The 56,658-nt window shown below is 68.2% G+C and carries 52 protein-coding genes and 1 tRNA gene (1 of these 53 only partly in view); 26 read left to right on the plus strand and 27 right to left on the minus strand.

From position 1 onward, the window contains the following. Both ACT54X_RS10615 and ACT54X_RS10620 read right to left on the minus strand, forming a co-directional pair. Positions 1-186: hypothetical protein (locus ACT54X_RS10615; RefSeq protein WP_476346421.1), on the minus strand; the 186-nt coding region annotated here is incomplete at its 3' end. A gap of 55 nt (positions 187-241) precedes the next feature. Continuing rightward, positions 242-547 carry a DciA family protein gene (locus tag ACT54X_RS10620; RefSeq protein WP_294377041.1) on the minus strand — a complete coding sequence of 102 codons (306 nt, stop codon included), beginning with the start codon at positions 545-547 and terminating at the stop codon, positions 242-244. A 178-nt stretch (positions 548-725) separates the two neighbouring features. On the opposite strand from ACT54X_RS10620, the gene secA reads away from it, so the two are divergent. From secA to ACT54X_RS10640, 4 genes are all read left to right on the plus strand, one after another. After that, positions 726-3,500, plus strand: coding sequence for a preprotein translocase subunit SecA (gene secA / locus ACT54X_RS10625; protein ID WP_294377039.1), 2,775 nt, complete (start codon positions 726-728; stop codon positions 3,498-3,500). Between the two features lie 100 nt (positions 3,501-3,600). Then, on the plus strand, positions 3,601-4,827 hold the full coding sequence (argJ, locus tag ACT54X_RS10630; protein ID WP_294377037.1) for a bifunctional glutamate N-acetyltransferase/amino-acid acetyltransferase ArgJ: 1,227 nt from the start codon (positions 3,601-3,603) through the stop codon (positions 4,825-4,827). Positions 4,828-4,861: 34 nt separating this feature from the next. Continuing rightward, a complete protein-coding gene (locus ACT54X_RS10635) occupies positions 4,862-5,737 on the plus strand; it encodes an ATP-binding protein (protein WP_294377035.1) in 876 nt (291 codons plus the stop codon). After that, positions 5,734-6,183, plus strand: coding sequence for an NUDIX domain-containing protein (locus tag ACT54X_RS10640; protein WP_294377032.1), 450 nt, complete (start codon positions 5,734-5,736; stop codon positions 6,181-6,183). Before ACT54X_RS10635 ends, ACT54X_RS10640 begins: the two co-directional genes overlap by 4 nt. Positions 6,184-6,268: 85 nt before the next feature. Here the strand turns inward: ACT54X_RS10640 and ACT54X_RS10645 are convergent, their stop codons facing one another. The 11 genes from ACT54X_RS10645 to ACT54X_RS10695 form a co-directional block, all read right to left on the minus strand. Next, positions 6,269-6,487, minus strand: a complete 219-nt coding sequence (locus ACT54X_RS10645) for a DNA gyrase inhibitor YacG (RefSeq protein ID WP_234197724.1) — start codon at positions 6,485-6,487, stop codon at positions 6,269-6,271. A gap of 19 nt (positions 6,488-6,506) precedes the next feature. Beyond that, on the minus strand, positions 6,507-7,262 hold the full coding sequence (zapD, locus tag ACT54X_RS10650) for a cell division protein ZapD (RefSeq protein WP_294377021.1): 756 nt from the start codon (positions 7,260-7,262) through the stop codon (positions 6,507-6,509). A 69-nt stretch (positions 7,263-7,331) separates the two neighbouring features. Beyond that, complete coding sequence (locus ACT54X_RS10655; RefSeq protein ID WP_294377018.1) at positions 7,332-8,339, minus strand: alginate O-acetyltransferase AlgX-related protein; 1,008 nt, start codon at positions 8,337-8,339, stop codon at positions 7,332-7,334. Positions 8,340-8,347: 8 nt separating this feature from the next. After that, positions 8,348-9,370, minus strand: a complete 1,023-nt coding sequence (locus tag ACT54X_RS10660; RefSeq protein WP_294377014.1) for an alginate O-acetyltransferase AlgX-related protein — start codon at positions 9,368-9,370, stop codon at positions 8,348-8,350. Between the two features lie 13 nt (positions 9,371-9,383). Then, a complete protein-coding gene (locus ACT54X_RS10665) occupies positions 9,384-10,874 on the minus strand; it encodes an MBOAT family O-acyltransferase (RefSeq protein ID WP_294377011.1) in 1,491 nt (496 codons plus the stop codon). Between the two features lie 115 nt (positions 10,875-10,989). Then, positions 10,990-11,595: a dephospho-CoA kinase gene (coaE, locus tag ACT54X_RS10670; RefSeq protein ID WP_294377008.1), complete on the minus strand. Its 606-nt coding sequence runs from the start codon at positions 11,593-11,595 to the stop codon at positions 10,990-10,992. A gap of 7 nt (positions 11,596-11,602) precedes the next feature. Further along, positions 11,603-12,559 (minus strand): prepilin peptidase, encoded by a 957-nt coding sequence (locus tag ACT54X_RS10675; RefSeq protein ID WP_476346751.1) that lies wholly within the window; start codon positions 12,557-12,559, stop codon positions 11,603-11,605. Continuing rightward, on the minus strand, positions 12,556-13,794 hold the full coding sequence (locus tag ACT54X_RS10680; protein WP_234197718.1) for a type II secretion system F family protein: 1,239 nt from the start codon (positions 13,792-13,794) through the stop codon (positions 12,556-12,558). Before ACT54X_RS10680 ends, ACT54X_RS10675 begins: the two co-directional genes overlap by 4 nt. 28 nt (positions 13,795-13,822) lie before the next feature. After that, positions 13,823-15,556, minus strand: coding sequence for a type IV-A pilus assembly ATPase PilB (pilB, locus tag ACT54X_RS10685; RefSeq protein ID WP_294376999.1), 1,734 nt, complete (start codon positions 15,554-15,556; stop codon positions 13,823-13,825). A 190-nt stretch (positions 15,557-15,746) separates the two neighbouring features. Beyond that, positions 15,747-15,823 (minus strand) — tRNA-Pro (locus tag ACT54X_RS10690). Between the two features lie 25 nt (positions 15,824-15,848). Then, positions 15,849-16,778: a polyprenyl synthetase family protein gene (locus ACT54X_RS10695; protein WP_294376996.1), complete on the minus strand. Its 930-nt coding sequence runs from the start codon at positions 16,776-16,778 to the stop codon at positions 15,849-15,851. 236 nt (positions 16,779-17,014) lie between these two features. Between ACT54X_RS10695 and rplU the strand changes: the two genes are divergently transcribed. The 4 genes from rplU to proB all read left to right on the plus strand — a co-directional run bounded on the left by rplU (position 17,015) and on the right by proB (position 19,947). Continuing rightward, the gene (gene rplU / locus ACT54X_RS10700; protein WP_017761189.1) at positions 17,015-17,326 is read left to right on the plus strand and encodes a 50S ribosomal protein L21; all 312 of its coding nucleotides are present in this window, start codon (positions 17,015-17,017) and stop codon (positions 17,324-17,326) included. Between the two features lie 18 nt (positions 17,327-17,344). After that, positions 17,345-17,602 (plus strand): 50S ribosomal protein L27, encoded by a 258-nt coding sequence (rpmA, locus tag ACT54X_RS10705; protein WP_017761188.1) that lies wholly within the window; start codon positions 17,345-17,347, stop codon positions 17,600-17,602. Positions 17,603-17,691: 89 nt separating this feature from the next. Further along, positions 17,692-18,759: an Obg family GTPase CgtA gene (gene cgtA, locus ACT54X_RS10710; protein ID WP_294376988.1), complete on the plus strand. Its 1,068-nt coding sequence runs from the start codon at positions 17,692-17,694 to the stop codon at positions 18,757-18,759. Between the two features lie 54 nt (positions 18,760-18,813). Next, positions 18,814-19,947: a glutamate 5-kinase gene (gene proB, locus ACT54X_RS10715; RefSeq protein WP_294376985.1), complete on the plus strand. Its 1,134-nt coding sequence runs from the start codon at positions 18,814-18,816 to the stop codon at positions 19,945-19,947. 102 nt (positions 19,948-20,049) lie between these two features. Here proB and ACT54X_RS10720 read toward each other — a convergent pair whose 3' ends face one another. After that, positions 20,050-20,550, minus strand: a complete 501-nt coding sequence (locus tag ACT54X_RS10720; protein ID WP_294376982.1) for a CNP1-like family protein — start codon at positions 20,548-20,550, stop codon at positions 20,050-20,052. Between the two features lie 13 nt (positions 20,551-20,563). Next, the gene (locus ACT54X_RS10725; protein ID WP_017761184.1) at positions 20,564-21,229 is read right to left on the minus strand and encodes an RNA pyrophosphohydrolase; all 666 of its coding nucleotides are present in this window, start codon (positions 21,227-21,229) and stop codon (positions 20,564-20,566) included. A 141-nt stretch (positions 21,230-21,370) separates the two neighbouring features. Here ACT54X_RS10725 and ACT54X_RS10730 point away from each other — a divergent pair, with 141 nt between their 5' ends. Then, complete coding sequence (locus ACT54X_RS10730) at positions 21,371-23,113, plus strand: proline--tRNA ligase (RefSeq protein ID WP_294376978.1); 1,743 nt, start codon at positions 21,371-21,373, stop codon at positions 23,111-23,113. Between the two features lie 89 nt (positions 23,114-23,202). Next, entirely contained in the window at positions 23,203-23,880 is a 678-nt protein-coding gene (locus ACT54X_RS10735) for a lytic transglycosylase domain-containing protein (RefSeq protein ID WP_294377051.1), read from the plus strand. A 59-nt stretch (positions 23,881-23,939) separates the two neighbouring features. Here ACT54X_RS10735 and paeA read toward each other — a convergent pair whose 3' ends face one another. From paeA to hemA, 6 genes are all read right to left on the minus strand, one after another. After that, positions 23,940-25,265 carry a polyamine export protein PaeA gene (paeA, locus tag ACT54X_RS10740; protein ID WP_294376975.1) on the minus strand — a complete coding sequence of 442 codons (1,326 nt, stop codon included), beginning with the start codon at positions 25,263-25,265 and terminating at the stop codon, positions 23,940-23,942. Positions 25,266-25,419: 154 nt separating this feature from the next. Continuing rightward, the gene (locus ACT54X_RS10745) at positions 25,420-26,418 is read right to left on the minus strand and encodes an AAA family ATPase (RefSeq protein WP_294376973.1); all 999 of its coding nucleotides are present in this window, start codon (positions 26,416-26,418) and stop codon (positions 25,420-25,422) included. Positions 26,419-26,676: 258 nt separating this feature from the next. Next, positions 26,677-27,000, minus strand: a complete 324-nt coding sequence (gene grxD / locus ACT54X_RS10750; RefSeq protein WP_294376969.1) for a Grx4 family monothiol glutaredoxin — start codon at positions 26,998-27,000, stop codon at positions 26,677-26,679. A gap of 38 nt (positions 27,001-27,038) precedes the next feature. Beyond that, positions 27,039-27,890, minus strand: coding sequence for a peptide chain release factor N(5)-glutamine methyltransferase (gene prmC / locus ACT54X_RS10755; protein WP_294377048.1), 852 nt, complete (start codon positions 27,888-27,890; stop codon positions 27,039-27,041). Between the two features lie 95 nt (positions 27,891-27,985). Continuing rightward, positions 27,986-29,071, minus strand: coding sequence for a peptide chain release factor 1 (gene prfA, locus ACT54X_RS10760; RefSeq protein ID WP_294376966.1), 1,086 nt, complete (start codon positions 29,069-29,071; stop codon positions 27,986-27,988). A gap of 110 nt (positions 29,072-29,181) precedes the next feature. Beyond that, a complete protein-coding gene (gene hemA / locus ACT54X_RS10765) occupies positions 29,182-30,468 on the minus strand; it encodes a glutamyl-tRNA reductase (RefSeq protein WP_294376963.1) in 1,287 nt (428 codons plus the stop codon). 91 nt (positions 30,469-30,559) lie between these two features. Here hemA and ACT54X_RS10770 point away from each other — a divergent pair, with 91 nt between their 5' ends. The 6 genes from ACT54X_RS10770 to ACT54X_RS10795 all read left to right on the plus strand — a co-directional run bounded on the left by ACT54X_RS10770 (position 30,560) and on the right by ACT54X_RS10795 (position 38,690). Beyond that, a complete protein-coding gene (locus ACT54X_RS10770) occupies positions 30,560-30,835 on the plus strand; it encodes a hypothetical protein (RefSeq protein ID WP_354321956.1) in 276 nt (91 codons plus the stop codon). 95 nt (positions 30,836-30,930) lie between these two features. Then, on the plus strand, positions 30,931-31,620 hold the full coding sequence (locus ACT54X_RS10775; protein ID WP_354321957.1) for a TetR/AcrR family transcriptional regulator: 690 nt from the start codon (positions 30,931-30,933) through the stop codon (positions 31,618-31,620). Next, complete coding sequence (locus ACT54X_RS10780; RefSeq protein WP_476346433.1) at positions 31,617-33,530, plus strand: alkyl/aryl-sulfatase; 1,914 nt, start codon at positions 31,617-31,619, stop codon at positions 33,528-33,530. Before ACT54X_RS10775 ends, ACT54X_RS10780 begins: the two co-directional genes overlap by 4 nt. A gap of 79 nt (positions 33,531-33,609) precedes the next feature. Further along, positions 33,610-35,280: a GMC family oxidoreductase gene (locus tag ACT54X_RS10785; RefSeq protein ID WP_476346435.1), complete on the plus strand. Its 1,671-nt coding sequence runs from the start codon at positions 33,610-33,612 to the stop codon at positions 35,278-35,280. 74 nt (positions 35,281-35,354) lie between these two features. Next, positions 35,355-37,670: an arylsulfatase gene (locus tag ACT54X_RS10790; protein WP_476346437.1), complete on the plus strand. Its 2,316-nt coding sequence runs from the start codon at positions 35,355-35,357 to the stop codon at positions 37,668-37,670. Between the two features lie 51 nt (positions 37,671-37,721). Continuing rightward, a complete protein-coding gene (locus ACT54X_RS10795) occupies positions 37,722-38,690 on the plus strand; it encodes a Bug family tripartite tricarboxylate transporter substrate binding protein (protein ID WP_476346439.1) in 969 nt (322 codons plus the stop codon). A 90-nt stretch (positions 38,691-38,780) separates the two neighbouring features. On the opposite strand, the gene ACT54X_RS10800 is transcribed toward ACT54X_RS10795, so the two are convergent. From ACT54X_RS10800 to ugpB, 6 genes are all read right to left on the minus strand, one after another. Beyond that, positions 38,781-41,234, minus strand: a complete 2,454-nt coding sequence (locus ACT54X_RS10800; protein WP_476346440.1) for a DUF3772 domain-containing protein — start codon at positions 41,232-41,234, stop codon at positions 38,781-38,783. Positions 41,235-41,360: 126 nt separating this feature from the next. Continuing rightward, on the minus strand, positions 41,361-42,098 hold the full coding sequence (ugpQ, locus tag ACT54X_RS10805) for a glycerophosphodiester phosphodiesterase (RefSeq protein ID WP_476346441.1): 738 nt from the start codon (positions 42,096-42,098) through the stop codon (positions 41,361-41,363). Continuing rightward, a complete protein-coding gene (locus ACT54X_RS10810; protein WP_294376936.1) occupies positions 42,099-43,109 on the minus strand; it encodes a sn-glycerol-3-phosphate import ATP-binding protein UgpC in 1,011 nt (336 codons plus the stop codon). A gap of 138 nt (positions 43,110-43,247) precedes the next feature. Next, positions 43,248-44,099 carry a sn-glycerol-3-phosphate ABC transporter permease UgpE gene (gene ugpE, locus ACT54X_RS10815; protein ID WP_476346443.1) on the minus strand — a complete coding sequence of 284 codons (852 nt, stop codon included), beginning with the start codon at positions 44,097-44,099 and terminating at the stop codon, positions 43,248-43,250. Positions 44,100-44,111: 12 nt separating this feature from the next. Next, positions 44,112-44,993, minus strand: coding sequence for a sn-glycerol-3-phosphate ABC transporter permease UgpA (ugpA, locus tag ACT54X_RS10820; protein WP_294376932.1), 882 nt, complete (start codon positions 44,991-44,993; stop codon positions 44,112-44,114). 144 nt (positions 44,994-45,137) lie between these two features. Continuing rightward, entirely contained in the window at positions 45,138-46,448 is a 1,311-nt protein-coding gene (gene ugpB / locus ACT54X_RS10825; RefSeq protein ID WP_476346446.1) for a sn-glycerol-3-phosphate ABC transporter substrate-binding protein UgpB, read from the minus strand. A 200-nt stretch (positions 46,449-46,648) separates the two neighbouring features. Between ugpB and serA the strand changes: the two genes are divergently transcribed. The 10 genes from serA to ACT54X_RS10875 form a co-directional block, all read left to right on the plus strand. Next, positions 46,649-47,881: a phosphoglycerate dehydrogenase gene (gene serA, locus ACT54X_RS10830; protein ID WP_476346447.1), complete on the plus strand. Its 1,233-nt coding sequence runs from the start codon at positions 46,649-46,651 to the stop codon at positions 47,879-47,881. Positions 47,882-48,024: 143 nt separating this feature from the next. Next, entirely contained in the window at positions 48,025-48,426 is a 402-nt protein-coding gene (locus tag ACT54X_RS10835; protein WP_476346449.1) for a DUF488 domain-containing protein, read from the plus strand. Positions 48,427-48,466: 40 nt separating this feature from the next. Then, positions 48,467-48,859 carry a VOC family protein gene (locus ACT54X_RS10840; RefSeq protein WP_476346451.1) on the plus strand — a complete coding sequence of 131 codons (393 nt, stop codon included), beginning with the start codon at positions 48,467-48,469 and terminating at the stop codon, positions 48,857-48,859. 198 nt (positions 48,860-49,057) lie between these two features. After that, a complete protein-coding gene (locus tag ACT54X_RS10845; protein ID WP_476346453.1) occupies positions 49,058-49,435 on the plus strand; it encodes a hypothetical protein in 378 nt (125 codons plus the stop codon). Positions 49,436-49,511: 76 nt separating this feature from the next. After that, positions 49,512-53,390 carry a DUF3683 domain-containing protein gene (locus ACT54X_RS10850; protein WP_476346455.1) on the plus strand — a complete coding sequence of 1,293 codons (3,879 nt, stop codon included), beginning with the start codon at positions 49,512-49,514 and terminating at the stop codon, positions 53,388-53,390. Then, the gene (locus ACT54X_RS10855; RefSeq protein ID WP_476346457.1) at positions 53,387-53,821 is read left to right on the plus strand and encodes an HIT family protein; all 435 of its coding nucleotides are present in this window, start codon (positions 53,387-53,389) and stop codon (positions 53,819-53,821) included. The genes ACT54X_RS10850 and ACT54X_RS10855 overlap by 4 nt, the downstream gene beginning before the upstream one ends. A gap of 22 nt (positions 53,822-53,843) precedes the next feature. Next, the gene (locus tag ACT54X_RS10860; RefSeq protein ID WP_114802832.1) at positions 53,844-54,257 is read left to right on the plus strand and encodes a gamma-butyrobetaine hydroxylase family protein; all 414 of its coding nucleotides are present in this window, start codon (positions 53,844-53,846) and stop codon (positions 54,255-54,257) included. A 90-nt stretch (positions 54,258-54,347) separates the two neighbouring features. After that, complete coding sequence (gene ubiE / locus ACT54X_RS10865; protein WP_017761574.1) at positions 54,348-55,079, plus strand: bifunctional demethylmenaquinone methyltransferase/2-methoxy-6-polyprenyl-1,4-benzoquinol methylase UbiE; 732 nt, start codon at positions 54,348-54,350, stop codon at positions 55,077-55,079. A gap of 132 nt (positions 55,080-55,211) precedes the next feature. Beyond that, on the plus strand, positions 55,212-56,228 hold the full coding sequence (locus ACT54X_RS10870; protein ID WP_476346460.1) for a Tim44 domain-containing protein: 1,017 nt from the start codon (positions 55,212-55,214) through the stop codon (positions 56,226-56,228). A 69-nt stretch (positions 56,229-56,297) separates the two neighbouring features. Further along, on the plus strand, positions 56,298-56,658 hold the 5' portion of the coding sequence (locus ACT54X_RS10875) for a ubiquinone biosynthesis accessory factor UbiJ (RefSeq protein WP_476346462.1). Its footprint extends 194 nt past the window's final position; 361 of the gene's 555 nt are visible here — the first part of the coding sequence; it begins with the start codon at positions 56,298-56,300; its stop codon lies off the right edge, out of view.

Consider the following 56,658-nt stretch of genomic DNA (forward strand, 5'->3'; position numbering starts at 1 on the left):
GCCGATGATAGTGCGGACTCCCGTGTGAAAGTAGGTCATCGTCAGGCTCTTACAGCCCTCAAAAAGCCCCTCAGCAACCGCTGCGGGGCTTTTTGTTTTGGGCCCGGTCATCACGCAGGGGCGAGCGAAAAGCGCAATTCGACCAGCAGCGACCGGCGTAATGCATTCAGCGGGCGAATCGTGCAATTACGGCTTCAAGTCACCGCTCCTCCACCTCCTCGGCCGGACAACCGAGAGTCCATCAACTCGCCGTCGATATCTTGATCCGAATCGCCGTGGTCTCCCAGCCGTGGGAGCGCAGATGCGCCAGCAGCATCGGCACCATCTGCCGCAGCTTCGCCGCCACCGCACTGCCTTTGACAAGCAGGCACCAACTGCCGTCCTCCAACGGCCCCGCCTGCAGCGTCGCGAACATCGCCGGTGGAACCAGCGGCTGGATGGCCTTGAGCCGCGCCTGGCTGGCTCGAACCCGGGACAGCAGCCCCGACAACGTGGGCGAATCCTCGGTGGCTTGAAGCAAGGTGATGGCGTGGGAACGTCGGGTCATGGACAGGCTCTAAAATGCCCTGTTCACCGGCCCCAGGGCTGGTGAGGCATGTCGCGGGATGGCGTGGCGGGTCTTCTCTTGGAAGGCTGGTCGGCGCCCCCAACTCGTCCACTATCTTAGGCTTTCCGACCCGCCGTTTCTCGAGGCAGCCTCGAAGCGCGCGCCGATATCGCATCCAATGGCCACGAACTTCCTCACCCGCCTATTCGGCAGCCGCAACGACCGCCTCCTGAAGCAGTATCGAAAGAACGCAGAGCGCGTGAACGCGCTGGAGCCACAGTTCGAGAAGCTCGACGACGATGCGCTGCGGGGCAAGACGCAGGAGTTCAAGGAGCGGCTCGCCAAGGGCGAGCTGCTGGACGATCTGCTGCCTGAGGCCTTCGCCACGGTGCGGGAGGCCTCGAAGCGCGTGATGAAGATGCGGCATTTCGACGTGCAGCTCATTGGTGGCATGGCCCTTCACCAGGGCAAGATCGCCGAGATGCGCACGGGCGAAGGCAAGACGCTTACCGCAACGCTGCCGGTCTACCTGAACGCGCTCACTGGCAAGGGCGTGCATGTGGTCACGGTGAACGACTATCTGGCCAGCCGCGATGCGACCTGGATGGGGCGCCTGTACAACTTCCTCGGACTGACGGTGGGCATCAACCTGCCCAACATGCCCAAGGAGGAGAAGCAGGCGGCGTATGGCTCGGACATCACCTACGGCACCAACAACGAGTACGGTTTCGACTACCTGCGCGACAACATGGTCTACGAGCCGACCGACCGTGTACAGCGGGGGCTCAACTACGCCATCGTCGACGAGGTGGACTCCATCCTGATCGATGAAGCGCGTACGCCGCTGATCATCAGTGGCCAGGCCGAAGACCATACGCAGATGTACCTGACCATCAACCAGGTCGCGCCTCTGCTGACCCGCCAGGAGGGCGAAGAGGATCCCCGCACTGGCGAGGGCATCACCAAGCCTGGCGACTTCACAGTCGACGAGAAGGCGCACCAGATCTTCCTGACCGAAGATGGCCACGAGAAGGCCGAGCAACTGCTGAGCCAGGCCGGCCTGCTTCCGGACGGCGCGTCGCTGTACGACCCGGCCAACATCACGCTGATGCACCATCTGAACGCCGCGCTGCGTGCACGGCACCTGTACCACCGTGACCAGCATTACGTGGTGCAGGAGGGCGAAGTGGTCATCGTCGACGAATTCACCGGCCGCCTGATGAGCGGCCGCCGCTGGAGCGACGGCCTGCACCAGGCCGTGGAAGCCAAGGAAGGCGTGGAGATCCAGGCCGAGAACCAGACGCTGGCCTCAATCACCTTCCAGAACTATTTCCGCCTGTACGGCAAGCTCGCGGGCATGACCGGCACGGCCGACACCGAGGCCTACGAGTTCCAGGAGATCTACGGGCTCGAGACGGTCATCATCCCGCCCAACCGGCCGAGCAAGCGCGACGACCAGCTCGACCGCGTCTACAAGACCACGCGCGAGAAGTACGAGGCGGCCATCGGCGACATCCGCGAATGCCACGAGCGCGGCCAGCCAGTGCTGGTGGGCACCTCGTCGATCGAGAACTCGGAAATCATCTCCGGGCTGCTCACCCAGGCAGGCCTGCCTCATCAGGTGCTCAACGCGAAGCAGCACGCCCGCGAGGCGGACATCATTGCCCAGGCCGGCCGGCCCAAGATGATCACCATCGCCACCAACATGGCAGGCCGCGGCACCGATATCGTGCTGGGCGGCAATGTGGAGAAGCTGGTCGAGGCCGTGGAGGCCGACGAATCGCTGGATGCCGCGACCAAGCAGGCGCGCATCGACGAACTGCGCGAAGGCTGGAAGGCGGAGCACGAGTTTGTGCGCTCGCTGGGCGGCCTGCGCATCATCGCCACCGAGCGCCACGAGTCCCGCCGAATCGACAACCAGCTGCGCGGCCGTTCGGGCCGCCAGGGTGATCCCGGCTCCTCTCGCTTCTACCTGAGCCTGGACGACCAGCTGATGCGCATCTTCGCGGGCGACCGCGTGCGCGCCATCATGGACCGCCTGAAGATGCCGGACGGCGAAGCGATCGAGGCCGGCATCGTGACGCGCAGCATCGAGAGCGCGCAGCGCAAGGTCGAGGCGCGCAACTTCGACGTCCGCAAGCAGCTGCTCGAATACGACGACGTGGCCAACGACCAGCGGAAGGTCATCTACCAGCAGCGCAACGAGATCCTGGACGCCACCGAACTCGGCGCCCAGATCGACGCGCTGCGCGAGGGCTGCTTCACCGACCTGGTCCGCCAGTACGTGCCGGCCGAGTCGGTGGAAGAGCAGTGGGACCTGCCGGGTCTGGAGCGTGCCCTGGCGGCGGACTGGGGCCTCGAACTGCCGCTGGTGCAGGAAGTCGAGGGCGCCGCTGCCATGACCGACGAGGACATCGTCGAGCGCGTGGTCAAGGCGGCCAACGAGGCCTACGAAGCCAAGGTCGCCCTCGTCGGCCGCGAGCAATTCACGCAGTTCGAGCGCATGGTGCTGCTGCAGGCCATGGACAGCAACTGGCGCGAGCATCTGTCCTCGCTCGACTACCTGCGCCAGGGCATCCACCTGCGCGGCTACGCGCAGAAGCAGCCCAAGCAGGAATACAAGCGCGAGGCCTTCGAGCTCTTCGGGCAACTGCTCGACACGGTCAAGAACGAAGTGACGCGGCAGCTGATGTTGGTGCGCATCCAGTCGGCCGAGCAGATCGAGCAGGCCGCCGACGATCTGGAAAGCCGCGCCGAGGCCATCTCCAACCTCACCTACACCGCGCCGACCGAGACGGGCGAACCAGAGGTGCGCAGCACTGCCGCGGCCAGCCCCACGGCAGCCGCAGCGGCCGTGGCCGCCGCCGTCGCTGCCGGCCGCGTGGGCCGCAACGATCCCTGCCCCTGCGGCAGCGGCAAGAAGTACAAGCAATGCCACGGCAAGCTGAGCTGATCGCCGGCTGAGCCTTCGCCTTTGCACCCCGGCGCCGGCCGTCATCGGCACGGCACCGGGGCGCCGCCCAATCTGCGTCCGAGATTTTTCAGGAAACCCCATGCCCGTGAACCTGACCGCCCCCGATCCCGCTCAACTGCACCCGGTGCCGGGTGTGCGTATCGGCGTCACCGAAGCCGGCGTGCGCAAGGCCAATCGCAAGGACCTGACCGTATTCCTGCTCGACGAGGGCAGTGCCGTGGGTGGCGTGTTCACGCAGAACCGCTTCTGCGCCGCTCCGGTGCAGGTCTGCCGCGAGCACTTGGCCGCGGGTTTCGGCGTCCGCGCGCTGGTGATCAACACCGGCAATGCCAACGCCGGCACCGGCGAGGATGGCCTGGTGCGTGCGCGCTCCACCTGCATCGCCCTGGCCCGCCTGCTGGAGGTGGCGCCTGAGCAGATCCTGCCCTTTTCCACCGGCGTGATCATGGAGACGCTCCCCAACGACCGCATCGCCGCAGGCTTGCCCGCCGCGCTGGACGACGCATCGGAGGCGCACTGGGGCCGCGCCGCTGAAGGAATCATGACCACCGACACCGTGCCGAAGGCCTTCAGCCGTCAGGTCGCGCTGGGCGGTGCCACCGTCACCATCACTGGCATCAGCAAGGGGGCCGGCATGATCCGCCCGAACATGGCGACCATGCTGGGCTTCCTGGCCACCGATGCGCGCATCGCGCCGGCGCTGCTGCAGCCGCTGGCCCGCACGCTGGCCGAAGGCTCCTTCAACCGCGTCACCATCGACGGCGACACTTCCACCAACGATTCCTTCGTCGTCATCGCCACGGGCAAGACCGGCCCGGCCATCGACGCGCTGGACAGTGCCGATGGCCAGGCCTTGCTGGCGGCCATGCAGGCGGTCGCGCGCGACCTGGCCCAGGCCATCGTGCGTGATGGCGAGGGAGCGACCAAGTTCATCACCGTGCAGGTGGAAGGCGGCCGCGACGCCGCCGAATGCCGGCAGGCGGCCTATGCCGTGGCGCATTCGCCCCTGGTCAAGACGGCCTTCTTCGCCAGCGACCCGAACCTGGGCCGCATCCTTGCGGCCGTGGGCTATGCCGGCATTGCCGACCTGGACCAGACGCGCATCGAGCTGCACCTGGACGATGTGCATGTGGTCACACGTGGCGGCCGTCATCCCGACTACCGCGAAGAAGACGGCCAGCGCGTGATGAAGAAAAGCGAGATCGTCGTGCGCATCGGCCTGGGCCGCGGCGAGGCCAGCGACACGGTCTGGACCTGCGACCTCAGCCACGACTACGTCTCCATCAACGCGGACTACCGCTCCTGAGAAGGCGCGGGCCCCGCGCCCGCCGCATGCCGCCATGAACGAGAAATTCGAGCGCCTGATCGAACGGGCCGAGCAGTTGATCGACCGCATCGAGTCCGTGCTGCCCCAGGCACTGGGCGCGCCGCCCGACTGGAACGCCGCCATCGCCTGGCGCTACCGCCGCCGCAGTTCCGGCCATGGCCGGCTGGAGCCGGTGCGCCACGTGGCGGCGATGGCGCTCTCCGATCTCAAGGAGATCGACGGCCAGAAGGAAAAGATCGAGCGCAACACCCGCCAGTTCATCGAGGGCCGCCCCGCCAACAACGTGCTGCTGACCGGCGCGCGCGGTACGGGAAAGTCCTCGCTGGTGCGGGCCTGCCTGCATGAGTTCGCGCCGCGAGGCCTGCGCCTGATCGAGGTCGACAAGGCGGACCTGACCGACCTGCCCGACATCGTCGAGGTGGTTTCCGGCCGGCCGGAGAAGTTCATCATCTTCAGCGACGACTTGAGCTTCGACGAGGGCGAGCCGGACTACAAGGCGCTCAAGTCCATCCTCGACGGCTCGGTGGCCGCGGCCACGCCCAATGTGCTGATCTACGCGACCAGCAATCGGCGCCATCTGCTGCCCGAGTACATGAAGGAGAACCTCAGCTACACGCACACGGAGGACGGTGAAGTCCATCCCGGCGAGGTGGTGGAAGAGAAGATCTCGCTGTCCGAGCGCTTCGGCCTGTGGGTGAGCTTCTATCCCTTTTCGCAGGCCGAGTACCTGGCGATCGTGGCGCAGTGGCTGTCGTCCTTCGGTCTGGACGCTGCCGCCATCGAGTCGGCGCGGCCCCAGGCGCTCGTGTGGGCACTGGAGCGGGGCTCGCGCAGTGGCCGGGTGGCCTACCAGTTCTCCCGCGACTTCGCGGGGCGGATGGCGGCATGACGGAAGTCGCCCCTTCCACCGCGCCCCGCAAGCACACCGAAGTGGCTGTCGGTGTGCTCATCGCTGTGGACGGCGCGCTGCTGCTGTCCACGCGCCCTGACGGCAAGCCCTATGCGGGCTACTGGGAGTTCCCCGGCGGCAAGATCGAAGCCGGCGAAACGGTCGAAGAGGCGCTGCGTCGGGAGCTGCAAGAGGAACTGGGCATCACCATCGACGGCGCCGAGGTCTGGCGCGTGACCGAGCACGACTATCCGCATGCGCTGGTGCGGCTGCACTGGTGCAAGGTGTTCAGCTGGTCCGGCGAGTTCGAGATGCGTGAAGGCCAGACGATGTGCTGGCAGCAGCTGCCGCTGACGGTGATGCCGGTGCTGCCCGGCGCCATGCCGGTGCTGCAGTGGCTGGCGGAGGAGCGGGGGATCGTGGGTCCGGTGCTCGCCGGCGGCTGAGGCAACATCCCTCAGGCTGGGCGTCGCCTCCCGGCTGCTGCGAATGTGCCGAGTGACCAGCCTTCCGCGGCCAGGCGACCTTCTCTCAGCTTTGCAGGCGCGGATCCCCGAAGGGCTCGTCGTCGGGCGGCGCCTCGGTCGGCATGCGGAACTGCTCGCTGGCCCACGCCCCCAGGTCGATGCCCTTGCACCGTGCGCTGCAGAACGGGCGGAAGCGGTTCTCTGGCGCATAGACGCTGTCCTGCCCGCAGGCGGGGCAGGGCACCAGGCGAACAGCAGGCTTCTTCTTTGGGTCGGAACTCATCGGAACGGCAGGGCGCCCTTCAGGCGCACAGAGTGAGCTCGAACGGCGCGTCGTCGATGCTGGGTTGCAGATGGCCCTGCTCATCCTGCCGCATCAGCCGCACAGAGACCATCAAGCGATTGCCGCTGATCTCCGGCACCACATCGAGCGACGGGTCGATACGCAGGCGGAGCAACTGGAAGCTGCGGCTCTGCGGCAGCGTCTGCTGGAACTGCCCACGCGTGGCCATCACCCGGCAGGGCATGTCGGCATCGCGCAGCAGCTTGAGCAGCAGATAGACGGCCTCGGCCAGCGGCGACAGGCTCGCGGCCCATTGCTGCAGGTCGGCCCGACGCTGGGCGGCACTGCGGTGCTGCCAGGCGTGATAGGCGGGCAGGTCGAATTCGCAGGTGCCGGCAGGAATGCCCGCTCGGCTGCGGATGCTCATCAGCCACTCGTTCTCGGCCAGCGTCTGGCCCGCCTTGCCGCTTGCGCTGTTGAGCGACTGGAAGGCACGGTCCAGCTGCAACACGAATGCGTCGAGCAACGACTCCTGGATGGCGGGATTGCCGCGGTAGCCGTTGAACACCGCCTTCTGCTTGTCCAGGTCTCGCAGCGCCTCGGACTTGAGGTCGGCGCGGCCCGCCACGTCCATGATGTCGAACATGGTGAGCAACGCGAAATGATGATGCAGCGCCGAGTCCGATGGCACCAGTTCGCCCAGGCGACGGAACAGGTGCTCGAGCCGAAGGTAGGTCCGGATGCGCTCGTTGAAGGGATATTCGTAGAGGATCACGTCTCTGTGGGGCTCCTTCGCGACATCATAGTTGCCGCGATGCCACATGCGTGTCCGGTTCCCAATGTTTCACGGGGCCTTGGCGACACCCAGTCGCGCCTGCACTTCCTTGAGCATGATGTCCCCCAACGCATACTGCCCGTGCATGGAGAAGTGCGTGTCGTTGGGAAAGTAGAGGTCGCGCACCTGGTGCCGTGCGGATTGCGCATAGGCAAACAGGTCGGGGCCGAGGCCGCTCGGCCGGAAGCGAGCGAGGAAGGCGTCGGAGTAGGACGGGTCCAGGTAGACGGTCGTCTTGTTGGGAATGACCATCCACAAGATGGGGATCGGTTGCGAGCGCGTGAAGCTGACCATGTGCTCGAAGGTCCGCGCCGTCAGCGGGCCGTTGGTCAGATCTTCTTTGAAGAAGAGCGCGCGCTCGCACAGGTGGTGCGAGAACTGCTTGCAGCCATCGGGCACGAAGCGCACTTGGGTGTCGTCGCCGAATTGCAGGTCGGTGTGCGACTTGTGCACCGCCTTCATGTTGCGGTAGGTGATCAGGCCGGTTGTCAGTTTGGCGCTCCAGTTCAGGCCCAGGTCCGGCACCCCGACCAAGGGACGGATGAAGGGCTCGGCCTTCACATCGGGCGGCTTCTTGCCCATGGTGGCGCAACTGTCGCTCTTGCGTACGCGCTCGTCGAGCAGGCGCTCGACGCTTTCGGCGATGACCAGGCGACCGCGGAAGCCCGCGCGCTGAAGCCACTGAGAGAAGTCGCCGCACAGGTAGCCCACCTGGCCCCAGTAGATGGTGGAGACCTTGTAGCCGGCGCGAACCAGCGTCGACTGCCAGTACAGGGTCATCGAAAAGCTGTCCCCCACCACCACGATGTCGGCATCGCTCAGTGGCGAGGACTTCAACGACTCGGCGGGAGGTGCGGGCGGCGCGGGCTGCTGCCAGCCGAACTCCGCGTCCGACAGCCGGCCGATGCGGGTCAGATCGCCATAGGGGACCGGCGTGAACAGCGTCAGCACCAGCAGGACGCTGACGACGACGAAGCCGACGAGAAAGGTGCGAAGCCAGATCGCTGCGTAATTCATGAACGCTGTCAGGGAAGAGGTTCCAGCCCGGCCGCCCGCACGGCGTCGACCATGCGGCTGCCGAAATAGAGCTGGCCTTGCATCGACCAGTGCGTGTCGTTGGGCCAGTAGAGGTCGATGATGCGCAGGCGCTGTTCCTGGGCCATCGCGAAGAGGTCGGGGCCCACGCCCAGGGCGTTGCTGCGGGCCACGAAGGCGCTGGCGTTGGAGATGTCGAGGTAGACGGTGGTCTTGTTGGGCACCACCATCCACATGACCTTCACCGGCGCCGCCCGGCGCGTCAGGGTGGCCATGAAATCGGCATCGCGGGGTTGCAGCTCGCGGTTGGTCCGATCGGCCGTGAGAAACAGGCTCTTGTCGCAGACGCGGCTGCTGAACTGCCTGCAGCCATCGGCCACCGGGCTGGAGAAGATGTAGTCGCCGAAGCGCTCGTGTTCCACGTCCACCACGCCATCCGTCTTCACGATCTGGCGCGTGTTGAGGTAGGTGATGAGGCCGGTGGTCAGGGGCGACTCCCAGTTGAGCCGGAAGCCCGGGGCCGGTTGGGCCGGGCTCTGCGTGGGCACGGGCAGCGCCTTGAGCGGGCGGCGGATCATGGTCTCGCAACCCTGGGCCTGCTCCAGGCGTTCGGGCAGCAGCCGCTCGATGCTCTCGAGGATGACCAGCCGGCCCTTGAAGCCGATGGACGTCAACCAGGCCGGGAAGTCGGCGCACAGCGGGCCGCTCCGGTCCCAGTGCGTGGTCGCCACCTTGTAGCCCGCTGCGACCAGGGGCGACTGCCAGGCGTAGTACATCGAGAAGCTGTCGCCGATGACCAGGATGTCCGCGTCGGCCGGTTCCCATCCACGGACATGGGCCATGGGGATCTCCGGTGGCACGGACCGCCAGCCGAAGGCGTCCTCGGAGACGCGGCCGATGCGCGTGAGGCCGCCTTCGGCCGGCTGCGTGAACAGGGTGACCAGGAACAGCGCGACGATGACCGCAAAACCGGTCATGAAGACGCCGAGCCAGGTCCGCGCGGGCTTGTGCATCACTGCCGCTTCGTCAGAACTGGAAGTACAGGAAGGGGCTGTAGGTGCCCAGTCGCGAGATGGACATGCCCAGCAGCAGCACGGTCACGGCGGCCGTGACCACGGTGGCGAGGCCGGCCAGTCGGGGACGGCCGGCCAGGGCCGGGACCACCGGCACCCAGCGCTGCAGGCTGATGGTGGGCGGCAGGGCCAGGCAGATGAAAAGGCCCAGGAACATGGTCTGGAAGAACTCGGGCTTGCGGTAGGGGATGGTGAACTCGGAGAAGGCGGACATCGAGACGCCGTTGAGCCCCAGCATGCCCTTGTAGAGGTGCATGGCGGTGGTCATGCTGTCGGCGCGGAACACCACCCAGGCGACCATCACGCACAGGAAGGTCAGCAGCCAGCGCAGCGGCAGGGTCCACCTGCTCGGCGGCCGGTTGCGCCGAACCTTGGCGTTCCAGAGATGGTTGATGGTGAGGTAGATGCCGTGCAGCGCACCCCACAGCACGAAGGTCCAGGCGGCGCCGTGCCACAGGCCGCCCAGCAGCATGGTCAGGAAGAGGTTGAGGTAGCGTCGTGCTTCGCCCTTGCGGTTGCCACCGAGCGGGATGTAGAGGTAGTCGCGCAGGAAGGTCGACAGCGAGATGTGCCACCGGCGCCAGAACTCGATGATGCTGGTCGACTTGTAGGGCGAAGCGAAGTTGAGCGGCAGGTTCACGCCCATGCACAGCGCGATGCCCACTGCCATGTCGGAGTAGCCGGAGAAGTCGAAGTAGATCTGCAGCGTATAGGCGAGCACCCCGAACCAAGCGCTGATCAGGGTCGGGATGGTGCCGCCCTGCACGCCGTGGAAGACCATGTCCGCGTACTCGCCCATGCGGTCCGCGATCAGCAGCTTCTTGGCGAGGCCGAAGCTGAAGATGGCCAGTCCAAGTGCGAGCTTGTTGGTGTCCACGCGGTAGGTCGCCGGGTTGGCGAACTGCGGCATCATCTGCGCGTGGTGCAGCACCGGGCCCGCGATCAGGTGCGGGAAGTAGGTCACGAACAGCACGTAGTGCACGAAGCTGCGTTCGCGCACCTTGCCCTGCCAGCAGTCCACCAGGAAGGCGATCTGCGTGAAGGTGTAGAAGGAGATGCCGATGGGCAGCGCCACATGCAGCATCGGCAGGGGTGCGATGCCCGCCTCGCCCAGGGCCTCGTTCACGTTGCCGATGAAGAAGTCCGCGTACTTGAAGACACCCAGCAGCGTCAGGTTCACGGTCAGCGCCAGCACCAGCATGCGCTTGCGTGCGCGGTCGCTGCGGCCCTCCTGCGGCGTGAGCTGCAGGCCGAACCAGTAGTTCATGCAGATGGAAGCCAGCAGCAGGGGCAGGGCCTTCACACTCCACCAGCCGTAGAAGAAGAGCGACGCCAGCGCCAGGAAGCCCGCCGCTGCCCGCGTGTTGCGCCATCCGATCAGGAAGAAGCCCGCCAGCACCAGCGGGAAGAAGACGAAGATGAACGCGTAGGAATTGAAAAGCATCGGGGATGGGGCTTCTTGTGCGCCGGTTTCGGCGGGGCCGTACGAGGTCCTGCGCGTGTCTCTGCGTTGTGATGCCCGCCCCAGGGTGGGCGGGTCGCGAAGGAGCAGCGCGGGATTATCGCAAGCCCGGCCTGACCCAACGCTGCCACAACGACTGGACGCATAGAGCGAGGGCATCCATGCCGAGTTCCTCGTTGTGGATCACGGCGTCGGCCGCCGCCCGCCGCTGGGCGCGCGACGCCTGCTGCGCGATCACGGCGCGCACAGTCTCCTCCGGCCAGCCGGAGCGGGCCATGACGCGGCGCACCTGGACGTCTTCGGACGCATCGACCACGAGCACACGATTCACCAGGGCGCGCCAGCGACCGGACTCCACCAGCAGCGGGACGTCAAAAACGAGCATGGGCAGGTCGCCGTGTTCACGCGCCTGACGCTCGCATTCCTCGCCGATCAGTGGATGGAGCACGCCCTGCAGGCGGTGGCGGACGTCGGGGTTGCCGAAGGCGAGTTCGCGCATCCGGGCCCGGTCGAGGCTGCCGTCGGGGGCCGCCATTTCGGGCCCGAAGGCCTCCACGATGGCGGGCATGGCCCGCCCGCCCGGCGTCGTCAGCTGGCGCGCGATGGCGTCGGTGTCGACCAGGCCTGCGCCCAGCGCCTGCAGTTGGGCGGCGACGGTGCTCTTGCCGCTGCCGATGCCGCCGGTGAGGCCGATGCGCAGCATGGCCGACTCAGAAGCCCAGGGGGAAGGCGAAGGGAAGCCAGTCGCGCACGGTGGCTGGCCCGACGATCAGGCAGAGCAGGCCCGCGCCCGCCAGGAAGGGGCCGAAAGACAGGGGCACATGCCGGTTGGCCAGGCGGCCCACCAGCAGCAGCACGACGCCCAGCACGGCGCCCACCAGCGAGGACACGAGGATGATGGCCAGCAGGAAGGGGGCGCCCAGCCAGGCGCCCAGGGCGGCCAGCAGCTTGAAGTCGCCAAAGCCCATGCCCTCCTTGCCGGTGGCGGCCCGGTAGAGCCGATAGACGATCCAGAGGCTCAGATAGCCGAAGATGGCGCCCCAGATGGCCGAGGTGGGCGAAACCCCGGTCAGCCCATAGGCTGCCCCCGCCAGGCCCAGCCACAGCAGCAGGTAGTTGAGCGAGTCCGGCAGAAGTTGGGTGTCAAGGTCGATGACGAACTGGCAGACGAGGATCGCGCAAAACGTCGCCCAGAGGCCTGCGACCGGCGTCATGCCGAAGCGCCATGCGCACAGCGCGAACAGCGCGCCAGTGACCAGTTCGACCGCCGGGTAGCGCAGGCCGATCGGCGCCTTGCAGGCGCTGCAGCGGCCCCCCAGCACCAGCCAGCTCAGCAGCGGGATGTTTTCGTACCACCGGATCTCGTGGCCGCAGTGGCCGCAGCGCGATCCCGGTCGCGCGAGCGTGAGTGGTGGCAGCGCATCGACCTGGTCGAGCGCGGTCTGGGCATCCTGCTCGAGACGGCCGGGGGGCTTGGTGTCTTTGCCGAAGACCAGTTCCCACAGGCTGGGAATGCCGGGTTGGGGCGCCAGGTTGGCCGTGGCATCCACGAGCCAGCCGCGGTACATCATGCACGGCAGGCGATGGATCACCACGTTGAGGAAGCTGCCGACGACGAGGCCCAGCAGGCCGCCTGCCGCGGCATCCAGGAACGCCGGCGCCATCAGACGACCTGGCCCAGCTTGAAGATCGGCAGGTACATCGACACGACGATGCCCCCGATCACCACTCCCAACACAACGATGATGATCGGCTCCATCAGGCTCGACAGGCCCGCCACCATGGCGTCGACCTCCTGCTCGTAGAAGTCGGCGGCCTTCCCCAGCATGTGGTCGATGGAGCCGGACTCCTCGCCGATGGCCGTCATCTGCAGCACCATGGGCGGGAACAGGTTCGCGCCCGTCATGGCCGTCGTCAGGCTGGTGCCCGTGGACACCTCCTGCTGAATGCGGGTGGTGGCCTTCGCATACACCGAGTTGCCTGATGCGCCACCCACCGAGTCGAGCGCCTCCACCAGCGGGACGCCAGCGGCGAACATGGTCGACAGCGTGCGCGTCCAGCGCGCCACGCAGGACTTGTCGATGAGCGCGCCGAAGATCGGCAGGCGCAGCAGCAGGCGGTCCATGCCTTCCTGGAATTTCTCGTTGCGCTTCCAGGCCTGCATGAGGAAGTAGCCGCCCGCGATCAGCACCCCGAAGATCAACCACCAGTAGCCCACGAAGAATTCGCTCATGGCGATGACGAACAGCGTGGGCGCGGGCAGGTCGGCCCCGAAGGAGGTGAACACCTGCTTGAAGGACGGGATCACGAACAGCATGATGATCGTGACCACGATGAAGGCCACCAGGATCACGGCCGTCGGGTACATCAGCGCCGATTTGATCTTTGACTTGATGGCCTCGGTCTTCTCCATGTAGATGGCCAGGCGGTCGAGCAGTTCTTCCAGGATGCCGGCCGCCTCGCCGGCCTCGATCAGGTTGCAGTAGAGGCTGTTGAAGTACTTGGGATGTTTGCGGAAGGCCGAGGACAGCGAGGTGCCGGTCTCCACGTCGGTGCGGATGTCGTTGAGCAGCCGCGCCATGTTGGGATTGCTGTTGCCGCGGCCCACGATGTCGAAGGACTGCAGCAGCGGCACGCCGGCCTTCATCATCGTCGCCATCTGCCGGGTGAACACGGCCACGTCGCGTGGCTTGATCGCCTTGCCCGAGCGCAGGCGGCGCTTCTTGATCTTGGTGGTCAGCACGCCCTGGCGCCGCAGCGAGGCCTGGACCTGGTTCTCGCCCAGGGCCCGCATCTCGCCCCGGACGGCCTTGCCGTTGCGGTCGCGGCCTTCCCACTCGTAGAGGTGTTCCTTGGCAGAGGTGGGGCGGGTGGGGCTTCGTTTCTGGGCGGCTGTGGCCATGGCAACTCCGTTGGGCGCGCGTCCGAGTCTATTCGTTGGTGACGCCGAGCACCTCTTCGAGCGAGGTCACGCCCTGCATCACCTTCTGCAGACCCGAGCGGCGCAGCGAGCGCACGCCCTCGCGCTCGGACTGGGCGGCGATCTCGAGCGCGCTGCCATCGCGAAGGATGATCTTCTGGATCTCCTCCGAGATCGGCATCACCTGGTAGATGCCGACCCGGCCCTTGTAGCCGCCGCTGCAGGCGGGGCAGCCCACGGGTCGGTAGGGCTTCCAGCTGCCGTCGAGCTCCTCGCGCCGGAAGCCGGCGTCCAGCAGCGCCTGCGGCGGAAGGTCGGCGGGCAGCTTGCACTGCGGGCACAGGCGACGCGCCAGGCGCTGGGCGGTGATCAGGATGACGCTCGACGCGATGTTGAAGGGGGCGATGCCCATGTTGCGCATCCGCGTCAGCGTGGTGGGCGCGTCGTTGGTGTGCAGCGTGGAGAGCACCAGATGGCCGGTCTGCGCGGCCTTGATGGCGATGTCGGCCGTGTCCAGGTCGCGGATCTCGCCGACCATGATGATGTCCGGGTCCTGCCGCAGGAAGGCGCGCAGCGCCGTCGCGAAGGTCAGGCCGGCCTTCTCGTTGACGTTGACCTGGTTGACACCCGGGAGGTTGATCTCGGACGGGTCCTCGGCGGTGGCGATGTTGACGCCCGGCTTGTTCAGCAGGTTCAGGCAGGTGTAGAGCGATACCGTCTTGCCCGAGCCCGTGGGCCCGGTCACCAGGATCATGCCGTAGGGTCGGCCGATGGCGGTGAGCAGGCGCTCCTTTTCGTCTGCGTCGTAGCCGAGCGCGTCGATGCCCAGACGCGCGCTGCTGGGGTCGAGGATCCGGATCACGATTTTCTCGCCGAAGAGCGTGGGCAATGTGCTGACGCGGAAGTCGATCACCCGGTCGGCGCCGATCTTCAGCTTCATCCGGCCGTCCTGCGGGATGCGCTTCTCGGAGATGTCCAGCTTGGAGATCACCTTGATGCGCGAGGCCAGCTTGTCCTTGATGGCCACGGGCGGGCTGGCGATCTCGCGCAGTTCGCCATCCACCCGGAAGCGCACGCGGTAGTTGTGCTCGTAGGGCTCGAAGTGGATGTCGGAGGCGCGCATGGAGAAGGCGTCGAGCAGCATCTTCTGCAGGAAGCGCACCACGGGTGCGTCCTCCACCTCGGAAGAGGCGGCCGTCTCCTGGGCCTCGTCCGGCTCGCCGAGCAGTTCGTCGTACTCGAACTCGCTGCTCGCCAGTTGCTCCAGCGTTTCCGAGGGGGTGGCCGCGCTCGCGTCGACCAGGCGCGACAGCTTGTCGTACTCGGCCACCACCCAGTCCACGCCCAGTTGGGAGGCGAACTTGATCTTTTCTGCCGCCTGCTGATCGGAGGGGTCGGCCGTGGCCACCACCAGCCGATTGCCACGCTTGGCCAACACCACAATGCGGTAGGACTGGCAGAGGCGCACATCCAGCAGCCCCTTGGGCAGTCGCAGCGGATCGACTGCGGCGAGATCGACCAGGGGGGCGGAGAAGCTGATCGCCAGCACATGCGCCAACTCATGCGGAGATACCTGGCCGGTGCCGGTGAGTTCGGCAATGAAACTGCTGCGCGAGGCCAGCGAGCGACGGTAAATCTGCTCGGCGGCTTGCGCGTCCAGGATGCCTGCCGACACCAGGGCGCGTGCCAAACCAGGCAGCGCAACGGAGGCGGTGTCACGAAGCGGTGGGTCGGCAACAGCCATGCGGCGGAAAACGGGAGGTGGGAGCTGGACGGTCAACGGACCATCGTGCCAATGTACATTGGTTGCACAAAAACACATTGTGCAACACGGCTGTAGGCCCTTCGTGTGAGTGCCGGGCGTGGGATTGGACCAACAAAAAAGCCCCACGACGTGGGGCTTTGGTGCCTTGCCCGGTGGGCAAGGATGAATCTGGTCGGGGTGAGAGGATTCGAACCTCCGGCCTCTACGTCCCGAACGTAGCGCTCTACCAGGCTAAGCTACACCCCGTTAATCAGTCTTGCTTCGGTGCCGATCAGGTTCGGCGCTCAAGAAGCTGAGCCGCTAACTGTAGCATACCTTTCGAGTAAATATTGGCCGGGAGCGCGTCGAGCGCGGAAATTGCGCGTTCGGCTTCGCGCGCGGCCGCGGCACGTGTGGCTTCCAATGCGCCGGTTTCCCGCACGACCTGGACCACCTGCGGGAGTTGGGAGACGTCGCCTGTCTCCAGTGCCGTGCGGACGATGGCGGCCTGCGCGGCGTTGCCGCGCTTCATGGCGAGGATGAGTGGCAGCGTGGCCTTGCCTTCCCGGAGATCGTCGCCGACGTTCTTGCCCGTTTCGGCCGCATCGCCCGCGTAGTCGAGCACATCGTCCACCACCTGGAATGCGGTCCCGAGGGCTTGGCCGTAGGTGGCGCACGCTTCTTCCAGATCGCGCGGGGCGCCGGACAGGATCGCCGCCAGCCGGGTGCTGGCCTCGAACAGCTTGGCAGTCTTGGAGCGGATGACCTGCAGGTAGGCCTGCTCGTCCAGCGACGCATCGCCCATGTTCATGAGCTGCAGCACCTCGCCTTCCGCGATGACGTTGGTGGCTTCGGCCAGAACCTCCATCACGCGCATGTCCTGGGCGTCCAGCATCATCTGGAAGGCGCGCGAATAAAGAAAGTCGCCGACGAGCACGCTGGCTGCGTTGCCGAAGGACTCGTTGGCGGTGGGCCGGCCTCGGCGCAGGGTGGACTCGTCCACCACATCGTCGTGCAGCAGCGTCGCGGTATGGATGAACTCGACGACCGCTGCCAGGTTGAAGTGCTGCGTCCCCTCGTAGCCGAGCGCTCGGCTCATCAGCAGAAGCAGGACCGGGCGCAGGCGCTTGCCACCTGCGGCAATGATGTAGCGCGACACTTGGCTCACCAGGGGCACGCCCGTGGACAGGCGGGCGTCGATGACCCGGTCGACCTCGGTCATGTCGCTGGCCACGAGGTCGAGCGCTGCAAAGGTCGGCGGAGGTGGGCTGGCTGTGGTGGAAGACAAGAGAGGTGGCGCGAGGCGCGGTGATCGGTCTTTCGAGCGCCGGAATTATAGGGAGCGGCCAAGGACAGGCCCGTCCTTGGGCTGCCGGGGCGTGCATCTTGTCATTGCCCGTGCTATCATGGAGAGCTTCGCGGAATGAGCCGCGGAGAATCTTTCACAAGAGGTTTCCCATGTACGCGGTCATAAAAACCGGTGGCAAGCAGTATCGCGTTGCCCCCGGCGAGAAAATCAAGGTAGAACAGATTGCTGCGGACGTTGGCCAGGAAATCGTGATCGACCAAGTGCTTGCCGTCAGCGACGGTAGCGCGATCAAGGTCGGCACGCCCCTGGTGTCCGGCGCCACGGTGACGGCCACGGTGCTGTCCCACGGCAAGCATGACAAGGTGCGCATCTTCAAGCTGCGTCGCCGTAAGCATTATCAAAAGCGTCAAGGCCATCGCCAGCAGTTCACCGAGCTGCAGATCGGTGCGATTGCCGGCTAAGCCCAGGAGCAGGACACCATGGCACAGAAAAAAGGCGGCGGCTCTACGCGTAACGGGCGCGATTCCAAGCCCAAGATGCTCGGCGTGAAGGCCTTCGGCGGCCAAGTGATCAGCGCCGGTTCCATCATCGTGCGTCAGCGCGGTACGCGCCTGCACGCCGGTGACAACGTGGGCGTGGGCAAGGACCACACCCTGTTCGCGCTGGTCGATGGCCGCGTCTCGTTCGGCATGCGCGGCGCGCTGAACAAGCACGTCGTGAACATCACCCCGGTCTGAGCGACCTCGCTCTCTCGTGTGAAGCCCCGCTTTGCCGGGGCTTCATCGTTTATGTGCCTCCCGGCACGTCTCATTTGTAAACTGCCCTCATGAAGTTCGTCGACGAAGCCTTCATCGACATCGCCGCTGGCGATGGCGGCAACGGCTGCGTGTCGTTCCGCCATGAGAAGTACAAGGAATTCGGCGGTCCCGACGGCGGCGACGGCGGCCGCGGCGGCCACGTCTTCGCGGTGGCCGATCCCAACCTCAACACGCTGGTCGACTACCGCTTTTCACGCCGGCACGAGGCCAAGCGCGGCCAGCACGGCATGGGCTCCGACATGTTCGGGGCCGCGGGTGACGACGTCACGCTGCGCATGCCGGTCGGCACCATCATCAGCGATGCCGAGACGGGCGAGGTGCTGTGCGAACTGCTCGTGCCCGGCGAGCCCGTCACTATTGCCAAGGGCGGCGATGGCGGCTTCGGCAACCTGCGCTTCAAGTCCTCGATCAACCGTGCGCCGCGGCAAAAGACGCCCGGCTGGCCCGGCGAGCGCAAGAGCCTCAAGCTCGAACTCAAGGTGCTGGCCGACGTGGGCCTGCTGGGCATGCCCAATGCCGGCAAGTCGACACTGATCAGTGCCGTCTCCAATGCCCGCCCGCGCATTGCCGACTATCCCTTCACGACGCTGCATCCCAACCTGGGCGTGGTGCGCCTGGGACCGGAGCAGAGCTTCGTCATTGCCGACCTCCCGGGGCTGATCGAAGGCGCCTCCGAAGGGGCGGGCCTGGGCCACCTCTTCCTGCGACATCTGCAGCGAACCCGGCTGCTGCTGCACGTGGTCGATCTGGCCCCCTTCGACGAGGGTGTGGACCCCGTCGCCCAGGCCAAGGCCATCGTGGGCGAGCTCAAGAAGTACGACAAGGGCCTTCACGACAAGCCCCGCTGGCTGGTGCTCAACAAGCTGGACATGATCCCGGTCGACGAGCGCGCCGCCCGCGTCAAGGACTTCGTCAAACGCTTGCGCTTCAAGGGACCGGTCTTCGAGATCTCCGCCCTCACGCGAGAAGGCTGCGAGCCGCTGATGCAGGCCATCTACCAGCACGTCAAGGCGCAGCAGAAGGCCGAGCAGCCGCCGGAATACATCGATCCGCGCTTCGCTTCGCCCCAGGACTGACCACCGCCTTCGCCCGCACTCTCCACGGCGCCCGGCGCCGCACGATTCCGCTCCATGACCCGCAACTTCTCGTCCTCCGTCCTGCGCGATGCGCGCCGTCTCGTGGTGAAGGTCGGCTCCAGCCTTGTCACGAATGAAGGCAAGGGACTGGATGAGCAGGCGATCGGCGAGTGGTCGCGCCAGCTCGGAGCGCTGGTCCGTGATGGGCGCGAACTGGTCATGGTGTCGAGCGGCGCGATTGCCGAGGGCATGAAGCGCCTGGGCTGGTCCGCGCGGCCCAAGGAGGTCCACGAACTGCAGGCGGCCGCCGCCGTGGGGCAGATGGGCCTGGCCCACATGTACGAGAACAAGCTGCGTGAGAACGGCCTGCGCAGCGCGCAGGTGCTGCTCACGCATGCCGACCTCGCCGACCGAGAGCGCTATCTCAATGCCCGCTCCACCCTGTTGACCCTGCTCGGCCTGGGCGTTTTGCCTGTGATCAACGAGAACGACACCGTCGTCAACGACGAGATCAAGTTCGGTGACAACGACACGCTGGGGGCGCTAGTCGCCAATCTCGTGGACGCAGATGCGCTGGTCATCCTCACCGACCAGAAGGGCCTCTACACCGCCGATCCGCGCAAGAACCCCGATGCCACCTTCGTGCATGAAGCCCAGGCTGGCGATCCCGCGCTGGAGCTGATGGCCGGCGGGGCGGGCTCCAGCATTGGCCGGGGTGGCATGCTGACCAAGATCCTGGCGGCCAAGCGTGCGGCCGGATCGGGCGCCTCCACGGTCATCGCCTGGGGGCGGGAGCCCGATGCGCTCATGCGGCTGGCGCGCGGTGAGGCCATCGGCACGCTATTGGTGGCCGACACCGCCAAGCACCAAGCCCGCAAGCGCTGGATGGCCGACCACCTGCAATTGCGAGGTGCGGTGATCGTGGACGAGGGCGCTGCGCGCAAGGTCCGGGGCGAGGGCAAGAGCCTGTTGCCCATCGGCATGACGGCCGTCGAAGGCGACTTTTCGCGGGGTGACGTCATTGCCATCCGCGATGCGGCCGGTGTCGAACTGGCCCGTGGCCTGGCGAACTATGCGGCCGCCGAGGCTCGGTTGCTCTGCCGGCGCTCGTCGACGGACATCGAAGGGCTGCTGGGCTATTCGGCCGAGCCCGAGATGATCCACCGGGACAACCTCGTCCTGATGTGAGCGCGGGGCCTCGACGGCCCTCTTGCAGTTCGGCGTGATTCGCCGGCCGCATGCGGCGTGTTGCCCGCTGTTTGGTTGCCGGCCGCCCTGGGCCTGTGGTGCTCAGTTGAGCAGGATCTCCGGGCGCTTGAGTTCGCGCACCATGTCCGTCACGCTTGCCCGCGGCGCGCGTCCCCGGCAGAGCGCCTGCCGGGACAACTCGTACGTGTAGATCGAATTGCGGTCGTCGATCCGCTTCCAGTCGGCATTGTCGACCAATCGCCACGCGCCATCGGCCGATCGTGCGTAGGTCTTGTATTCCGCCGTGGCGCAGCGCACGCCTTCGTAGAAGGCATTGATAGTGCTGCTGCCCTCGCGCCAGCCGAGCACCACGTAGCGAACGACGCCGTCCGGCGTGATCACGATGGTCTTGGGGTCGATGCCGAACTTGAGCGTCATGTACGCCGGCATCTCGATCTGCAGCGCACGCTTGACGTCGTAGGCGGGCGGAGGCGGGACTGCCGATTCCTGCCAATCCGGGTTGTCGACCAGCTGCGCATGCGCGGTGCCCGCCACCAAGGCCGCCGTGGCGAGCAGGTGCGTGAACTTGGCCGCTGCCGTCAAGCGCCACCGGGCACTAGGGACTTGCGGGTGTCGGGCTGTCTGGATGCGAGGCATGATCGGAGGCACTGTTGGGGTCGGGGTCGAAGGACGCGCCCGGCGGCAATTCGAAGGTGGGCGCCGCGGCGGCAGGGCCGTGCGGTGGCCGGTCACGATGATCGGCTTCGCGGCCCCGCATGCTGCCGCGCAGGAAGCGGTTACGCATGTCGGGCCGTGGCAGGAAGCGGGCCAGTTCGGTCAGCGCCATCTCGTAGACGCCACGCTTGAACTCGACCACCACGTCCAGCGGGACCCAGTAATCGTGCCAGCGCCAGGCGTCGAACTCGGGATGGTCGGTGGCACGCAGGTTGAGATCCCAGTCGTGCCCCACAAGTTGCAGCAGATACCAGATCTGCTTCTGGCCTTTGTAATGGCCGCGGGCGTCGCGGCGGATGTAGCGGTCGGGCACCTCGTAGCGCAACCAGTCGCGGGTGCGGGCCACGATGCGCACGTGGTCCGGCATCAGGCCGACCTCTTCGTGGAGCTCGCGGTACATGGCCTGCTCGGGTGTCTCGCCCCGATCGATCCCGCCTTGAGGAAACTGCCAGGAGTGGGTGCGGATGCGTTTGCCCCAGAACACCTGGTTTTTCTGGTTGAGCAGGATGATGCCGACGTTGGGCCTGAAGCCGTCCCGGTCAAGCATAATCAAACCCCAATTTTTGAACTGGTTCGATTATGCATAGATCGATGCTGGCCGGAGCTTGACGCCGGCCCGCCCAGTTCCCGGCCCCGCGCCGCGTGCGGCACGCCGCCTTCCTTCCTCCAGCTTCTTGCCCTGCAGTCGATGAAAGCATCCCGTTTCCTGGTGTCCACACTCAAGGAGGCCCCGGCCGACGCCGAAGTGGCCAGCCACCGGCTCATGACCCGTGCCGGCATGATCAAGAAGCTCGGCGCGGGCATCTACACGTACATGCCCATGGGCTTGCGCGTGATCCGCAAGGTGGAGGCCATCGTGCGCGAGGAGATGAACCGCGCCGGCGCCGTCGAGATGACCATGCCCGTGGTGCAGCCTGCCGAGCTCTGGCAGGAGACGGGCCGCTTCGACAAGATGGGCCCCGAGCTGCTGCGCATCAAGGACCGGCACGACCGCGACTTCGTGGTCCAGCCCACCAGCGAGGAGGTGGTGACGGACATCGCCCGCCAGGAGATCCGCAGCTACAAGCAGCTGCCCAAGAACTTCTACCAGATCCAGACCAAGTTCCGCGACGAGCGCCGTCCGCGCTTCGGCCTGATGCGTGGCCGTGAGTTCATCATGAAGGACGCCTACAGCTTCGACCGCAGCCCCGAGGCGGCCAAGGCGAGCTACCAGGTGATGGCGCAGGCCTATCGCCGCATCTTCGACCGCTTCGGCCTGCGCTACCGCGCCGTGGCGGCGGACAGCGGCGCCATCGGCGGCGACCTGAGCGAGGAATTCCAGGTCATCGCCGCAACGGGTGAGGACGCCATCGTCTACTGCCCCGACAGCGACTACGCCGCCAACATGGAGAAGGCAGAGGCGCTGGCGCCCACCGGCCCACGCGGCGCGGCGACGCAGCAGATGACCAAGACGCCGACGCCCGGCAAGTCCACCTGCGAGGACGTGGCGGCGCTGCTCGGCGTACCGCTCTCGACCACGGTGAAATCGCTCGTACTGGCCACGGACTTGCTCGACGACAAGGGCGCCATCAAGGCCACCCAGGTCTGGCTCCTGCTGCTGCGCGGCGACCACGACATGAACGAGGTCAAGGTCGGCAAGCTGCCCGGCCTGGCCGGCTTCCGATTCGCCACCGTGGGCGAGATCGAGGCCCACTTCGGCTGCAAGCCCGGCTACCTGGGCCCGCTCCACATGAAGCAGCCGGTCAAGGTTGTGGCCGACCGCGAGGTGGCACTGATGGCCGACTGGATCTGTGGCGCCAACGAGCCCGACTTCCACATCACCGGCGTCAACTGGGGCCGCGACCTGCCCGAGCCCGACCTGGTGGCCGACCTGCGCAATGTCGTCGCGGGCGATCCGTCGCCGGACGGCAAGGGCGTGCTGGCCATCGAGCGCGGCATCGAGGTGGGCCACGTCTTCTACCTGGGCACCAAATACAGCCACGCCATGAGCGCCACCTTCCTCGAAGAAGACGGCAAGCCGCGTCCGCTGGAGATGGGCTGCTACGGCATCGGCATCACGCGCCTGCCGGCCGCCGCCATCGAGCAGAACCACGACGAGCGCGGGATCATCTGGCCCGATGCGCTGGCGCCCTTCACGGTGGTGCTGTGCCCCATCGGCATGGACCGCAGCGCCGAGGTCAAGGCGGCTGCAGAGGCCCTGTATGACCAACTGCTGGCCGACAGGGTGGACGTGCTGCTCGACGACCGCAACGAGCGCCCCGGCGCCATGTTCGCCGACTGGGAGCTCATCGGCGTGCCGCACCGGCTGGTCATCTCGGACCGCGGCCTGAAGGAAGGGCAGTTCGAATACCAGCACCGCCGCGACACGGCGGCGACCAAGGTGCCTGCAGCAGAGGCGGCGGCCTTCCTGAAGGGCCGCCTGGCGGTGTGACGCAGCAGCGCCTGGCCTTCGCCGATGTGCAGGCCGGCGTGCCGCTCGGCCCTGCTGCAACTGCGGCCACGGCTGCGGTGGCCGAGGCGATGTCGCCTGTGTCCCAGACCGGGCGCCGTGGCTTCCTGGGCCGCGCGGTGCAGGTGGCTTCCTGGGCTGGCCTCGCCGGCCCGCTGTGGCGGCCTTCCACCGCCCACGCCGGCGCCCAGATCGAGGAGCCGCTGGCCGATGCGGTGCGCACCGCACTCAGCTCGGCCATCCTCAACAACGCCCCGCCGGTTCCTGAGTTCGACGACTTCGCCGGCCGCCTGCACTACCTGCGCTGGCTCGGCACCATGGGCGACCGGCTGCGGCGCAAGGTGTCCGATTGGCAGACCCGCAAGGAGCTGCTGCAGACCATCTGGTACGAAAGTCGCCGCGCCGGCCTGGACGTGAGCCTGGTGCTGGGCCTGATCCAGGTCGAGAGCAACTTCCGCAAGCACGCGGTGTCGAGCGCGGGTGCGCGGGGCTACATGCAGGTGATGCCCTTCTGGGTGCGGACCATCGGCAACGGCGACCCCTCGGTGCTGTTCCACATGCAGACCAACCTGCGCTTCGGCTGCGTGATCCTGCGCCACTATCTGGACCGTGAGCGCGGCGACCTGTTCATGGCGCTGGGCCGATACAACGGCAGCCGCGGCCGCGCGCCGTACCCGGACGCCGTCTTCGCCAACCAGCGCAACTGGACCTTCGATCCTCGTCACACCCCGGGCGGCGCAGGCGAGTGACTGGCGGGCCACCGGCCGCCGCCCAGACCTTCGCCGGAGGGCCGCCGACGCTGCGCCCTTCAGTGGTGCACCGCAGGATCGGGCTGCGCTGCGGCCGGTCCGCCGCGGGTGACCATCACCTGGTCGATGCGGTGGCTGTCCACGTCCATCACCTCGAAGGTGAAGCCGGCCCAGCTCACGCTGTCGGTGCGGCGCGGCACGCGGCGCAGCATCACCATCAGAAAGCCCGCGAGCGTCTCGTACTCGTCCTCGTGCGGCATCTCGTCGATGCCCAGGGCGCGCTGCACGTCCTGGATGGGCGTGACGCCGTCGATCAGCCAGGAATGCTCGTCGCGCTGCACGATCTGCTGCTCGTCGGTGGAGGGCGGCACCAGGTCGCCCATGACCGTGCTCATCACGTCGTTGAGCGTGATGACGCCCACCACCAGGCTGTATTCGTTGACCACGATGGCGAAGTCTTCATGCGCGGAGCGGAACTGTTCCAGCACTTCGGTGAGGGTCAGCCGGTCCGGGATCACCAGCGCCTTGTGGATCGGCAGGCCCTGGTCAAAGGAGAGCGGCTGGCCGCCCAGCACGCGCTGGAACATGTCCTTGGCGTCGACATAGCCGAGCACATGGTCGATGTCGCCTTCGCACACCGGGTAGGCGGAATAGGGCTCGGCCACGATGCGTGCGCGCAGCACCGACTCCGGATCGTCGCGGTGCAGCCAGGCGATGCGCTCGCGCGGCGTCATCACGCTGTTGACCATGCGCACGTCCAGCTCGAACACGTTGGCGATCACCTGGTGCTCCTGGGCCGCCAGCACGCCGGCGCGGGTGCCGGCCTCGGACATGGCCAGTATGTCGGCCAGGGTGATCTTGTCCTCGCGCACCATGGGCAGGCCGAGCAGCCGGAACAGGCCGTCGGTCATGCGGGTGAACAGCCAGGTGAGCGGGCCCAGCAGCGTGATCAGCCAGCGCATGGGCCGGGCGATGCGCATGGCCATGCGCTCCGGCTCGCTCATGCCCAGCCGCTTGGGGAAGAGGTCGGCGAAGACCAGGAAGGCCGCGATGATGGTGATGAAGGAGGCGGTGAAGGCGGCTCGCTGGGCGTTCTCGGCATCGAGCGCCAGCTCGAACAGGCGCGCGAAGTAGGGCGTCAGCGCCCCTTCGCCCACCACGCCGCCCAGGATGGCGATGGCGTTCAGGCCGATCTGCACGACGGTGAAGTAGTGGCCCGGCTGCTCCTGCAGCGCGATCACCTCCTGGGCCCGCGCGTCCCCGTCGTCGGCCAGCTGGCGCAGGCGCAGCCGGCGGGCGGCGGCCAACGAGATTTCGGCGACGGAGAAGAAGGCGCTGACGGCAATCAACAGCGCGATCAGGAGCAGGCTTTGGGTCAGGGTCATCGGCTGGCAGGAAGTGGCGCCGGCCTGAGGATAGCGCCCCGGCGCACGGCGTCACCCGTGTCTCAGCCCCGCGAGCATGCCGGGCCGCGCTCGAACGGCAGGCGCGCGAGCGGGCAGGTCCCACGCGGCCCGGGACGCCCTCCGTGGCGTCGGGTTACTGCACGAAGCCGATGCGTGTGCGCTGGCTGCCGGCGCTGCGCGGCAGGTCGTCCGCCTGCATCTGCTCGCGCCGGGCCAGGCGGGCATTGCCGAAGCCGGTCATCAGCGCGCGTCTCATCTCGCGCGGAGCCAGGCTGGCCAGCACATCGAGCACGTCGTCGGCCGGCTCGGCGGCCAGGTGACGGCCCCAGTCGTGCTCGGCGCGGATGGACAGGTACAGGTTGCGGGCGATGCGCCGCGCCTGCTCGGGCGAGGGCGCTTCGATCTCGAACACGTTCATCCGGTTGAGGATGGGCTCAGGCACGCTGCGCTCGTCGTTGGCGGTGGTGATCCAGATCACCTGGCTGGCGTCGATGGCGACTTCGGCGAACTCGTCGACGAAGTGGTGGGCCGTGTCGTGCTCCAGCAGGCTGTAGAGCGCGCCCAGCGGGTCGTACTGGGCATCGGCGCTGGCCTTGTCGATCTCGTCCACCACGATGACGGGGTTGGCGTACTGGCCGTCGACCAGCGCCTCGAACACCTTGCCGGGCTTGGCGCCCTTCCATTGCGAGGAGGCACCGGAGAGCAGCCAGCCGGCGGTCATGGAACTCATCGGGACCAGTTGCATGCCGGTGCCCAGCAACTCGGCCAGCTTGCGGGCGAAATGGGTCTTGCCGATGCCGGGTGGGCCCAGCAGCAGCATGGGCGTCACTTCCAGGCCGTCACGGCTGTCCTGGGCCAGCGCGACGTGGCGGCGTACGTCGTCCAGCACATCGGTGAAATTGGGGAGCTGTTCGTAGAGCGCGGCCATGTCGGGCACGCCGCTGGGCTTGACCTGGAAGCGTTCGGGCCCGCGCTCCAGCATGCGGGTGTAGGTGCTGCGCAAGGTCTCGTGCTCGCGCTCGGGCAGCTTGGCGAGCCGGCGCTCAACCTCATGCGTCTCGTAGACGCTGCGCAGCTGCGCCACGGGCAGCTGGAAGCCTGCGCTGGTGGGGACGAGACTGCGGGAATCCATCGGGAACACCTCCGTATCGAACAACAACACCTGGTGCGATACAGCATAAGACGTGCCCGCGCCGCTTGCACACGGACCGCAGGGGGCCGACAGCCAATGTGGCTTGGCGACTACAAGAGAGTAGGCGGTGCTCGGGGCGTGTATGAATCCGCCGAGGCCGGGTCGGACGAGGCGGGTGCCGCCCAAAGCAATTCGGCCCGCACGCAGCGAGCCGAATCGAAGCCGGGCTGGCCGGCGGTGGAGAGGTGCCCTGCAGCCTCAGGCGGCCTGGGTCAGCATCTGCTGCAGTTCGCCGGACTCGTACATCTCCATCATGATGTCCGAACCACCCACGAACTCGCCCTTGACGTAGAGCTGGGGGATGGTCGGCCAGTTGCTGTATTCCTTGATGCCCTGGCGGATCTCGGCGTCGTCCAGCACGTTGACCGTGGTCAGCGCCCTGGTGTCGACGCCGCAGGCCTTCAGGATCTGGACGGCGCGGCCGGAGAAGCCGCACATGGGAAAGCTCGCGTTGCCCTTCATGAAGAGCACGACATCACTCGACTTCACGATGCCGTCGATGCGTTGCTGAACGTCGCTCATGGGGTTTCCTGTGGGTGGTGGGGTGATAAGGACGTGGATTATTTCACCGGGGCCCAGGTTGCGCCGGTGCAGCGGGCAATGCCGGACAGATCGTGGCGGTGCTGGATGTCGGCAAAACCCGCGGCCGCCAGCAACTCGCGCACGGCGGCAGCCTGGTCGTGGCCGTGTTCCAGCAGCAGCCGGCCACCGGGCAAGAGGTGGCCGGGCGCGGCGCGGACGATCTGCCGCAGGTCGTCCAGACCATCGGCGCCGGCCACCAGCGCCGACAGCGGCTCGTGGCGCAGGGCGGGAAGGTGCGGGTCGCCCTCGGCGATGTAGGGCGGGTTGCTGACGATGAGGTCGTAGGCGGTCGGGGGAGCTCCGTCCAGCCAGGAGGCCTGGCGGAAGGCGACGGGCAGGCCGAGCCGCTGGGCGTTCGCCGCGGCCACCGCGAGTGCATCGGCGCTGGCATCGACCGCCTCGACCCGCGCATCGGGCCGGGCGCGCTGCAGCGCCAGGGCGATGGCGCCGCTGCCGGTGCCCAGGTCGAGCACGCGCGGGGCGTGGCGGCCCTCCAGGCAGGTGAGGGCCCAGTCGACCAGCGTTTCGGTGTCCGGTCGCGGCACGAGCACGCGGGCGTCCACCTGAAGGTCGAGGCCGTGGAATTCCTTCTGGCCGAGCAGATAGGCGGCGGGTTCGCCTGCCAGGCGCCGTCGGAAGAGGGCGGCGATGCGCGGCCAGTCGCCGGCAGCGAGCGCGTCACCGTCGTGCGTCAGCAGCCAGGCCCGGTCGTGCGGCGCCCGGTCCAGCGCAAAGAGCAGCAGCAACTGGGCATCGAGCCGATCGAGGCCGGCGCGCAGGCCGGCCTGCAGGGCGGCGGCGACGCTCGGTGGGGCGGCTTCTGCGGACAAGTGAGCGGACGTGGCGGCCGCTGGCGCGGGCGCGGCGCTCGCGGCCTCGGCCCCCGCCGTGGTGTCATCGCCAGCCGGCATGCTCGGGCGACCGCTCATGCCTGGCTCGCCTCCAGCTCCGCCAGCTGCTCGGCCTCGCGCGCCGCCTGCAGCGCATCGAGCACCTCACCCAGGTCGCCTTCCATCACCGCGCCGAGCTTGTAGAGCGTGAGGTTGATGCGGTGGTCGGTGAGCCGGCCCTGCGGGAAGTTGTAGGTGCGGATGCGGTCGCTGCGGTCGCCGCTGCCGATCAGTCCCTTGCGCAGCGCGGCCTCCTTGGCGGCGCGCTCGCTGCGCTCCTTTTCCTGCAGCCGGGCCTGCAGCACCTGCAGCGCCTTGGCCTTGTTGCTGTGCTGGCTGCGGCCGTCCTGGCATTCGGCGACCAGGCCGGTGGGCAGGTGCACCACGCGCACGGCGGAGTCGGTCTTGTTGATGTGCTGGCCGCCGGCGCCGCTGGCGCGGAAGGTGTCGATGCGCAGGTCGGCCGGGTTGAGGGTGATGGCCTGCGTCTCGTCGGGCTCGGGCATCACGGCCACGGTGCAGGCGCTGGTGTGGATGCGGCCCTGGGTTTCGGTGGCGGGCACGCGCTGGACGCGGTGGCCGCCGGATTCGAAGCGCAGCCGGCCGTAGGCGCCGTCGGCTTCGACGCGCAGCACCACTTCCTTGTAGCCGCCGATCTCGCTCTCGCTGGCGCTCATGATCTCCAGCTTCCAGCCCTGGCTGGCGGCATGGCGTGTGTACATGCGCGCCAGGTCGCCCGCGAACAGGGCCGATTCGTCGCCGCCCGTGCCCGCGCGGATTTCGAGGAAGGCATTGCGGGCGTCGTCCGGGTCCTTGGGCAGCAGCAGGCGCTGGAGTTCGTCCTCCAGCTGCTGCAGCTCGGCCGTGGCGGCGGCGATTTCCTCCTGCGCCATCTCGGCCATGTCGGGGTCACCCAGCATGTCGCGGGCGCCGGCCAAGTCGGTCTCGCGCTGCCGGTAGCGGGCCCAGCGCCCGGCGATGGCCGTGACCTCGGCATGCTCGCGTGATAGCACGCGGTACTGCGCCATGTCGGCCATGATGTCCTCGCGCGAGAGCAGGAAGTCGAGCTCTTCCAGGCGCTGGGCGAAGCGTTCGAGTTGGTGGCGGAGGAAGTCTTTCACGGGCGAAGCGGAAGGGGGGACGGGGCCGTGCGGCAAGGGCGGCGCAAGGCGGTTGCGCGGCGGAAGTGAGCAGCCCCCCGTGCAGAGGAGGCTTCAGCGAGCGAGCGTCGCTAGTTGTCGCGGCGCGGGTCGCCGTTGCGCAGGAAGAGCCGGCTCACCGTCTGCGCCGTCTGCTCGCGGTGGGTGGCGTCGCCGGCGTGCAGTTCGGCCAGGGCGCCGTGCAGCATCTTCTGCGTGAGGCCGCGCGAGAGGGCCTCCAGCACCGCCTCGACATCGTCGCCGCGGGCGAGCTGGCGGCGGGCGCGGGCCAATTCGGCCGTGCGCCAGGCATCGGTCTGGGCCTGCAACTGCTGGATCAGCGGCACGCTGCTGCGCTGGTCCATCCAGTGCAGGAAGTTCTGCACCCCGGCATCGATGATGGCCTCGGCCTGGGCGACGGCGGCCTGGCGGCTGGCCTCGCCCTGGCGCACCACATGGGCAAGGTCGTCCACGGTGTAGAGGTAGACGTCTTCCAGCGCCTTGACCTCCGGCTCGATGTCGCGCGGCACGGCCAGGTCGACCATGAACATGGGCCGGTGCTTGCGCACCTTGAGTGCCCGTTCCACGGCACCGAGGCCGATCAGCGGCAGGGTGCTGGCGGTGCAACTGACCACGATGTCGAACTCGGCCAGGCGGCTAGGCAGGTCGGCCAGGCGCATGGCCTCGCCGCCCAGGCGGCTGGCGAGCTTCTCGCCGCGCTCGAGCGTGCGATTGGCGATGACGATGCTTGCGGGCTGGCGCGCGGCGAAATGCGTGGCGGCCAGGTCGATCATTTCGCCGGCGCCGACGAAGAGCACGCGGGTCTCGCGCAGGTCCTCGAAGAGCTGGCCGGCCAGGCGCACGGCGGCGGCGGCCATGCTGATGGAATGCGCGCCGATCTCGGTGGAGGTACGCACTTCCTTGGCGACGGCGAAGGAGCGCTGGAACAGCTGGTTGAGCGTGGTGCCCAGCGCGCCGGCCGTCTCGGCGGCGCGGATGGCGTCCTTCATCTGGCCCAGGATCTGGGCCTCGCCCAGCACCATGGAGTCGAGGCCGCTGGCCACGCGGAAGGCATGGCGCGCGGCCTGGCCATCGGTGAGCGTGTAGGTGTGGGAGCGAAGCAGGGCCGGCGAGACGCCGCCGCTGCCGGCCAGCCAGTCGACCGTGTGCTCCAGCGCGGGGCGGTCGGCGGCGCAGTAGATCTCGGTGCGGTTGCAGGTGGAGAGGATGGCGGCCTCCACCGGCGGATGGCCGCGCAGGCCCACGGCGCTGCGCAGACTCTGCAGGGTGGGTGCGATCTGGTCGACGGCAAACGCGAAGCGGCCGCGCAGGTCGAGCGGCGCGGTCGTGTGGTTCAAGCCGAGTGCCCAGACTGCCATAACCGCGCATTATAAAATTTGCGCCCCTCTTCGGCGCCTTGCACTGCAGCAAACCCTCCTATCGCAGTCATTGGCGGACGCATCGCGGCGCATGTCTCCCCTCCAGTTTCTCGATCACCTGCTGAATTTCGTGGCGCCTGCCGTGGTCGTGGCGGGGTTGCTGGCCCTGGGCTTGCGCGTGCTGCAACGCGCACGCTCGCTGCGCGTGCCGTTGTGGAAGCAGGTGGCAATCACCACCGGGGCCGGCGTCGTGACGCTGCTCGGTGGCCTGGTGCTGACGGGTCACGACGGGCGGATGGCGACTTATGCGGCGCTGGCGCTGGTCGCCGGCACCGTGCAGTGGGCCCTGCTGCGCGGCGGACGCTAAGCCGGTCCTTTCCTCATTCCTGCGGGTAAGCCCGAGCTTCCGACGCCATTGTTCACGCCATAACATGAATATGAATTCATGTTCATGTTGAGTCGATGCAGGAAGAACTCGTCCAGAAAGCCGCCGGCACGCTGCCGGCGCAGCATGCCGTCGCACCCAAGCGCCCGCGCGGCCAGGAGCGACAGCAGGCGCTGATCGAAGCCGGGCTGCAGCTGACGGCCAGCCGCCGCTGGTCCGAGGTGACGGTCAGCGACATCGCCCAGGCCATCGGCTGCTCGGTCGGCACCTTCTACACGCGCTTCCACAACAAGGAGGCCTACTTCGCCGTGCTGCAGCAGCTGCTGGCGGAGGTGCTTCAACAGCGGCTCGACGCCTTCCACGCCGCGCCGGAGCGCGAGGGCGAGACGCCCGCGCAGTTCCTGCAGGCCTGGGTGGGGCTGATGGTCCATTCCTTCCGGCTGCACCGCGGGCTCTATGCCGCAGCGCTGGGGCAGACCCAGCAGCAGCCGCGCGACGCCAACACGGCGCATCCGCTCGCGAAGCTGCGGTTGGTCACGCGCGGACGGCTGGTGGCGGCCATGGCGCGCTGGCCGCAGTGGCAGGGCGAGGTCGCCGCCGCGCGCCTGGGCTTCGCGCACCAGATGCTGCACGGGCTGCTGGTCAGCGCCGTGCTCACCGACCCGGGGCCCGTCCGGCTGGACGAAGCGGCCCTGGTCGCGCAGACCGCCGAGGCGCTCGGCGCCTACCTGGGCATCGCGCCCGACCACCGGGACAACCAGCCATGAAGACCGCCTACGGCCCCACCCTCGACCTCCAGCGCCTGGCCGCGGCCGGCGCGCCGCCGGAGGACGGCGAGGACTTCGACGACGCCCGCCGCGGCCTTCTCGGCTGCGACGACGAGGCCGAGGTGGCCGGCGTCTCCGGCGCGCCGGTCTGGAGTCTGCGCCCCTACGCCTTCCTTGACGACGAGACGCCCGCGCCCACCGTCAACCCGGCGCTCTGGCGCCAAGCGCGGCTCAATCGCATCCACGGGCTGTTCCAGGTCACGCCGCGGATCTTCCAGGTGCGCGGCTACGACCTGGCCAACATCACCTTCATCGAGGGCGACGACGGCCTGATCGCCCTCGACGCCCTCACGGTGCCCGAGACCGCCGCCGCGGCGCTGCGCCTCTACCGGCGCCTGCGCGACCCCGAGGGCCGCCGGCCGCTGCACACGGTGATCTACAGCCACAGCCACAGCGACCACTTCGGCGGCGTCGCCGGCCTGGTCTCGCAGAAGGACGTGGATGCCGGCCGGGTGCAGGTGATCGCGCCCGTGGGCTTCATGCACCACGCCGTGGCCGAGAACGTGATCGGCGGCGTCGCCATGGCGCGGCGGGCGCAGTTCCAGTTCGGCCACACGCTGCCGGTGGGCGCCGACGGCCAGGTGGATGCCGGCCTGGGCAAGAGCCTGCCGCGCGGCCGGCCCTCGCTGATCGCGCCCACCTGGGAGATCGTGCAGGACGTCGAGGCCCACACCATCGACGGCGTGGCCATCGAGTTCCAGCTGGCGCCCGACACCGAGGCGCCCGCCGAGATGCACTTCTACTTTCCGGGCGAGCGCGCCCTGAACCTGGCCGAGAACGCCACGCGCACGCTGCACAACCTCTGTCCGCTGCGGGGCGCCAAGGTGCGCGATTCGCTGGCCTGGTCCAAGTACCTGCACCAGGCGCTGCAGCGCTGGGGCGATCGCAGCGACGTGGCGCTGGCCCAGCACCACTGGCCTACCTGGGGCCAGGACCGGGTGCAGGGCTTCCTGCGCGAGCAGCGCGATCTGTACCGCTGGCTGCACGACCAGACCGTACGCCTGATGAGCCACGGCCTCAAGTCGGCCGAGATCGCCGAAGGGCTGACCATGCCGGGCCCGCTGGCGCGGCGCTGGCATGCGCGCGGCTTCTACGGCACGGTCTCGCACAACGTGAAGGCCATCTACCAGCACTACCTGTCCTGGTACGACGCCCATCCGGCCAACCTGCATGCGCATCCGCCGGTGGCGGCGGCCGAGCGCTATGTGCGCTACATGGGCGGCATCGACGCGCTGGTCGAGCGGGCGCGCGGGGACCTGGCGCACGGCGACTACCGATGGGTGGCCGAGGTCATGAAGCATGCCGTCTACGCGCACCCGGACCACGCCGGCGCCCGCGCGCTGGCCGCCGAGGCGCTGGAGCAGATGGGCTTCGCCGCCGAATCCGCCACCTGGCGCAATGCCTTCCTGCTGGGCGCGCGCGAGTACCGCGAGGGCCCGCCCGCCGCGCCGGCCGTGCCCGGCGGCAGCGCCATGCTGGCGGCGCTGGGCAACGGCCTGCTCTTCGACGCGCTGGCCGTGCGCCTGAACGCGCCCCGCGCCGGCGAACTGGCCTGCGTGGTGGGCCTGCACCTGGTCGACAGCGGTGAGCACTGGCGGCTGGAACTGTCCAACGGCGCATTGAGCCCCATCCGCGTGCCGTCGGCCGAAGCGCCCTGCGACGTGCACCTGACGCTGCCGCGCCGTGCTCTCAACGCGCTGCTGACGCGGCAGCAGACGCTGCCGGAGTTGGTGGGCGCCGGCGAGGCGCAACTGCGCGGCGACGCCGGCCTGCTGCCGCGCTTCTTCGGCCTGCTGGACAACTTCAGCGGCAGCTTCCCGGTGGTCGACGCGGCCCGCTGGCCCGACTAACGACGCACGCGGGCACGAGGGCCCCGCGACCGGCCCGCGCCCACGCTCCGATTCCTCCCCAGCGTTCAGGAGACGCGCCATGCCCCAGAACAACCACCAGGAAGAGCACTTCGACTACGTCATCGTCGGCGGCGGCACCGCCGGCTGCACGCTGGCGGGCCGGCTGAGCGAGGATCCGCGCGTCACCGTCGCCCTGCTCGAAAGCGGCGGCAGCGATGCCAGCGGCTGGGTGACCGTGCCCATGGGCCTGATCGGTACCGTGCCCACGCGACGCATGAACTGGGCCTTCGAGACCGAGCCGCAGCCCGGTCTGGGCGGCCGCCGCGGCTACCAGCCGCGCGGCAGGGTGCTGGGCGGCAGCTCGTCGATCAACGCCATGATCTACGTGCGCGGCCATCCCGCCGACTACGACGAATGGGCGGCGCTGGGCTGCACCGGCTGGAGCTGGCAGGAGGTGCTGCCGTACTTCCTGCGCAGCGAGGGCAACACGTCGCTGCCGGCCTCCGCCCTGCATGCGACGGATGGGCCGGTGAAGGTCTCCAACATCCGTTCGCCGGCCGCCTTCAACGAGCGCTTCCTGGAGGCGGGGGTGCAGTGCGGCTACGTGCTCAACCCGGACTTCAACGGCGCGCAGCAGGAGGGCGTGGGCTGGTTCCAGGTCACGCAGAACGGCGGCGAGCGCTGGAATGCGCAGCGCGCCTACCTGGCACCGGCGCGCAACCGCCCGAACCTGCGCGTGATCACCGGCGCCCACGCCCTGGGCCTGCGCATGGAAGGGCGACGCGTGAACGGCGTGGACGTGTCGGTCGGCGGCCAGCGCCGCAGCCTGACGGCCCGCGCCGAGACCCTGCTGTGCGCCGGTGCCTTCGGCAGTCCGCAACTGCTGATGCTCTCGGGCATCGGGCCGGCCGAGGCACTGCAGGCGCAGGGCATCGCCGTGCGCCACGCGCTGCCGGGCGTGGGCCGCAACCTGCAGGACCATCTGGACTGCGTGCTGTCGCGGCGCTGGTTCGACCTGGAACTCTTCGGCCGCACGCCGCAGGGCTTGGTGTCGCTCTTCCGGCACTGGGGCCGCTGGCGCCGCGAGCGCGAAGGCTGCTTTTCCACCAACTTCAACGAGGCCGGTGCCTTCCTGTGCAGCCAGCCCGGGCTGCCCCGGCCCGACATCGGTCTGCATTTCTCGCGTGCCCAGGTGCAGGACCATGGCCGTCGCCAGATGCCCGGCCATGGTTACGGCCTGCATGCCTGCGTGCTGAGGCCGGCGTCGCGTGGCACGGTGGGCCTGCACAGTGCCGACCCGCATGCGGCGCCGCGCATCGACCCGGCCTTCCTCTCCGATCCGCAGGACATGGCGGCCATGGTCGAGGCCTACCGCATCTGCCGCCGCATCCTCGCCGCGCCGGCCTTCGCCGACGTGCGCGGCATTCCCGGCCGCGCCGAGCCCGACCCGGCCGACCGCATGGGCGTGGAGGCCTACATCCGTGCCACCGCCGACACCATCTACCACCCCGTCGGCACCTGCCGCATGGGGCAGGACGCGCAGGCCGTCACTGATCCTGAACTTCGCGTGCACGGCCTGGACGGAGTGCGAGTGGTCGACGCGTCGGTCATGCCGCGGCTGATCGGCGGCAACACCAACGCGCCGACCTACATGCTGGCGGAGAAGGCGGTCGACCTGATCCGCGGACGCACCGCGCCGGCTGCAGCGACCGCATCGGTGACCGAATCGGCTGCCCTCTCGCTCGCGTAGTCCGTCCCGCCCCAGACTGCCACCAGCCGCCCATCGCCCGCCCGCTCAGGCACCGACGACCCAGGAGTCCGCCCATGCCCGCCGCCCAACCGCCCGAAGCCCCCGCCTACCAGGGCCACGCCGGCCGAACCCTGGCCGAATCCCGCCCCTGGTGGCCCGAGCCCGCACGGCCCGCGCCCGGCACGCCCAATGTGCTGGTGGTGCTGTTCGACGACGTCGGCTTCTCCGACTTCGGCTGCTACGGCTCCGACATCGCCACGCCCACCATCGACGCGCTGGCGCGGCAGGGCGTGCGCTGCACCGGCTTCCACACCACGGCCATGTGCTCGACCACGCGCGCCTCGCTGCTCACGGGGCGCAACCACCATGCGGTGGGCATGGGCTGCCTGGCCAACTTCGACTCGGGCTACCCAGGCTACCGCGGCAAGATCGCGCGCGATGCGCCCACGCTGGCCGAGATGCTGCGCCCCCACGGCTACAACAACTACATGGTCGGCAAGTGGCATGTCACGCCCGTCAGCGAGACCGGCCCCGGCGGCCCCTACGACGGCTGGCCGCTGCGCCGCGGCTTCGACCGCTTCTATGGCTTCCTCGATGCCGAGACCGACCAGTACAGCCCCGAGCTGGTCCAGGACAACACGTTGATCGCCGCGCCCGGCACCTACGAGACCGGCTACCACCTGACCGAGGACCTGGTGACCCAGGCCATCCGCATGATCGCCGACCACCAGGCCGACCGGCCGCGCCAGCCCTGGTTCACCTTTCTGGCGCTCGGTGCCTGCCACGCGCCGCATCAAGCGCCGGCCGAACTCATCGCGCACTATGACCAGCGCTTCGCCCACGGCTGGGACGAGGAGCGCGCCCGCCGCCTGGCGCGCCAGATCGCCATGGGCGTCGTGCCGCCCGGCACGCAACTGCCCGAGCGAAACCCCGGCGTGGAGGCATGGGACGACCTTCCGCCCGAGCAGCAGCGCCTGTTCACCCGCCTGCAGGCGGCCTATGCCGCCATGCTCGACCATGCCGACCGGCATCTGGGGCGGCTCGTTGCCTTCCTGGAGGAAGCGGGCCTGCGCGACGACACGCTGATCCTCGTGCTCTCCGACAACGGCGCCAGCCAGGAGGGCGGCCCGCTCGGCATGGTCAATGCCATGGGCCCCTTCAACCTGCTGCAGGAGACGCTGCAGACCAAGCTCGCCCGCATCGACGACATCGGCGGGCCCGACACCCACAGCAACTTTCCCTACGGCTGGGCCATGACGGCCAACACGCCGCTCAAGCGCTACAAGCAGAACACGCATGGCGGTGGCATCCGCGATCCGCTGGTCGTCTCCTGGCCGCGCGGCATCGCCAGCGACGGGGCGTTGTGGAAGGGCTTCTGCCATGTGAGCGATCTGGCGCCCACGGTGCTCGACCTTCTGAAGCTGGCGCCGCCCACGCAGGTGGAGGGCGTCGCCGCGCAGCCCATGACCGGCCAGAGCTTCGCCGCCTGCCTGCGTGACCCCGCCGCGGCCTGGCAGCGCGGGCCGCAGTACTTCGAGATGTTCGGCCACCGCGGCCTGTGGCACGAGGGCTGGAAGGCCGTGGCCTGGCATGCGGTCAACACGCCCTTCGAGGCCGACGTGTGGGAGCTCTACCACCTCGACGAGGACTCTTCGGAGACGCGCGACCTGGCCGCCGTGCATCCCGAGCGGCTGGAAGCACTCAAGGCCCTGTGGTGGCGCGAGGCCGAGGCCAACCAGGTGCTGCCGCTGGACGACCGCTTCGCGCCGCGCTTCGCCGAGAACGGCCGGCGCGTGCACGGCCCGCGCACGCAGTTCGTGCTGCATGCCGGCATGGGCCACCTGCCCAACGACGTGGCGCCCGACGTGCGCAGTCGCGACTACCGCATCGAAGCCTACGTGCGCATCGACCGCGCCGATGCCCAGGGCGTACTGGTGGCCCATGGCGACGCCACCTGCGGCTACAGCCTGTACCTCAAGAACGGCCACCTGGTGCACGACATGAACGTCGGCGGGCGCCACCACCTCATCGTCTCGGAGCGCCCCTTCACGCCTGGCCACCATGTGCTGGGCCTGCAGATGCGGCTCGGGCCCTGGGTACGGGTGCGGCTGCCGGTGATCGGCATGACCATCATGCCCTCCACCCGCACCGCCACGCTGCTCATGGACGGCGAGCCGGTGGGCCGGCTGGACACGCGCATGCTGGGCTTCAACAGCCAGGTGTCCTTCTCGGGCCTGGACATCGGGCTGGACCGTGGCAGCCCGGTATCGCACTACGAGGCACCCTTTGTGCTTCAGGGGGCACGGCTTTTCCGCGTCGAGTACCAGCTCGATCCGCTGCAGCGCCTCGATCCTGAATTGCTGGCACTGGTGGAGATGGCCCGGCAATAGCGCTTTTCCCCGCATCGACAACACCGAACGACACAACCAGAGGAGAGACCCATGCAACGCCGAGAACTGCTTGCCGCCGGCTTGGCGGCCCTGCCTGCCTTCGCGCCCCTGTCGGCGCGGGCGCAGACGCCCCTGCGCATCGTCACCACCGACCAGCCTGGCGGCGGCATGGACGCGCTGCTGCGGCCTCTGGCCGACCGCCTGGGCCAGAGCCTGGGTCGCCCGGTGCTGGTGGAGAACCGCGCCGGCGCCCAGGGCCGCATCGGTGGGCAGGTGGTCGCCACCAGTCCTCCGGACGGCAACACGCTGCTCGTCACCGTGCAGGCCGGCGTGGTCATCAATCCGCAGGCCTACCCGAGCTGGCCCTACAACCCGCTCACCGACCTGGTGCCGGTGACGGACATGGGCCGCGGCAGCCTGCTGTTGCTGACCGGTCCGTCGATGCCGGCCAGCGACTTCGCGGGCCTGGCCAAATGGCTGCAGGCGCAGCCCAAGGGCAGCGTGAGCTACGGCACCTACAGCCCCGGCACCATCTCGCATTTCGGCGGCGTGCTGCTGGCCAAGTCGCTGGGCGTGGACATGGTGGCCGTGCACTACAAGGCCTCGGGCGATCAGGTGCGCGACATCGCCGGGGGACAGGTCGCCCTGGGCTGGGGGCCAGCGGCCGGCTCGGTGGGGCAGTTGATCAAGGCCGGGCGCCTCAAGGCCATGGCCTATCTGGGGCCCAAGCGCCTGCCGGCCTTTCCTGAGGTGCCCACCATCCGCGAGCTGGGTCATCCGAGCGTGGAGATGGATGGCTGGATCGGCGTGTTCGCGCCCCGCGGCACGCCTTCCGACGCGGTCGCACACCTCCAGCAGGAGATCGCCCGCGCCATCGCCGCGCCGCAGATGCGCGACCTGTACCTCAACGTCGGCTTTGCACCGGGTGGTGCGCCGCCGGCCGAATTCGCGCAGCTGGTCAAGTCGGACTGGCAGCGCTTCGGAGAGACGATCCGGATGATGGATTACCGGCCCGAGTGAGCGGCGCGCCCGCGGGGCGTTCCTGCCGAGCACAAGCCCGATCGATCGCGGCAGGCCCCCGTTCCAGCCCTGCCCGCGGCCTTCTGGCGCTCAGGCCAGCGGCGCGGGTGCCGGCGGCATTGCCGCCACCACCGGCGTGACCAGCGGCAGGCCCGCGCGCTTGAAGTCCTCCAGCATGGTGAAGAGCAGGTCGCTCTTCACCCCGCCGGCCACGCGCGGGCTGTTGACGTAGGCGATGGCCTGGAAAATCAGCATGCCGTTCTCGATGCCCTCCAGCGACACCGACGGTGCCGGCGTCGGCAGGATGGACGGATGCGCCGCACAGGCCGCCAGCATCAGCTCGCGCACATGGCGTGCATCGCTGGCCAGCGGCATCGGCAGGCGGATCAGCACGCGGCCCTCGGCATTGGCCAGCGTCATGTTGCGCACGGTCTTGGTGATGAACTCCGAGTTGGGCACGATCACCGTGGAGCGGTCGGCCAGCTGAATCTCGGTGGCGCGCACATTGATGCGCCGCACGTCGCCCTCGGTGGTGCCCAGCACCACCCAGTCGCCCACCTTCACCGGCCGCTCGGCCAGCAGGATCAGGCCGGAGATGAAGTTCTGCACGATGGCCTGCAGCCCGAAGCCGATGCCCACCGACAGCGCACTGGCGATCCATGCGATGCGGTTGATGCCGATGCCCAGCGCCGACAGCGCCATCGCCACCACCAGCACGCCGCCTGCATAGCCCAGCAGCGTGGTGAGCGAACTGCGCATGCCGGGCTCCAGCCCCGAGGCGGGGAAGTAGCGCGTGTCCAGCCAGACGCGCAGCACCCGCAGCGCCACGAAGCCCGCCACCAGCACTGCCAGTGCGCTGAACAGGGCCGCGGGCACGAACTGGAATTCGCCCACCTGCAGGCCGCTGCCGAACTGGCCAGAGCGCTGAACCACCTCTTCCGGGCCTGTTCCCAGCGGCGCCATCAGCGTGATGACGAGATAGAAGAAAAGCGCCAGCCGCAGCACGCCCGACAGCAGCACCGCGGCCTGGTCCAGCCGTGTGGGCTGCAGGCCGAAGCTGGCCGCCAGCCGTTGCCCGGTGGCGCTGCGCGCCGCGAGCAGCGCCATGCACAGGTCATCGACGAACTTGAAGAGCACGTAGAAGGCACAGCCCACGATGCCGGTCCAGATCAGCTGGCTGGCCACCAGGCTGGCCAGCGCCACGTAGCCGCTGACGAGCAGCGCCACGACGGCCAGCAGCACCACGCCGACGAGCCCGCGCAGCAGGCCCACCCACACGGGGCGGATCGTCTGGGGGGGCGCGGGGCCATCGCCGGCATCCGCACTGCCGCTGGCGTCGGTCCCGGACCCGACCTGCGCCTCGCCGCCACCGCCCGTGGCCGCCGGACGCAGCCGGAACATCAGCAGCGCCACCAGCAGGGTCAGGGCGGCGGCCGTGGCGGCCTGGGTCGCCTGCAGGGCCGCATAGCTGGCCTCCACCAGCGCATTCACCTGCGCCGGGATCCACACCAGCGCGCCGACGATGGCGACCAGCAGCGGAAAGGGCCGCAGCCGCAGCGCCATGGCGTCCGCGATGGGCGGCAGGCGCCAGGAACGCCGCGCATTGGCCAGCAGGGCGCGGCCCAGGCTGAGCACGAAGGTCATAAACAGCGCGACGCCGATCAGCTCCTTGACCAGCTCCCGCGCCGCCTCGCCCAGCAACTGCCGGTCTTCCAGCAGTCCGCGAAAGCCGTGCAGCGCCAGCGCCACGAGCAGCATGTTCACGAAGACCACGGCAATCACCAGCAGCGAGCGCCGCAGGCGTCCGCCGGGCAGGATGCGCTGCGCCAGCGCCACCAGGCCGCGCTCGGCCAGCATGTTGCCCAGCGTGATCAGCCCCAGCACCAGTAGCAGCGCGCTCAGCACGACGGCGCGGTTCGCGGGCGACAGGGCGGCGGAGGCGGCGGCGCGAAGTTCGTCCAGCAGAGGCTGCAGCCGGTCCCGGTCGTCGGGCCAGGCGTCGGCGATGCCACGCCAGAAGACCGGCGACAGCGGCGAGGCCGTGCGTTCGGTCAGGCGCGCCTCGAAATCCTGGCGGCGCTTGTTCAGCAGTTCGGTCGCGCGCTGCTGGGCATCGACCACCACCAGCCGCGCCAGGCGGATGTCGGCATCGACGCCATTGCGCTCGCGGGTGAGCGTGGCGCGCTGGCGCGTGATGTCGGGGTCTTCGGTGGTTCCGGCTGCCGGTGCCGGTCCGAGCTCGCCCAGGCGGGCATTCAGGTCGTTGAGCTGGCCCGTCCGCAGGTCGATCAGCTTCTGCGCCGCCGTGCCGATGGCATCGACCTGGCGCACCAGCAGGCGGGCCTCCTCGCTCGTCTCGGCCGATTTGGGCAGGGCCGTGAGCTGGGATCGCAGCGTGGCGATGTCGGCCGGTGCATCGGCCTGCGTGGCCGGGGTCGAGGCGCCGGAGGCGGGCTGGGCCCAGGCCGTGGGCAGGTGGGGCAGGCCCGTCCACAAGGCCAGCCAGAGGGCGAAGAGGCAGAGAAGACGCGGAGTCGGGCGCATCCGCTGGATCATAGGCAGCGCGGTCTGCCGGGCCTGTCGGCCGGCGCTGGCAGCGTGGGCATCGCATGCGATAGCCCCCGAGGCCCAAACCCTTCAAGCGCGCATGGGCGCCAGACGATCAGGCGATCAGGCCGCCGGCGAGAACAGGTCGACCCGGTCCGTGATGATGCCGTCGGTGCCCAGATCGACGAGCCGCTGCGCCGCCCATTCGTCGTTCACCGTGTAGCTCAGCTGCCGGAAGCCGGCAGCGCGGGCGTCGGCCACGGTCTGCGCGTCCCACAGCGCATGGTTGCAGACGATGGCCACGCAGCCGAGCTGGCGGGCGATGTCCAGCCAGTCGCCGCGCATGGTGTCGAGCAGCAGGGCCCGCGGCAGGGTGGGAGCCGCATCGCGTGCAGCCGCAAGCGCATCGGGGCGGAAGGAGCTGAGCAGTGGCGGCACGGCCGCATCCGTCCACAGCCGCGCGGCCTCGCGCGCGACGGCGGCACCGGTCTGGGCGTCGGTACCGGGCGTGGGCTTGATCTCGATGTTGAGCAGATGGCCGTTCGCCAGGCAGAAGCGCGCCAGCGCGGCCAGCGTGGGCAGCGGCTCGCCGGCGTAGCGCCGCGAATGCCAGCCGCCCGCGTCGAGCTGAGACAGCGCGGCCCACGGCTGGTCGCCGCCGATGCCGGGCATGCCGGTGGTGCGCGCAAGCGTGGCGTCGTGCATCAGGAAGACCACGCCGTCCTGGCTGAGTTTGGCGTCGCATTCGAACATGCGGTAGCCGTATTCCGCGCCGAGGCGGAAGGCGGCCAGCGTGTTCTCCGGCGCGAGCTTGCCGGCGCCGCGGTGGGCAATCCAGCGGGGATAGGGCCAGGGGGCCATTCAGGACTCCAGGCGCTTGCCCGATCCGGCGTCGAACCAGTGCAGCCGCTCTTCGCTGGCGCCCAGCCGCAGCGTGTCGCCGACCTTGGGCGCAGGCTTGTCGGCATCGGTGCGCATCACGATCTGCTCGTCGCCGATGCGGCCGTAGACCAGGCGTTCGGCCCCCAGCAGCTCGACCTGTTCGACGTTCACGGTCCAGCCCGAATCGTGCGGCGCGATGTGCTCGGGGCGGATGCCGAGGATCTTGCCGCTCGGCACGCCCGGCGCGTTCTTCAGCAGGTTCATGGGTGGCGAGCCGATGAAGCTGGCCACGAAGGTGGTGGCGGGGCGGTGGTAGACCTCCTCGGGCGTGGCGAACTGGTCCATCACGCCGCCGTTCATCACGATGATGCGCTGGGCCAGCGTCATGGCCTCGACCTGGTCGTGCGTGACGAAGAGCGAGGTGATGCCCAGCTCGCGGTGCAGCTTCTGGATCTCCAGCCGGGTCTGGGCGCGCAGCTTGGCGTCCAGGTTCGACAGCGGCTCGTCGAACAGGAAGACCTGCGGCTGGCGCACGATGGCGCGGCCCATGGCTACGCGCTGGCGCTGGCCGCCCGACAGCTCGCGCGGCTTGCGCTCCAGCAGATGGCCCAGTTCGAGGATCTTGGCCGCCTTGTCCACCCGGGTCTTGATCTCGTCCTTCGGCACGCCCTGGATGCGCAGTCCGTAGGCCATGTTGTCGAAGTTGGTCATGTGCGGGTAGAGCGCGTAGTTCTGGAACACCATCGCGATGTCCCGCTTGGCCGGCTCCACGTCGTTGACCACCCGCCCGCCGATGGCGATCTCGCCGGCGGAGATTTCCTCCAGCCCCGCCACCATGCGCAGCAGCGTGGACTTGCCGCAGCCCGAAGGCCCCACGATGACGACGAATTCGCCATCCCGGATATCGGCCGAGACGCCATGGATGACCTGATTGGCCTTGGCACCCTTGCCGTAGCGCTTGATGACGTTGCGAAGGGAAATACCGGACATAGGTGAGCTGGAAATAGGTTGCGACGTAAATGAGCGCGCGATTCAGGCGGGAGACACCGCGGAACCGGCTTTGCCGGGCCGTCGGTGTCGCCCCTTGAGGGGGATTCGGCTACACGAAGTGAGCAAGAAACGGGGTGGTCATTTTTCTGTGTCGACGAGGCCCTTGACGAACCACTTCTGCATCAGGACCACCACCACGGCCGGCGGCAGCAGCGCCAGGATCGCCGTGGCCATGATGATGTTCCAGTCGTTGGCCGCATCGCCGCTGGCGATCATCCGCTTGATGCCGATCACCACCGGATACATGTCCTCGGTGGTCGTCGCCAGCAGCGGCCAGAGGTACTGGTTCCAGCCGTAGATGAACTGGATGACGAACAGCGCCGCGATGGAGGTCTGCGACAGCGGCACCAGCACGTCCTTGAAGAAGCGCATGGGGCCCGCGCCGTCGATGCGCGCCGCCTCCACCAGCTCGTCGGGTACCGACAAAAAGAACTGCCGGAACAGGAAGGTGGCCGTGGCCGATGCGATCAGCGGCACCGTCAGGCCCGCATAGGTGTTGAGCATGTGGAGGTCCGACAGGACCTTGTAGGTGGGCAGGATGCGAACCTCCACCGGCAGCATCAGCGTCACGAAGATCATCCAGAAGACGAGCTTCTTGAACGGGAAGCGGAAGTACACGATGGCAAAGGCCGACAGCAGCGAGATGGCGATCTTGCCGATCGCGATCACCAGCGCCGTCACCAGGCTGACCCACATCATGCGTCCGACCGCCGCCTTGGAGCCCTGCGTCTCGGCGGTGCCGGTGAGGGCGGCGGTGTAGTTCTCCACCAGGTGCTTGCCGGGCGTGAGCGGCATGGGCACCTGCACGATCTCGTCGCGCGTGTGGGTCGAGGCCACGAAGGCCAGGTAGATCGGGAAGGCGATGACCAGGATGCCCAGCAGGAGCACCACGTGCGAAAGGACCGTCAGGCCGGGGCGTCGTTCAACCATGGGGTGACTCGATCAGTACTGGACTTTTTTCTCGACGTAGCGGAACTGCACCACCGTCAACGCGACCACGATCAGCATCAGCACCACCGACTGCGCGGCCGAGCCGCCGAGGTCCAGCGCGCGGAAGCCGTCGTGCCACACCTTGTAGACCAGGATGGCGGTGTCGCGCCCCGGGCCGCCCTCGGTGGTGGCATGCACCAGCGCGAAGGTGTCGAAGAAGGCATACACCACGTTGATCACCAGCAGGAAGAAGGTGGTGGGCGACAGCAGCGGGAACTGGATGGTCCAGAAGCGCCGCAGCGGCCCGGCGCCGTCGATGGAAGCCGCCTCGATCAGCGCCTTGGGGATCGACTGCAGCCCGGCCAGGAAGAACAGGAAGTTGTAGGAGATCTGCTTCCACACCGCCGCCACCACGATCAGCGTCAGCGCCTGGTTGGAATTGATCAGATGGTTCCAGTCGTAGCCCATCTTGCGCAGGCCGTAGGCCACCACGCCGATGGAGGGCGAGAACATGAACACCCACAGCACGCCCGCAATGGCCGGTGCCACGGCATAGGGAATGATCAGGAAGGTCTTGTACGCCAGCGCCCCGCGCAGGATGCGGTCGGCAAAGATGGCCAGCACCAGCGACAGCGCGATGCCGCAGCCGGCCACCAGCACCGAGAAGATGGCAGTGACCTTGAAGGACTCGATGTAGGCAGGGTCCTGGAAGAGGTGCTGGAAGTTCTCCAGCCCCACGAACACGGTCGACGTGCCGAAGGCGTCCTCGCTCTGCATCGACTGCAGCACGGCCTGGCTGGCGGGCCAGAAGAAGAAGACCAGGATCACCGCCATCTGCGGCGCGATGAGCACCCAGGGCAGCCAGGAGGATCGGAAGAGGACGCGTTTTTCCATGGGGCTCTGAAACGAAAACGCCCGGCTGGCGTCAGCGCGGGCGTGCGAGTCTACTGCGACGTCAGCTTGCCGGCAGCTTGAATGCCCACCTGGCAGGGTGGGCAGGCGAGGGCCGCTGGCGCGCCGCGAACCGCGCGGTGGGCATCAGCCCCGGTTCGCCTTCTGGAAGCGCTCCAGTTGCTCGTTGCCGCGTTGCACCGCGGCGTCCAGGGCTTCCTTGGCGCTCTTCTTGCCCGACCAGATCTGCTCGGTTTCCTCGTCGATGATGGTACGGATCTGCACGAAGTTGCCCAGGCGGATGCCGCGCGACTTGTCGGTGGTCTTGCGGATCATCTGCGTCACGGCCACGTCGGTGCCCGGCTTTTCCTTGTAGAAGCCCGACTTCTCGGTCAGCTCATAGGCGGCCAGGGTGATCGGCAGGTAGCCGGTGCGCTTGTGGCTGGCCGATTGCACGTCGGCGTTGGACAGGAACTTGAAGAAGTCCGCCACGCCCTTGTATTCAGCGGGCTTCTTGCCGGCCATGACCCACAGGCTGGCGCCGCCGATCACGGTGTTCTGCGGCGAACCTTCGACGTCGGGGTAGTAGGGCAGGGTGGACAGGCCGTAGGCGAACTTGGCGTCCTTGGCCACGCGGGCGTACAGGCCCGACGAGCCGGTCATCATGGCGCATTCACCCGCCGGGAAGGCGGCGTCCGGCACGTTGCCGCGGCCCTTGTAGACGAACAGGCCCTGCTTCGCCATGTTGGCCAGGTTCTCGAAGTGGCGCACGTGCAGCGGCGCGTTGAAGGCCAGGCGCGCATCGGTGCCGCCGAAGCCGTTGTTGCGCGTCGCAAAGAGGGTGTTGTGCCAGGTCGAGAAGCTCTCCAGCTGCGTCCAGCTGATCCAGCTGGTGGTGAAGGGGCACTTGTGGCCGCTGGCCTTGAGCTTGGCGGCGGCGGCGACCACCTCGGGCCAGGTCTTGGGCGCCTTCTCGGGGTCGAGGCCGGCCGCCTTGAAGGCGTCCTTGTTGTAGTAGAAGATCGTCGTCGAGCTGTTGAAGGGCAGGCTCAGCATCTGGCCGTTGGGGGCCGTGTAGTAGCCGGCCACGGCGGGGATGTAGGCCTTGGGGTCGAAGCTCACGCCGCTTTCCTTCATCACCTCGGCCACCGGCTTGATCGCGGCCTTGGAGGCCATCATCGTGGCGGTACCCACTTCGAAGACCTGCAGGATGTGCGGCGCATTGCCCGAGCGGAAGGCGGCAATGGCGGCCGTCATCGACTCGTCATAGGTGCCCTTGAAAGTGGGCACGACCTTGTAGTCCTTCTGACTTTCGTTGTACTGCTTGGCGAGGTCGTTGACCCACTCGCCCAGCGGGCCGCTCATGGCGTGCCACCACTGGATCTCGGTCTGTGCGTGCGCCGGGACGGCGGCCATGACGGCCACGGTGGCGGCTGCAGCAAGTTGCGTGAATCGCATGAAGACTCCTGGATGCGAATAACAAAGATGAAAAGACTATGGCTGTTCTGTGACAGCATGACGGCGGGTTGTCGCATGGCATGCGGTCCCGCCTCAAGCGGGGAAACCCTTTTTGCGGCCAGGGCGGGCCGGCCGCGCTGCGGCGGTGCAGCAGGCTTGAACCATACTCGACCGTTTTGACAAACGTGTTGATGCCGGGCATGACGAAGACCACCTCGCTGGACAAGGCCAAGATCAGATTCCTGTTGCTGGAAGGCATCCATCCTTCCGCGGTCGAACTGCTGCAGGCCTCCGGCTACACCCAGGTGGAGACGCTGCCGGGCGCCCTGGAAGGCGAGGAGCTCAAGGCCCGGCTGGCGGACGTGCACTTCCTCGGCATCCGCTCGCGCACGCAGCTCACGGCCGAGGTGTTCGCGGCGGCGCCCAAGCTGGTGGCCGTGGGCGCCTTCTGCATCGGCACCAACCAGATCGACCTGGACGCGGCGCGCGAGCATGGCGTGGCCGTGTTCAACGCACCGTACTCCAACACCCGCTCGGTGGCCGAGCTGGTGCTGGCGGAGGCCATCCTGCTGCTGCGCGGCGTGCCCGAGAAGAACGCGGCAGCCCATCGCGGCGGCTGGCTCAAGACCGCCGACAACGCCTTCGAGATCCGCGGCAAGACGCTGGGCATCGTGGGCTACGGCTCCATCGGCGCGCAGCTGTCGGTGCTGGCCGAGGCGCTGGGCATGCATGTGGTCTTCCACGACGTGGTGGCCAAGCTGCCGCTGGGCAATGCGCGCCAGGCCCGCAGCCTGGAAGAGTTGCTCGCCCAGTCCGACATCGTAAGCCTGCATGTGCCCGAGCTGCCTTCCACGCAGTGGATGATCGGCGAGGCCGAGCTCGCGGCCATGAAGCCGGGTGCCATCCTCATCAATGCCTCGCGCGGCACGGTGGTGGTCATCGAGGCGCTGGCCGCCGCGCTGCGCGAGCGCCGGCTGCTGGGTGCCGCCATCGACGTCTTTCCCAAGGAGCCCAAGAGCAACAAGGACGAGTTCCAGTCGCCGCTGCGCGGGCTGGACAACGTCATCCTCACGCCGCACATCGGCGGCTCGACCATGGAGGCCCAGGCCAACATCGGCGTCGAGGTGGCGGAGAAGCTGGTGCGCTACAGTGACAACGGCACCACCACGCGCTCGGTCAACTTCCCCGAAGTGGCGCTGCCGGCGCATCCGGGCAAGCACCGCCTTCTGCACATCCACCGCAACGTGCCGGGCGTGCTGTCGGCGGTGAACCAGGTCTTTGCCGACCACCACATCAACATCGCCGCGCAGTACCTGCAGACCAACGACAAGGTCGGCTACGTGGTGACCGACGTGGATGCTGCCTCGTCCGACGTGGCGCACGAGGCGCTGGCCAAGGTGCCCGGGACGATCAAGAGCCGGGTGCTGTTCTAGTCACGGCTTCGCGGCCGGCCCTGGCGTAGGCCCCCGGGCCTCTCGGGACCCGCATGCCGCGCTGCCAAAGCCGCGGCTGATGCCCAGCCTGTCTGCCACGGGTGGCCGTACGATGGCGCCCCTTGTCATTGCCGGGAGCGTCCATGCCGCTTCGAGTCGTTCAGTTGGGATCGCCGCGTGCCGCCGACGAAGGCACGCGCATCGGAACCGTCCGCCGCCCGCCTCGCGGTGTACCCAAGGCAGCCTTTGCGTCCGGCAACTGGTACGACGTCTGGTTCCCGGTCCTGGCGCCCTCCGCCGACACCATGAAGCAGGGGCGCGAGGCCGAGACGCCGCAGCAATGGTCCGCCTTCGTCCGCAAGTTCAAGGCGGAGCTGAACACGCCGGAGGCCCAGCAGTCGCTCGACCTGCTGGCCGTCCTGTCGCGCGACGCCAACCTGTCCGTGGGCTGCTATTGCGAGCACGAGAGCCGCTGCCATCGCTCGGTCCTGCGCGAACTGCTCGCCGCCCGCGGTGCGGTGTTCGCGAACGACGACAGGGCCTGAAAATGCGTTGCCCGCGACCGTCGTTTCCTTCTCCAGTCTCATGCCACGCATCGATCACGTCGCCCTTTGGGTAAACGACCTGGACGCCATGTGCGCCTTCTATTCGGAGGCCTTCGGCGGACAGCCTGGGCCGCTGTACCAGAACCTCACGAAGGGATTCGCGTCCCGCTTCGTGGTCTTCGAAGACGGCGCGCGCATCGAGTTCATGACCACGACCACCCTCGCGCCCATCGCATCCGCACCTGGCAGCCAGCGCATGGGGCTCACCCATCTGGCGATGGCAGTGGGCAGCGAGGCCCGGGTCGACGCGCTGACTCGGGAGCTACAGCGGCGTGGCTCGCCGTTGCTCGATGGCCCGCGGCGTACGGGAGACGGCTACTACGAAAGCGTCGTGCTCGATCCGGAAGGCAATCGGATCGAGATCACCGTCTAGCTGCGCGGCCGGCGCTGCCGACCTTCAGTGGCCCCGCGAGGGCGCCGGGGTCGAGCGGCGACCGCAATGCCCCCTGGTTCAACCGCACGACGCGCCTGTCATGGCTTCCCTCTCCAACGAACGTCCCGACGGTGCGTGATGCGCCGCGTGGAGCACACGGAATTGAGCGCGCGGTGCAAACCCGGTTATGGTGATCGCATGTCGCACGGCAGTTCTTGGTCCCCCACGGAAAAGAAGGTCGCGCGCAGCGTCTTCGACGCGGCGCTGCAATCCGAACTCGCCGAGCTGATCGCGCAGGTCCGGGAAACTGCGGCGACCCTGTCCACGGCCGATGAGTTGTGGGACTTGCAGGAACTGCTCCATCGTCGGCGGCGGGAGATCAGCGACAAGTACGACTACCGCTATCCCTGGCTGGAGTTGTTGTTCGTGTGGCTGCTCAGGGAGCGGCGCATCGCGCTTGCGCAGTTGCAGGGGCTGGAGCCGGAGCGCCTGGCGCGCATTGAGTCCGCGCTTGCGGAGGCCCTGTGCGACGAGGAGCGCGGCGCAGGCGCCGGTCAGGATGACCCGGCTCCCTGATAGCGCCGGGCTCGCCGACTAAAATCCGCCCCCCGGTTCAAGGGCGCGAGGCGCCCTGCCGTGGCGCCTTCCCCCGATGAATGCCCCGACCGCGCTCAATGCGCTGCTGTCGCAGGCCGCCGAGCCGGCGCGTCTGCGCGAGATTCCCTACAACTACACCAGCTTCTCCGATCGCGAGATCGTGATCCGCCTGCTCGGCAGCCGGGCCTGGGAGCTGCTGCAGAGCCTGCGCGACGAGCGCCGCACGGGCCGCTCCGCCCGCATGCTGTACGAAGTGCTGGGCGACATCTGGGTGGTGCAGCGCAATCCCTACCTGGTGGACGACCTGTTGGACAACCCGCGCCGCCGCGGCCAGCTGGTCGAGGCCTTGCGCCACCGCCTGGCCGAGGTGCAGCGCCGCCGCACGCCGCAGGACGACGCCCAGCGCGACACGCTGGTGGGCGAGCTGCTGGTGCTGGTGCAGCAGGCCATCGACGGCTTCTCTGCCCATTTCGACGAACTCGCGGCCCTGCGCCAGAAGGCCCAGCGCGTGCTGCGCCGCTGCACGGCGCGCGACAACATCAAGTTCGACGGCCTCTCGCGCGTGGCCCACGTGACCGACGCCACCGACTGGCGGGTCGAATACCCCTTCGTCGTGCTGGTGCCCGACACCGAGGCCGAGATGGCCGCCCTGGTGGCCGCCTGCATCGAGCTGGGTCTGACCATCATCCCGCGCGGCGGCGGCACCGGCTACACCGGCGGCGCCATTCCGCTGACCTGGAAGAGCGTGGTGATCAACACCGAGAAGCTCGAAGCCATGACCGAGGTCGAGATGGTGAACCTGCCGGGCCTGGACGGCCCGGTGCCCACCATCTGGACCGAGGCCGGCGTGGTCACGCAGCGCGTGGCCGATGCGGCCGAGCGGGCGGGCTTCGTGTTCGCGGTCGACCCGACGTCGGCCGAGGCGTCGTGCGTGGGCGGCAACGTGGCCATGAACGCCGGCGGCAAGAAGGCCGTGCTGTGGGGCACGGCGCTGGACAACCTGGCCTCCTGGCGCATGGTCACGCCGCGGGCCGAGTGGCTGGAAGTCACGCGCCTGGGCCACAACCTGGGCAAGATCCACGACGTCGACAGCGCCGTCTTCGAGCTGCAGTACTTCGCCGCCGACGGCAAGACCCCGCTGCGCAGCGAGCGGCTGGAGATCCCCGGCCGCACCTTCCGCAAGGAAGGCCTGGGCAAGGACGTCACCGACAAGTTCCTGGCCGGCCTGCCCGGCATCCAGAAGGAAGGCTGCGACGGCCTGATCACCAGCTGCCGCTGGGTGGTGCACCGCATGCCGGCGCACACCCGCACCGTCTGCCTGGAGTTCTTCGGCAACGCCAAGGATGCGGTGCCCTCGATCGTAGAGATCAAGGACTTCATGTTCGCGGAGCAGAAGCGCAGTGGCGTGCTGCTGGCGGGCCTGGAGCACCTGGACGACCGTTACCTCAAGGCCGTGGGCTACGCCACCAAGAGCAAGAAGCACGGCGGCGGCCTGCCCAAGATGGTGCTGTTCGGCGACATCAGCGGCGACGATGCCGACGCCGTCGCCCGCGTCACCAGCGAGGTGGTGCGCATCGCCAATTCGCGCTCGGGCGAAGGCTTCATCGCCATCAGCCCCGAGGCGCGCAAGAAGTTCTGGCTGGACCGCAAGCGCACCGCCGCCATCAGCCGCCACACCAACGCCTTCAAGATCAACGAGGACGTGGTGATCCCGTTGCCGCGGATGGCCGAGTACACCGACGGCATCGAGCGCATCAACATCGAGCTGTCGCTGCGCAACAAGATCCGGCTCACCCACGAGCTGGAAGCCTTCCTCTCGCGCGGCAACCTGCCGCTGGGCAAGAGCGACGACGCGCACGAGATTCCTGCCGCCGAGCTGCTGGAAGGCCGCGTGCAGCAGGCCGTGGCGCTGGTGCGGGAGGTGCGCGGCCGCTGGCAGAGCTGGCTGGGTGATGCCGACGCGCTGTTCCCGCAGCTGCAGGACCATTCGCTGCGCGCCAGCTGGAAGACCGAGATCCGCGCCCCGCTGGCCAAGATCTTCGGCGGCAGCGAGTTCGCGCCGATCCTGGCCGAGTGCGAGGCCATCCACAAGCGCGTGCTCAAGGGCCGCGTATGGGTGGCGCTGCACATGCATGCCGGCGACGGCAACGTGCACACCAACATCCCCGTCAACAGCGACGACTACGAGATGCTGCAGACGGCGCACGAGGCCGTGGAGCGCATCATGAAGCTTGCGCGCAGCCTGGATGGCGTGATCTCGGGCGAGCACGGCATCGGCATCACCAAGCTGGAGTTCCTGTCGGACGAAGAGTTGGCGCCCTTCGCGCGGTACAAGCAGCAGGTCGACCCGGAAGGCCGCTTCAACAAGGGCAAGCTGCTGCGCGGCGATGCGGCGCCGGCCGATGCCCGCCATGCCGACCTCACCAACGCCTACACCCCCAGCTTCGGGTTGATGGGGCACGAGTCGATCATCATGCAGCAGTCCGACATCGGCGCCATCGCCGACTCGGTCAAGGACTGCCTGCGCTGCGGCAAGTGCAAGCCGGTGTGCGCCACCCACGTGCCGCGCGCCAACCTGCTCTACAGCCCGCGCAACAAGATCCTCGCCACCTCGCTGCTGGTGGAGGCCTTCCTGTATGAGGAGCAGACGCGCCGCGGCGTGTCGATCCAGCACTGGCAGGAGTTCGAGGACGTGGCCGACCACTGCACGGTCTGCCACAAGTGCCTCACACCCTGCCCGGTGAAGATCGACTTCGGCGACGTGTCGATGAACATGCGCAACCTGCTGCGCAAGATGGGCCAGAAGAGCTTCCGCCCGGGTAACGCGGCTGCCATGTTCTTCCTGAACGCGACCAATCCGTCGACCATCAAGGCCATGCGCACCGGCATGGTCGAAGTGGGCTTCAAGGCCCAGCGCCTGGCCAACGACCTGCTGCGGCCCGCTGCGAAGAAGCAGACCGCGCACCCGCCGGCCAGCCTGGGCACGGCGCCGATCAAGGAGCAGGTCATCCACTTCGTCAACAAGAAGATGCCCGGCGGCCTGCCCAAGAAGACGGCGCGCGCGCTGCTGGACATCGAGGACGCCGACTACGTCCCGATCATCCGCAACCCCAAGGCCACGACGCCCGAGACCGAGGCGGTCTTCTACTTCCCGGGCTGCGGCTCGGAGCGGCTGTTCTCGCAGGTGGGCCTGGCGACGCAGGCCATGCTGTGGCATGCGGGCGTGCAGACGGTGCTGCCGCCGGGCTACCTGTGCTGCGGCTATCCGCAGCGCGGCTCGGGCCAGTTCGACAAGGCCGAGCAGATGATCACCGACAACCGGGTGCTGTTCCACCGCGTCGCCAACACGCTCAACTACCTGGACATCAAGACCGTGGTGGTCAGCTGCGGCACCTGCTACGACCAGCTGCAGGGCTACCAGTTCGACAAGATCTTCCCCGGCTGCCGGATCATCGACATCCACGAATACCTGCTGGAGAAGGGCATCAAGCTCGAGGCCAACGCCGCCGCCTACCTCTACCACGACCCCTGCCACACGCCCATGAAGCTGCAGGACCCGATGAAGACCGTGAAGTCGCTGGTGGGCGATCAGGTGCTCAAGAGCGACCGCTGCTGCGGCGAATCCGGCACGCTGGGCGTGACGCGGCCCGACATCTCCACGCAGATCCGCTTCCGCAAGGAAGAAGAGCTGAAAAAGGGCGAGGCCGCGCTGCGCGCCACCCATGCGCTGCCGGCGCAGGGCGACGTGAAGATCCTCACCAGCTGCCCCAGCTGCCTGCAGGGCCTGTCGCGCTACGGCAATGACCTGAACAACGGCCTGCTCGAAGCCGACTACATCGTGGTCGAGATGGCGCGCCGCATCCTGGGCGAGAACTGGATGCCCGAGTACGTGTCGGCCGCCAACGCGGGCGGGATCGAGCGGGTGCTGGTGTGAGCGTGGTCGCAGGCTGCCCGCTGTGCGACGAGCCGGGCGGCCGCGTGGTCGCCCAGGGCGCGCAGTGGCGCGTGATCCATGCACAGGAGGCGGGCTTTCCGGCGTTCTACCGTGTGGTGTGGACGGCGCACGTGGCCGAGTTCTCCGACCTGCCGGACGACGAGCGTGCCGAGTGCATGCGCGTGGTGGTGGCGGTGGAGCGTGCGCTGCGCGATGCGCTGGCGCCCGCCAAGATGAACGTGGCCACGCTCGGCAACATGGTCCCGCACCTGCACTGGCACGTGATCGCCCGCTTCGACTGGGACAGCCACTTCCCCTCGCCCGTCTGGGCGGAGGCGCGCCGGGCGCGCGACATGGTGCGCGAGCAGGGCGTACAGGCCCGTCTGCCTGCGGCGGAGTCGGCCATGGTGGCCGCGCTCGCCCTCCGTTGATCATGAGCAAGGAATTCCCCGCATGGCAGGTCTGACGCCCGGCGCACCGACGCCCGAATCCATCACCCTGCATGCGCAGTCGCGCGTGCTGGAAGTGGGCTTTTCCGATGGCGCGGTGTTCCGCATCCCCTACGAACTGCTGCGCATCAACTCGCCCTCGGCCGAGGTGAAGGGCCACGGGCCGGGCCAGGAGATCCTGCAGACCGGCAAACGCGAGGTCGAGATCGTCGACCTGCAACTGGTGGGCCACTATGCCGTGCAGCCGCTCTTCAGCGACGGGCACGAGAGCGGCATCTACTCGTGGGACCTGCTGTACGACCTGGGCGCGCGCCAGGCCGAGCACTGGGCCGAGTACGAGCGTCGCATCGTCGAGGCCGGTGCCGATCGCGATGCGCCCATGCCCAAGTCGGGCCCCTCCACCTGCAGTCCTTCCTGAGCGCGGGGCGCTTCGCGCTTTGCGCGAATGTCCGCCGCATGTCAAGGGTCGTCGGCCGGAAGGCCGGGCGATCCGCCTAACATCGGACCCATGAGTTCCACCCACTTCGGTTTCGAGACCGTCGACGAAAGCGACAAGGCGCGCCGCGTGCGCGGCGTGTTCGATTCCGTGGCCCCGCGCTACGACCTGATGAACGACCTCATGTCCATGGGCCTGCACCGGGCATGGAAGGCGTACACCGTGATGGTCGCGAATGTGCGCGAAGGCTCCAAGGTGCTGGACATCGCGGGTGGTACGGGCGACCTTGCGCTGGCCTTCGCGAAGAAGGTCGGCCGCAGCGGTCAGGTGGTGCATACCGACATCAACGAGGCCATGCTGCGCACCGGCCGTGAGCGCCTGCTGGATGCCGGCGTGGTGCTGCCCACCACGGTCTGCGATGCCGAGAAGCTGCCCTTTCCGGACAACCATTTCGACGTCGTCACCGTGGCCTTCGGCCTGCGCAACATGACGCACAAGGACGCGGCGCTCAAGGAGATGAACCGCGTCCTGCGTCCGCGCGGCAAGCTGCTGGTGCTGGAGTTCTCGCAGGTGGCCCAGCCGCTGCGCAAGGCCTATGACTGGTATTCCTTCAACGTGCTGCCGCGCCTGGGCAAGGCCGTGGCGGGCGACGACGCCAGCTACCGCTACCTGGCCGAATCCATCCGGATGCATCCGGACCAGGAGTCGCTCAAGACCCTCATGAAAGAGGGCGGTTTCGGACATGTGGACTATCACAACATGACGGGGGGCGTGGTCGCCCTGCATGTTGGAATCAAGTGCTGAGGGGCTGACCGGCCCGGCCGCATTGCATGCGGCCGTCAGGTGCAAGGGGAGTGGCGTGCTCGCTATTCACACAACAAGAGAACTACGAGTAGATCTGAAACTGATGTTTCGTATCCGGAAGGAGACTGGACGATGAAGCGAAATCTGTGGGCCGTGCTGCTGGTGTGTGCGTCGATGGCCGTCGTGAGCCTGGACGCCGACGCCAAGCGGCTCGGTGGGGGCAAGTCGATGGGGCGGCAGTCCAACAACGTGACGCAGCGTGAGGCCGCGCCGACGGCCGCACCGGGCGCCCCGACCCAGAACGCGACCAACGCGGCGCCCGCCGCCAGGCCGGGGACGCCGGCCGGCGCGGCGCAGGCAGCGCCCAAGCGGCCCTGGGCCGGCATCCTGGGTGGCATTGCAGCCGGCCTGGGCCTGGCCTGGTTGGCCAATTCGCTGGGCCTGGGCGCCGCCTTCGGCAACTTCCTGCTGATCGCGCTGCTGGTCCTTGCTGCCGTGGTGATCTGGCGCGTGCTGAGCAACCGCTCGCGCGGCGCCGCTGGCCAACTGGCCATGCAGGGCGCTGGCGCAGCCGGTTCGCCGAACATGCCGCGCAGCTACAGCCCGAACAACGTCGGCAATGACGCGTCGGCCCGTCCGTGGGAGCGTCAGCAGGCGGCTTTCGACGGCGCTGCCGCGGGTGGCAACGCAGGGTCGGCTTCGACCCTGGCCGGCGCGACCGGTGTGAGCATCGGCTCGGCCCTCCAAGGGGCCCAGGGGTGGGGTGTGCCGGAAGGCTTCGACGTCGACGGGTTCCTGGCTGCGGCCAAGCGCAACTTCGTGACGCTGCAGCATGCCTGGGACCGTGCCGACATCCCCGCGCTGCGTTCCATGATGACCGACAGCATGGTCGAAGAGATCCGCACCCAGCTTGAGGAGCGCGAGCGCAGCTCCGGTGGCCGTCCCAACAAGACGGAAGTGGTGATGCTCGACGCCAAGCTGCTGGGCATCGAGGAGATGCCCGACGTGTACCTCGCCAGCGTGGAGTTCTCGGGCATGATCCGCGAGGACGACTCGGCCGGCCCCAGCCCCTTCCGCGAGGTCTGGAACATGAGCAAGCCCGCCCACGGCGGCGGCTGGCTTGTGGCCGGTGTGCAGGCGCTCCAATAAGGCGCATTGGCCCGTCGGACGGGCCCGGGTTTCTGCATCGGCAGGGGCCCGCCACCAGATAATGGGGACATGGTCACACCATCGTCCCCATTTGCTTTTGTGGAATCGCTGTTCGAGCGCATCGGCGAGCGCCTTCAGCCGCCGGCCTGGGCCATCCACGAAGTCCAGCACCGCGCCGTGCTCTTCCTGAACCATGTGCTGCAGCAGGAGCCCGAAGCGCAGGATCGTCTGGCAAGGCAGAAGGGGCGGGTGGTGCTCTTCCGTTGGCGCAACCTGCACATGCGTCTCGTCGCCACGCCGGCCGGCCTGCTCGACGTGGCACCCGAGGCGGCCTTGCCCGACCTGACGCTGACCATCACCGAAAACTCGCCGTTCGCCCTGGCCGGCGCCCAGTTGCGCGGCGACAAGCCCAAGGTCGAGATCGAAGGCG

It is taken from the genome of Pseudacidovorax sp. DMC4 (assembly GCF_056314265.1).

Bases quoted from the DNA above. Each gene is read 5' to 3' on its own strand.
- ACT54X_RS10620 (WP_294377041.1), bottom strand. From the start codon at position 547: ATGACCCGACGTTCCCACGCCATCACCTTGCTTCAAGCCACCGAGGAT.
- secA (WP_294377039.1), top strand. From the start codon at position 726: ATGGCCACGAACTTCCTCACCCGCCTATTCGGCAGCCGCAACGACCGC.
- argJ (WP_294377037.1), top strand. From the start codon at position 3,601: ATGCCCGTGAACCTGACCGCCCCCGATCCCGCTCAACTGCACCCGGTG.
- ACT54X_RS10635 (WP_294377035.1), top strand. From the start codon at position 4,862: ATGAACGAGAAATTCGAGCGCCTGATCGAACGGGCCGAGCAGTTGATC.
- ACT54X_RS10640 (WP_294377032.1), top strand. From the start codon at position 5,734: ATGACGGAAGTCGCCCCTTCCACCGCGCCCCGCAAGCACACCGAAGTG.
- ACT54X_RS10645 (WP_234197724.1), bottom strand. From the start codon at position 6,487: ATGAGTTCCGACCCAAAGAAGAAGCCTGCTGTTCGCCTGGTGCCCTGC.
- ACT54X_RS10655 (WP_294377018.1), bottom strand. From the start codon at position 8,339: ATGAATTACGCAGCGATCTGGCTTCGCACCTTTCTCGTCGGCTTCGTC.
- ACT54X_RS10660 (WP_294377014.1), bottom strand. From the start codon at position 9,370: ATGCACAAGCCCGCGCGGACCTGGCTCGGCGTCTTCATGACCGGTTTT.
- ACT54X_RS10665 (WP_294377011.1), bottom strand. From the start codon at position 10,874: ATGCTTTTCAATTCCTACGCGTTCATCTTCGTCTTCTTCCCGCTGGTG.
- coaE (WP_294377008.1), bottom strand. From the start codon at position 11,595: ATGCTGCGCATCGGCCTCACCGGCGGCATCGGCAGCGGCAAGAGCACC.
- ACT54X_RS10680 (WP_234197718.1), bottom strand. From the start codon at position 13,794: ATGGCCACAGCCGCCCAGAAACGAAGCCCCACCCGCCCCACCTCTGCC.
- pilB (WP_294376999.1), bottom strand. From the start codon at position 15,556: ATGGCTGTTGCCGACCCACCGCTTCGTGACACCGCCTCCGTTGCGCTG.
- ACT54X_RS10695 (WP_294376996.1), bottom strand. From the start codon at position 16,778: ATGACCGAGGTCGACCGGGTCATCGACGCCCGCCTGTCCACGGGCGTG.
- rplU (WP_017761189.1), top strand. From the start codon at position 17,015: ATGTACGCGGTCATAAAAACCGGTGGCAAGCAGTATCGCGTTGCCCCC.
- rpmA (WP_017761188.1), top strand. From the start codon at position 17,345: ATGGCACAGAAAAAAGGCGGCGGCTCTACGCGTAACGGGCGCGATTCC.
- cgtA (WP_294376988.1), top strand. From the start codon at position 17,692: ATGAAGTTCGTCGACGAAGCCTTCATCGACATCGCCGCTGGCGATGGC.
- proB (WP_294376985.1), top strand. From the start codon at position 18,814: ATGACCCGCAACTTCTCGTCCTCCGTCCTGCGCGATGCGCGCCGTCTC.
- ACT54X_RS10725 (WP_017761184.1), bottom strand. From the start codon at position 21,229: ATGCTTGACCGGGACGGCTTCAGGCCCAACGTCGGCATCATCCTGCTC.
- ACT54X_RS10730 (WP_294376978.1), top strand. From the start codon at position 21,371: ATGAAAGCATCCCGTTTCCTGGTGTCCACACTCAAGGAGGCCCCGGCC.
- ACT54X_RS10735 (WP_294377051.1), top strand. From the start codon at position 23,203: ATGTCGCCTGTGTCCCAGACCGGGCGCCGTGGCTTCCTGGGCCGCGCG.
- paeA (WP_294376975.1), bottom strand. From the start codon at position 25,265: ATGACCCTGACCCAAAGCCTGCTCCTGATCGCGCTGTTGATTGCCGTC.
- ACT54X_RS10745 (WP_294376973.1), bottom strand. From the start codon at position 26,418: ATGGATTCCCGCAGTCTCGTCCCCACCAGCGCAGGCTTCCAGCTGCCC.
- grxD (WP_294376969.1), bottom strand. From the start codon at position 27,000: ATGAGCGACGTTCAGCAACGCATCGACGGCATCGTGAAGTCGAGTGAT.
- hemA (WP_294376963.1), bottom strand. From the start codon at position 30,468: ATGGCAGTCTGGGCACTCGGCTTGAACCACACGACCGCGCCGCTCGAC.
- ACT54X_RS10770 (WP_354321956.1), top strand. From the start codon at position 30,560: ATGTCTCCCCTCCAGTTTCTCGATCACCTGCTGAATTTCGTGGCGCCT.
- ACT54X_RS10775 (WP_354321957.1), top strand. From the start codon at position 30,931: ATGCAGGAAGAACTCGTCCAGAAAGCCGCCGGCACGCTGCCGGCGCAG.
- ACT54X_RS10780 (WP_476346433.1), top strand. From the start codon at position 31,617: ATGAAGACCGCCTACGGCCCCACCCTCGACCTCCAGCGCCTGGCCGCG.
- ACT54X_RS10785 (WP_476346435.1), top strand. From the start codon at position 33,610: ATGCCCCAGAACAACCACCAGGAAGAGCACTTCGACTACGTCATCGTC.
- ACT54X_RS10790 (WP_476346437.1), top strand. From the start codon at position 35,355: ATGCCCGCCGCCCAACCGCCCGAAGCCCCCGCCTACCAGGGCCACGCC.
- ACT54X_RS10795 (WP_476346439.1), top strand. From the start codon at position 37,722: ATGCAACGCCGAGAACTGCTTGCCGCCGGCTTGGCGGCCCTGCCTGCC.
- ACT54X_RS10800 (WP_476346440.1), bottom strand. From the start codon at position 41,234: ATGCGCCCGACTCCGCGTCTTCTCTGCCTCTTCGCCCTCTGGCTGGCC.
- ugpQ (WP_476346441.1), bottom strand. From the start codon at position 42,098: ATGGCCCCCTGGCCCTATCCCCGCTGGATTGCCCACCGCGGCGCCGGC.
- ACT54X_RS10810 (WP_294376936.1), bottom strand. From the start codon at position 43,109: ATGTCCGGTATTTCCCTTCGCAACGTCATCAAGCGCTACGGCAAGGGT.
- ugpE (WP_476346443.1), bottom strand. From the start codon at position 44,099: ATGGTTGAACGACGCCCCGGCCTGACGGTCCTTTCGCACGTGGTGCTC.
- ugpA (WP_294376932.1), bottom strand. From the start codon at position 44,993: ATGGAAAAACGCGTCCTCTTCCGATCCTCCTGGCTGCCCTGGGTGCTC.
- ugpB (WP_476346446.1), bottom strand. From the start codon at position 46,448: ATGCGATTCACGCAACTTGCTGCAGCCGCCACCGTGGCCGTCATGGCC.
- serA (WP_476346447.1), top strand. From the start codon at position 46,649: ATGACGAAGACCACCTCGCTGGACAAGGCCAAGATCAGATTCCTGTTG.
- ACT54X_RS10835 (WP_476346449.1), top strand. From the start codon at position 48,025: ATGCCGCTTCGAGTCGTTCAGTTGGGATCGCCGCGTGCCGCCGACGAA.
- ACT54X_RS10840 (WP_476346451.1), top strand. From the start codon at position 48,467: ATGCCACGCATCGATCACGTCGCCCTTTGGGTAAACGACCTGGACGCC.
- ACT54X_RS10845 (WP_476346453.1), top strand. From the start codon at position 49,058: ATGTCGCACGGCAGTTCTTGGTCCCCCACGGAAAAGAAGGTCGCGCGC.
- ACT54X_RS10850 (WP_476346455.1), top strand. From the start codon at position 49,512: ATGAATGCCCCGACCGCGCTCAATGCGCTGCTGTCGCAGGCCGCCGAG.
- ACT54X_RS10860 (WP_114802832.1), top strand. From the start codon at position 53,844: ATGGCAGGTCTGACGCCCGGCGCACCGACGCCCGAATCCATCACCCTG.
- ubiE (WP_017761574.1), top strand. From the start codon at position 54,348: ATGAGTTCCACCCACTTCGGTTTCGAGACCGTCGACGAAAGCGACAAG.
- ACT54X_RS10870 (WP_476346460.1), top strand. From the start codon at position 55,212: ATGAAGCGAAATCTGTGGGCCGTGCTGCTGGTGTGTGCGTCGATGGCC.